This is a genomic window from uncultured Jatrophihabitans sp., assembly GCF_964246335.1.
Classification (GTDB): Bacteria; Actinomycetota; Actinomycetes; order Mycobacteriales; family Jatrophihabitantaceae; genus Jatrophihabitans.
Window position 1 is genome coordinate 1 of the sequence record NZ_CAXTQF010000016.1, and the last position, 46,303, is coordinate 46,303.

The following is a 46,303-nucleotide window of genomic DNA, read 5'->3' on the forward strand; positions in this document are numbered from 1 at the left end:
CGCCCGCACCGGCGCCCCAGCCCGCGCTCGCACCGGCGCCGCAGCCGGCGCTCGCAGCCCAGCAGGCCACCGCACCGCAGCCGGCTCCCGCGCCCGAGCCCATCACAGCGCCCCAGCCGTCGCCCGCGCCGCAGCCCGCTGCCACGCCGGCGCCACGCGGGGGTCGGCACCGCAAACCCGAATCGGACAGCGCGTCATCGGATGCGGGAACCCGCTCCCTGCACGACCGGCTCGTCGAGCTCGGCGTGCCCGCCGGCTGGATCCCGGCCGGCGAGCTCGACACCTACCGCGCGGTCGACCAGCTCGCCGCTCGGGTGCCGTCGGCTCCCACACCCACGCTCCGGCGCGGACAGCTCCTCGCGGTGGTGGGGCCGACCGCCGCCGCACTGCGGGCCGCGAAGCACGCGTCCACGCGGCTGAGCGTCGACCCGCGGCACATCTTCGTGGCCGGCGGCCCGGAGCAGACACACGGCCGGCTGACCGAGCCGTGGTCGGTCGCCGCCGCAGTTGCCGCGGCCCGCGCGACGTCCGACGAACCGGTGATCCTCGTACTCGCGACGGACACCGTCGACGACGAAGCGCCCGAGGCCAACGGCGTGCGCGAGACGCTGCGGGTGGTGCTCGCCGACCACGTCTGGGTCGTTGCCGACGCGACGCGCAAGCCGGCCGACACCCGCGCGCTGACCAGGGCCGTGGGCACCGTCGACGCACTCGTCGTCACCGGCGCGGCGCGCACGGCCAGCCCGGCCTCGGTCCTGGGGCTCGGCGTGCCGATCGCGATGCTCGACGGGCGTTCGTCCTCGCGCGGCGCGTGGGCGGCCCTGCTGATCGACAAGCTGTCCAGCCCGGCGGCGTGATGTTGCGCTGGTCCGTGCTGCTCGGGGCATTGCTCGTCACCGCTCCGACGATCTGGGCGGCCTTCGGCGCGCAGACGATCAGCGTTTCGTCGGCGCTCGTGCACTACCTGGTGGCCGTGCCGATCGTGGCTGTGCTCCTCGCGCTGGTGCGCCTCGCGGCGCGGCCGGCAGCTCCGCGACGTCCCGGCACAGCGAAGAAGCCGACCCCGGGCGAGCCGGCGCCCTGAACGAATACGCAGCAGAGGATCATCGACGTCGGAACCGGCGGAACCGCAACGCCGGTCGGACACGAATAGGTGTACGTGGAGCCAGCACTCGCCGACGTAGGCGAACGCCTCAACCGGGGTGAGCCCCGCGCCTTGGAGGAGGCCTACCGCTCCCTCGGTCCGCTCGTCATGTCCTACCTCAGCCGGTACGTGCCGCAGCCGGACATCGAAGACGTCATGCAGCGCGTGTTCTACGAGGTGTGGCGCGTCCACGAACGCTTCGATCCCGAGCAGTCCCTGCGCGGCTGGGTGCTCGGGATCGCCCGCAAACGCGCGATCGACCACCTGCGCAAGCGCCGCGACGTCGTCGTCCCGCTGGACTCGATGCGCGAGATCACCGGCGACGACGGCCGCGAGGTCGCCGAGCGGTTGGTCTGGGCCGACGAGGTACGCGGCGCCCTGGACCTGCTGCCGGAGCTGCAGCGCCAGGTCATCGAGCTCGCGTACTTCGACGGCTACACCCAAACCGAGATCGCCGTCGCTCTCGACATACCGCTCGGCACGGTGAAGACCAGGACATCACGGGGTCTGCAACGCTTGGCCGGCCTGTTGGAAAACCGGAGGAACGCATGAACAACCATGTTTCCGACGACCTGCCCAGGTTGCTCACGGGTGACGCCGACCGCGATGTCGTGCTCGCCGCCGCGGAGCACCTGCGCACCTGCCCGGACTGCCAGCAGGACCTCGTGTCCGCGGTCGTCGCACACGCTGCGCTGACCTCGGCGCACCGCTTCGCGCCGGAGATCGTCGCCCACGACACCGAGGACCTCACCAGCGCTGCCGACGACGAACCGCCGCTGCCCGACCTCAGCTCGATGTTCGCCCGGGTGCACGACGAAGCCCGTGACGACGCCGCCCCGGCTGCGCGGCACAACCGCCGCCGGCTGGTCGCCGTGGCTGCAGCCGCTGCGGTGATCGTCGGGGGCGGCTCGACGATCGCGGCACTGGAACTGGGCGGTTCCGCTTCGGATGCCCGCTCGGTGGCGCTGTCCGCCTACCCGGAAGGCACCAGCTCCGCGCGCGCGAACGTGCAGATCCAGGACAGCAAGCTGAAGGTCGATGCCACCGCACTGCCGAAGCTCGACGCCCAGCACGTGTACGAGTTGTGGGTCACCGACCGCGACCGCAAGAACATGTCGCCGGTCGGGACGTTCGGCAACGGCCGGGCCGAGCTGACCGTGGCACGCAATGTGTTGGCGCAGTACAACGACTTCGAGGTCAGCGTGCAGCCGAGCAACGAGATCAAGGACTACAGCGGGCACAGTGTGGTCCGCGGCGAGTACGGCTGAGCCGTCCACCCGACCGTCCTCTCCTCACTCAGCGGGCCTGGGGTGCCTCGCCAGCGCCGGTAGGTGAGGAAAGGCCGGGTGCCAAATACACCCGACAACCGGCTCAGGTCAGCTGTCGGCGAGAGCGCGCTTCGCGCGTGGCGGCAGCGGGAAGAACATGCTGGTCCGGGCGGCGTACTCGTCCCAACCCGTGCGTGTGGACATGCTGCGCTCCAGCAGTCGCGCACCGGAGCCGACCGTCAGCAGCAACGTCATGATGATCGGCGAGAACACGGTCGCGACGCCGGGCAGCGCGTCCGCGGCGACGAGGAAGATCCCCCACCACACGCAGGCGTCCCCGAAGTAGTTCGGGTGCCGCGTGTAGCGCCACAGGCCCTCGTCGATGACCTTGCCCTTGTTGCCGGGGTTCGCCCGGAAGCGTTCCATCTGTTGGTCGCCGACGGCCTCGAAGAACACGCCCACGGCCCAGACGACGACGCCGATCCACGCCAGCACGCGCACCGGCCGCGGTTCGAACGCGCCGACCACGATCGGCGCGGCGATGAGCAGGCCGAGCAACCCCTGCAAGCTGTAGATCATCCGCAACGCGTACAGCTGCCGGTTGCCCTTGGCCTTGTCCAGCAGCTTCTCGTAGCGCGGATCCTCGCCCTTGCCGAGCGATCGGCGCCCGACGTGTATCGCGAGCCGCAGCCCCCACACCGCCGGCAGCGCGAGCAGCAGCCAACGGCGCAGCCCGTCACCGTGCCCGGACGACGCGAAGAACGAGACCACCGCGGCGCCGACGAACAGCAGCCCCCACGTGGTGTCGATGACGTTGTGCCGACCCGCGACCCGCGACGCGCCGAAAGTGATCAGCAGCAGGACGACGATGGCGAGCGCGACCCATCCCACGCCTGCCCAGAACGCCGCACCGTCGAAAGAATCCACGGATGATCACTACCCGCGCAGGCGCACGACATCGCTACGTGCCCAGCGTGATTTCGTGCGCGGGCTAGCGCGCCGGCAGCACCCACGGCCGGGTCGCCGGCATGTTGCTGACGCCCTGCGGATCGGGCTTCACGCAGAGGAACTGGTCGACGCCCATGCGTCCTTCCTCGAACGCGAGCATGCCGCCGACGAGGTAGAGCCGCCACACCCGCGCGACCTCCTCGCCCTGCAACGCGACGAAGTCGGCCCACCTGTCCTCGAAGGTCTGGATCCACTTCTGGACGGTCCACACGTAGTGCTCGCGCATGGCCTCGACGTCGCGTACCTCGAACCCGCCGCCCACCAGGTGCTTCGTGGTCTGCCACACCTCGCGCATGTGCATGTCCGGCGCGATGTAGCTCTCGATGAACGCGCCTCCGCCGGGCGCTGTCCCCTCGTGCCGCGACATCTGCTGCAGCAGCAATCGACCGGTCGGCTTCAACGCGCCGTACATGATCGACACGTACTCCGGGTAGTTGCCCTCGCCGACGTGCTCACCCATCTCGATGGAGCTGACGGCGTCGTAGTGTTCGCCGGTCTCGGCGAACTCGCGGTAGTCCTGCAGCCGCACCTCGAGCTTGTCGCTCAGACCGCGATCCGCGATGCGTTTGGCGATGAAGTCGCGCTGCTGCGCCGACAGCGTGATGCCGGTGACGTGCACGCCGTAGTGCTCGGCGGCGTGCAGGATCAGCGACCCCCAGCCGCAGCCGACGTCGAGCAGCCGCATGCCGGGACGCAGATCGAGCTTGCGGCAGATCAGGTCGAGCTTCGCCGTCTGCGCATCGTGCAACGACTGGTCGGGGTGCGTGAAGTACGCCGACGAGTAGGCCATGTGCGGGTCGAGCAGCAGTTCGTAGAACTCGTTGGACAGGTCGTAGTGGTGCGAGATGGCGGCGCGGTCGCGCAGACGTGTGTGCAACCTGCCGGTCAGCCGGGCCTCGGACGCCGGCGGCTTGGGTGCCGGGCCGAGCGCGCCGAGCCGGACGGCGCCGCTCGCTGCCTTGACCTTGTCACGCGTCGACAGCGAGATACCCGTCGTCGGTCGCGAACGGGCAAGCTGCCAGGCGCGCCGGAACCCGTCGGTGAGGTCGCCCTGCACATCGAGGTCGCCGGTGACGTACGCGCGGGCCAGACCCAACTCCCCCGGCGCCCACAGCAGACGGCGCAGCGCGCGCCGCGACCGGATGACGAGCACCGGGCCGTCGGCCGGGCCTGCCTCGCTGCCGTCCCAGGCGCGGATGCGCACCGGCAGCTCGAGGCCGGCGGTGTCGCGGACGAGCGCGGCGAGCTTGCCGGCTACGGTGCCGTTGTCGGACATCGGTTCCTCCGTCGGATTGTCGGTGATGGACGCGTGCGCGGGGCGGGGCTGCACCGGCAGGCCCTTACGCCACAGCCGAATGCCGTGCACGGTGATCAGGGCGCGCACCAGCCAGGTCTCGAAGGGGTGCCGCAGCGCGACACCGAGCACCGCCGCGCGCGTGGCCGGCCGGCGTACCCCGCGCACCGACGCCGTGAACGGCCGCGCGCCGGGCCGGTGCAGCGTGATGGTCACCGCCAGCCGCTCATCGGGTTCGGCCAGGCTCATCCGGTAGTGCCCGTCCACCGGGTAGAACGGCGAGACGTAGAACTCCTTCGCCGTGTCCACCCGGCCGGCGTCATCGGGGCGCAGCAGGTAGCGGTGCCGCTGCGCGTACGTGTTGTGCACCTCGGCAACGACGCAGACGAGTTCACCGGACGGCTCGTGGCACCAGAACAACGTCAGTGGGTTGAAGACGTAGCCGAGGCTGCGCGCGTTGCCGAGCATGGTGATGCGCCCGCCGCGCAGGTCGACGCCGTGCTCGGCGAGGTAGGCGTCGAGGTTCGCGCGCAGGGAGCGTGCCGGGTCGCCGAGATGGTCGCGCGCCTCGAACCGGGCGAGCGGCCCGTGTGCCGGCAGGTCGTCGAGGTCGACGAACCACAGGTAGCTGCGGTGCCGCACATCGTGGCGAACCGGCTCGGCACGCACGTGCGCGATGTCGACCTCGTACAGCGCCGGTGTCGACGCGCTCATGGAATCACCACTGCACACCGAGCGACGCGGCCGCGTCGACGCCGGCCCGTGCGCCGTCCTCGTGGAAGCCCCACCCGTGGTACGCGCCGGCGAAGGCCACCGTGCCGTCGTTCAACCGCGGAAGGCGTTCCCGGGCGGCGACGGAATCCATCGTGTACACCGGGTGCTCGTAGGCCATGCGGTCAATGACGGTCGACGGGTCGACGCTGTCCTCGCCGTTGAGCGTCACGACGTAGGTCTGCGGCGCGTCGAGCTGCTGCAGGCGGTTCATGTTGTAGCTGACCTGCACCGCGGTGGGCACGGCCTCGCACGCGGGCAACTGGTAGTTCCAGGACGCGGCTGCCCGCGGCCGGCGCGGCAGCACCGACGCATCGGTGTGCAGCAGGGTCGGGTTGACCGTGTAGTCGATCGCGCCGAGCAGTGCACGTTCGTCACGGGTCGGCTCGCCGAGCATGCCCAGCGCCTGGTGCGGGTGCGTCGCGATGACGACGCCCTCGTAGTGCTCCACGACGTCGGCGTCGTCGCGGATCTCCACACCCTGGCCGACGCGGGTGACGGCACGGATCGGGGTCGACGTGTTGACGGCCGTCAGGCTCTTGGCCGCCTTCTCGACGTAGCGGGCCGACCCGCCGGTGACGGTGTACCAGACGGGGCTGCCGGTGACGCCGAGCGCGCCGTGGTTCTGCAGGAACGTGAACAGGTACTTGGCCGGGTAGTCGCCGGCCTCGGTCGGCGCCGTCGACCACACCGCCGCGACGACCGGAGTCACGAAGTGCGAGACGAAATAGGGCGAGAACCCGTGCTCGGCGGTGAACTGGCGCAGCGTCAGCGAACCGTCGTCGCCGGCGAGCACCTCGTGTGCGCGGCGGTAGAAGCGCACGATCTCGCGCAGCAGGCGCAGGTAACGCGGTGTCAGCACCGTCCGGGCGTCCGGCAGCAGACCGGACAGGCCGCGCCCACCGGCGTATTCGAGCCCGCATCCCGCGCACGAGATCGACATGCTCATATCGGATTTCTGCGTCGCGACACCCAGCTCGCTGAACAGCCGCCGCAGCATCGGATAGGTACGCAGGTTGTGCACGATGAAGCCGGTATCGATGTTGCGCAGTACGCCGTCCGCGCCCACGACGTCATGAGTATCGGCGTGGCCGCCGAGTCGGTCGTCGGCCTCGAAGAGAGTGACGTCCGCGTCGTTCTGCAGGACGTACGCCGCCGTCAATCCGGCGACACCGCTGCCCACGACTGCGATCCTGCGGCGTGACTGTCCTGCATGCACGTGAAGCCCTCCCGGCCGTGGTTCGGCGGCGAACGGGCGGACCCGTCCACTGGACGCTCTACTCACCGTTCGTGCGCGGCCCTGTGTCCGGTTCCAACCGGGCGCAGCGTATCCGCCGAGCAGGGCGCGCAACCGGGTCAGGACATGAAAGGGCGAGCGGCACGGGAGGGATGTGCCGCTCGCCTGACGCCACTGTAGGGCATAGCGGCCCTTTTCCGGCGTACTACGTTCACCGCGTGCCAGGTTCTTACTTCACCCGGACCGCCGAGACGTCCGACACCGGCCGTTACCTCGCCGGTTCACACACCGCCGGGCCCTGGGCCGAGCACCTGCAGCACGGCGGCCCGCCGAACGCACTGGCGGTCGTCGCGGCGGAGCGGGCCATGCGCGCAGCAACCGGCCGCGACGACCTGCTGGCGATGCGTCTCGCGGCCGACTTCGTCGGTCCGGTGCCCGTCGGCGAAGTCGAGACGCGGGCACAGGTGCTGCGTGCGGCGCGCAGTGCAGCGCTCGTCGAGGTCGTGATCACCGCCCAGGACCGGGACTGTCTGCGGGCGCGGGTGTGGTTCGTGCGCGTCGCGGACACGTCCGGCGCGTCCACCGACGATGGCGTGGTCGTGCCCGCGCTGCCCGCCGAGCGCGGCGTCCTGGGGATGGAGTTCGGCTACGGCGCCAGCATCGACTGGCGCTTCACCAGCGGCAGCTTCACCGAGCCCGGACCGGCAGGGGTGTGGGCAGCGCCGACCGTCGCGCTGATCAGCGACGACGGCGATGCGGCGGCCGACCCCGCAGGCGGCTTCGGCACCGGGACCTCGGGTCTCGCGCGCGTTGCGCTCGTGGCCGACTCGGCCAGCGGCGTGAGTTCCGAGCTCGACTGGGCACGTTGGTCGTTCCCGAACGTCGACCTCGACATCCATCTCGCCCGTCCGATGGCCGGCAGCTGGGTCCACATGCAGGCCCGGACGACGGTGGGGCCGTTCGGTACGGCGCTGGCGCATTCGACGCTGTCCGACCGCGACGGTCCGGTCGGGGCCGGGCTGCAGACGCTCGTGGTCTCGCCCATGCCTACCCGCTAGGTAGAGTTGCGGGCGTGTTTGGCTTTCCCAATCCGGTGAACGAGGTCGCTGCCCGTACGGTCGCCGCCGGCGTCGCGGTGCTCTGCGCCGTGACTCTCGTGCTCAGCGCTGCGCTCGGTACCGGATGGTTGTGGTTGACCGCAGTCCTGGCCTACGGCTTCGTCGCCCGGGTACTGACCGGCCCGACGCTCAGCCCGCTCGGCCGCGTCGCCACGCAGGTCGTCGCGCCGCGGCTCGGGCACGAGAAGCCGGTGGCCGGTCCGCCGAAGCGGTTCGCGCAGGGCATCGGCGCGACCCTGTCCGTCGCCGCGGTGGTGCTGCACTTCGGTTTCGCGGCCGACACCGCCGCGCTGGTGTTGGTCGCGGCGGTGCTCGTCGCAGCGACCCTGGAGTCGGTGTGGGCGCTGTGCCTCGGCTGCCGGATCTTCGCCGCACTGATGCGCGTCGGACTCGTGCCCGAGGAGACGTGCGCGGCGTGCGCCGACATCTCGCTGCGCATCGCCTGACGCCGGCACCGCGCGCCGCTGCGGCACACTGATCGACGTGAGCAGCGTGGCCAGCGACGCCGGGCGCGAGGACGCCGACGTCGACCCGGAAGCCGGACCCGGTGCGGCGAGACCGCGCAGGCTCGGCCTCGAACTGCTCGTCGTCCTCGGCGTCACCTACGGCATCGACGGCCTGAACTCGCTGCTCGAGTTCATCCGTGACCAGATCACCATCAACCACGGCGTCGGCTTCCGCAACGTCGCCACTGCGCCGATCAAGCAGGCCGCGCCGACGCACCAGTGGCTCGACATCCTCACGCAGCTCGCCAGCATCGTGCAGGGGCTCATGCCGGCGCTGTTGGCGATCCTGCTCCTGGCACGTTCCCCGGCCGGCCGCGGCCTGGGCATCGGCCTGGATCGGTTCGACTGGCGCGAGCTGGGTCTGGGCGCCGGGTTCGCTGCCGTCATCGGCATTCCCGGGCTCGGCCTGGTGTGGGCCGCGCGCGAGCTTGGGCTCAACGCCCAGATCGTCGTCACCGACTTCCCGGACGTCTGGTACCGGATCCCGACGCTGCTGCTCGAGGCGTTCCAGCAGGGCATCGGCGAGGAGATCGTGGTCTGCGCCTACGTGCTGATCCGACTGCGCCAGCTCGGCTGGAGCAACACCCGGGCGCTGGCGGCGGCCGCCGTCCTGCGCGGCTCGTACCACCTCTACCAGGGCTACGGCGGCTTCATCGGCAACGCGGTGATGGGCGTCGTGTTCGGCTGGTGGTTCCAGCGCAATCGGCGGGTGTGGCCGCTGATCGTCGCGCACTCGATCATCGACGCGGTGAGCTTCATCGGCTACGTCTACCTGCACGGGCGCGTCAGCTGGATTTGAGTTTCCCGCGACTGGCATCGTCACACAGGTGACCGATGTCGAGATCGTCAATCCGGTCGACGCCGACGAGGCCGAGGCGTGGGCACTCGTGTCGGCCACCGCACTGCTGGCACCGGTGGCCGGCGAGAAGTACCGGCGGCGCATTCATCGGTTGACCGGTTCGTGGCTCCCCGAGCGGGTGTGGGGCGCCCGGGCCGACGGTCGCTGGGTCGCGAACCTGGCGACGATGCCTCGGCGGCTCGGCGTGCCGGCCGGCTCCACCGGCACCCACGAGGTCGCGGCCGACGCGGTGACCGCCGTCGGGGTCGCCGCCACGCACCGCCGCCGGGGCCTGCTCAGCGCGATGATCACCTCGTCGCTGGCTGCGGCCGCAGCGCGTGGGGATGCGGTCAGCATCCTGTGGTCGGCGGAATGGCCGATCTACGGCCGCTACGGTTACGCACCCGCGGCGTGGGAGAACTCCTACGTCCTGCATCCGCGGCGTACGCGCCCGCTGCTCGATCCGCCGCGGGGCAGGCTGTACGGCGCGAGCCGGGCCGAGGCCGGCGTCCTCGCCCCGGCCGTCTACGACGCAGCCCGCCGTCGACGCGCAGGGGAGATCGACCGGCCGGACCCGTGGTGGTCACAACTTCTTGGCCTGGACGGGCACGTTGCACAGGACGACGACGTGGTGCCCGTCGTGCACGAGGGCGCCGACGGCGCGGACGGTCTGCTGCTGTGGCGGACCACCCAGCGTTTCGGGTTGCACGACGACATGGGTGGTGTGCAGGTGACCCAGCTGGTCGCCGCGTCCGACGACGCCTACCGCGACCTGTGGGCCTACCTGTGTGGGCTCGACGGCGTCGCGAAGATCGAGATCAACGCTCGTCCCCAGGACGAGCCCATCCGCTGGCAGCTGCGCGACGCGCGGGCGCTGCACACGGAGGCGAGCGGCGATGCGCTGTGGCTGCGCCTGCTCGACGTTCCTGCAGCGCTGTCGACCCGGGGCTACGCCGGCAGCGACCGGCTGGTGCTCGAGGTGGCGGATCCCGCGGGCTTCTGCGGCGGCGTCTTCGAATTGGCCGCCGACGGGGGTGCCGCACGATGCGAGCCGCGCGACGCCGCCCCCGACCTGCGCCTCGACCAGCGTGCGTTGGCTGCCTGCTACCTCGGCGGCAACCGGCTGCGGGCGGTGTCGTCGGGGCTGGCCGTGGAGGAGGTGACGCCCGGCGCGATCGACCGTTTCGACGCACTGTTCGCGACGTCGTGGGCACCGTGGACATCGACCGCGTTCTGACCTGCCACCTCACCCGGTGACGAAGTCGATCAGCTCCTCCACCGCGCGCAGCAGCGGTACCTCGACGTCGGCGAAGCTGTCCACGCTCGCCAGCACGCGCCGCCACATCTCGCGCGGCTCGGACACCCCGAGTGCGGCGCACACGCCGGACTTCCAGTCGACGCCGCGCGGTACCTGCGGCCACGCGGCGATGCCGAGGGCGGTGGGCTTCACCGCCTGCCATACGTCGATGTACGGATGGCCGTTGACGAGCACGTTCGGGTCGCGCACCTGCGCGACGATGCGCGTCTCCTTGCTGCCGGCGACGAGGTGGTCGACGAGCACGCCGACGCGTCGCTGCGGACCGGGCCGGAACTCGCGGACGTGCGCGACGAGGTCGTCGATCCCGCCGAGCGGCTCCACGACCACGCCCTCGACGCGCAGGTCGTCACCCCAGACCCGTTCGACCAGCGCGGCGTCGTGCACACCCTCGACCCAGATGCGGCTCGCCCGCGCCGTGCGCGCCCGCTGCCCGTCGACGGCGTAGGAACCGGACGCGGTGCGCCGCGGCGGCTTCGGTGCCTGTGCCGCGGCCGGCGCGGGCCGGACGAGCGTCACCGTCCGGCCGTCGAGCAGGAACGCCGCGGGCAGCATGGCGAACACCCGGCGCTTGCCGTGCCGGTCCTCGAGGGTCACCGCATCGCGGCGCTCCCCCGCGTCCAGCGCGTGCCCGACCTCGACGACCGCGCCGCAGAACCGGCCGTCGGCCGTCTCGACCACCAGGTCGCGCTCGGCCGGCACCTGCGGCACCTGCTGACGGCGCGGGTGCGGCTGGGCGAGAACGTCGGCGACGTCGCGGTAGTCGGGCACGAGCGCGACCGTACGGCCCGGCCAACCCCGGTGCGCGGTGCCACGCCCGTACGCTGGGACGCCGTGCCCGTCCTGCGTTCCGGCCCGCTCGCCGCGTGGGCGAATGCCCACCTCGCCGGGCGGGTCGGCATCGATCAGGTCGTGGACGCGGTCACCGGTCGCGATGCCGCGCACCGCGTGGAGTCGCTGCCGGACGGCGGCGCGACGTTGCTGGATCTGCTCACGGCCTGGCGTCGCGACGGCGGGCCCGTGCGGTGCGCGCTGCCGGTGGCCGGCGACGTGCGCGGGCTGGCCGGACCGGCCACGTACCGGTCAGCCGCACTCGTCGCGGGCGAGGCAGTGGCTACCGCCGCGCTCGGTGCCGTGCCGGACGTCGTCGACTACGCGCCCAGCAGCAACCCGAGCGCGGTCACCTGGCAGGTCTTCGCGCTCGAGCCCGCGCCGGCCGACCACCTGTCCGTCGCCGACGCGCAGTACGAACTCACCGGCGCGATCCGCGAGTCGGCGTCCGCACTCGCCGCGGCGCAGGTCGCGCAACCGCTGCCGGGTGACGACGCGCTGCACGCCGCCCGGCGCGCGGGTGAGCGCGTCAACCTCCCGCCGGGTTTCCCGCAGCGCGCTGTCACGCTGCTGGCGCAGGCCGAGCGCATCGCGGCGATCGTCGACCTCGCGCTCGTCGACCCGCTCGGCGGTGCGGTGGACCGTATCGGGATCGGCGACCGCGACGCCGCGCTGCGGCCGCTGGCAACCGCCGCCCGTCGCGCCCGGATGGCCGCCTACAACGCCACCGCCGGCCTCCCCTGACGCGGGCCCCGCACCCCACCCGCAGCAGGTACGGGTGGCCGCCCCTTGGGTTTGCACCCGGAACGGTTGCCATCGGGCAGGTATCGACCCCCGTTAGCCACGCCTACGGGTGCAAACGAAGGCCAGGGCCGCGAACGAGGCGCCTCGGTGCAGACGATGACTACGCGGCAGGGGGTTCGCCCGCGGGCGGCGTGGTGACCGCGGCCGGACGCTGCGGCGCCGGGCAGCACCCGGCCGGGCAGTCGATGCCGCACAGCCCGAGGTTGCCCAGGCTGCGCGGCGCCGCGTCGGCCAGCCGCTCCTCGACGAGCTCGCGCAGCGCCGTGACGAACGCCGGATGCGTGCCCGCGGTGGCTGCGCGGACGAATGCCATGCCCAGCGAGGCCGCCGTCTCTCGCGCCTCGTTGTCGAGGTCCCAGAGCACCTCGATGTGGTCGGACACGAAACCGCTCGGCATGTTCACCACCGCCGGCACGCCCCGCTCGGCCAGCTCCCGCAGGTGGTCGTTGATGTCCGGCGCGAGCCACGGCACCTGCGGCGGTCCGGACCGCGACTGCCACACGACGTCGAAGTCGGCGCCCGGCCCGCGCACCGCCTCGGTGATCAACCTCGCCGTCTCGCGCTGCTGCGCGGCGTACAGGCCGTCGCGGCGCGGACCGGAGGCGTCGTTCATGGTCTGCGGGATGGAGTGCGCGGTGAACACGAGCCGTGCGGTGTCGCGCACGTCGGCCGGCAGCCGGGCGAGCGCCTCGCGCAGGTGGTCCGCGCCTGCCGCGACGAAGCCGGGGTGGTCGAAGAAGTGCCGCAGCTTCACCAGCTCGGGCGCGCCGTCGCCGACCGCCTCGCGCGCACCGGCCATGTCCTCGCGGTACTGCCGGCACGACGAGTACGACGCGGTCGCGCTGGTGGCGAGGACGAGCGCGCGCTGCACGCCGTCGTCGCGCATCTGCCGCACCGCGTCGGCGGCGTACGGCGCCCAGTTGCGGTTGCCCCAGTAGATCGGCAGCCCGATGCCGGCGTCGGCGAATTCGGCGCGCAGGGCGGCGATCAATGCCCGGTTCTGTTCGTTGATCGGCGAGACACCGTCGAAGTGCTGGTAGTGCTCGGCGACGTCGGCCAGCCGCTCGTCCGGGACGCCGCGCCCGCGGGTGACGTTGCGCAGGAACGGCAGCACGTCGGCCGGGCCCTCGGGGCCGCCGAACGACAGCAGCAGCAGCGCCTGGTAGTCGTTGCGCACCTAGACGCCCATGGCGTGGAAGCCACCGTCGACGTGCACGATCTCGCCCGTCGTGGCGGGCAGCCAGTCCGAGAGCAGAGCGACGGACGTGCGGGCGACGGGCTCGAGGTCGGTGTTGCTCCAGCCGAGCGGTGCCCGCGAGCTCCACGCGTCCTCGAAGGTGGCGAAGCCCGGGATGCTCTTGGCGGCCATGGTGCGCAACGGGCCGGCGGACACCAGGTTGCAGCGGATCCTGCGCGGACCGAGCTCGCGCGCGAGGTAGCGCGACGTCGATTCCAGACCCGCCTTCGCCACGCCCATCCAGTCGTAACCGGGCCACGCGACGGTGGCGTCGAAGGTCAGCCCGAGCACCGAGCCTCCGTCCTCACCGAACAGCGGCAGGCACGCCACGGCGAGCGACTTCAGCGAGTACGTCGAGATCTGCACCGCGGTCGAGACGTCCTCCCACGGTGCGTCCAGGAAGTCACCGCCCAGACACGACGCCGGCGCGAAGCCGATCGAGTGCACGACGCCGTCCAGCCCGTCGACATGCTCGCGCACCCGGTCGGCGAGCGAGTCGAGTTGCCCGGCGTCGGCGACGTCCAACTCGATCACCGACGGCGGTTGCGGCAGCTTGCGCGCCACCCGCTCGACCAGCGACATGCGCCCGTAGCCGGTGAGTACGACCGTCGCGCCCTCCTGCTGCGCCAGCCGCGCGATGGCAAACGCGATCGAGCCGTCGGTGATCACGCCGGTGATCAGCAGCCGCTTGCCGTCGAGCAGTCCCATCCGCGTCCCTTTCTGCTACAGACCCATGCCGACGCCGCCGTCGACGGGCAGCACCGCGCCGGTGACGTAGGCGGCGGCGTCCGAGGCCAGGTACAGCGCGGCACCGGCGATCTCGTCGGCGCTGCCGTACCGCGCGAGCGGCACGCTCGCGAGCACCTCGTCGCGGCGGGCCTGCGTCATGGCCGCCGTCATGTCGGTGTCGATGAAACCCGGCGCGATGACGTTGGCGGTGATCGACCGGCTGCCGAGCTCGCGGGCCAGTGAGCGCGCCAATCCGATCAGGCCCGCCTTGCTCGCGGCGTAGTTCGCCTGGCCAGGTGCGCCGACCAGCGCCACCACCGACGACACGAAGATCATCCGGCCGCTGCGGGCGCGCAGCATGCCCTGCGCGGCGCGTTTGGCGACGCGGTAGGCACCGGTCAGGTTTGCGTCGAGCACCGAGGTCCACGCCGATTCGGTCATCCGCAGGAGCAGTGTGTCGTCGGTCGTGCCGGCGTTCGAGACCAGCACCTGCACCTTGGCGCCGAACTCCGCCTCGACTGCACCGAATGCGGCGTCCACGTCGTCCGCGGAGGTCACGTCGCAGCGCACGCCGAACAGGTCGTCGGGCGGCCCGGACCCGCGGTGCGTCACCGCAACACGGTCACCGTTCGCGGCGAAGGCCCGGGCGATCGCCAGCCCGATGCCACGGTTGCCGCCGGTGACGAGGACGGTGCGCGCGGTGTCGCCGCCTGTGTCCCGGTCGGCTGCGCTGGTCACGTCGTCCGACGCTAGCGGATCGGCGACGCGCGGCGGCGCCGTCACCGTTACCGCCGCGTACGGTCGCCCCATGCGTGCCATCCAGATCACCGAGTTCGGCGGACCCGAGACGCTGGTCGTCCGCGACCTTCCCGACCCGCAGGAAGCCGACGGACAGCTCGTCTACGACGTGCTCGCGGCCGGCGTGAACTACGCCGACACCCACCAGACCGAGGACTCCTACCTCGCGAAGCAGACGCTGCCACTCATCCCGGGCGGCGAGGTCGTGGTCCGCGGCCGCAACGGTGAGCGGCTGGTCGGCCTCATCGGCTCCGGTGGCTACGCGCAGCAGGTCGCCGCCGATCCGCGCACGCTGTTCCCGGTGCCGGACGCCGTCACCGACGGTCAGGCGCTGACCACGCTCGTGCAGGGCGCGACAGCGTGGCACCTGCTGCGCACGAGCACGCACCTGCAGCCGGGCGAGACCGTCGTGGTGCACGCCGGGGCCGGCGGCGTCGGCACGATCGCCATCCAGCTCGCCAAGCGGTGGGGCGCAGGCCGGGTCATTGCCACGGCGTCGAGTGAGGACAAACGGGCGCTGACGCTCGAACTCGGCGCGGACGCCGCGGTCGACTCGCGTTCCGACGACCTGCGCACGGCACTGCGCGAGGCCAACGACGGGCGTGGCGTCGACATCGTGCTGGAGATGACCGGCGGCAGCGTATTCGACCAGAGCCTGGCCGCGCTGGCCCCGCTGGGCCGGCTCGCGGTGTTCGGCATGGCCGGTCGCACGCCGCCGTCCCCGGTGGACCCGGGCAAGTTGATGGGCCGCAGCACGGCGGTGATCGGGTTCTGGCTCATGCACGTCGCGCAGCGACCGCAGCTGCTCGCCGCGGCCGTGAACGACCTGATGGAGCTGATCGCCGCCGGCGAGCTGCGTCCGGTGGTCGGCGACACCTATCCGCTGGCTGACGCCGCGGACGCACACCGGGCACTGCTTTCCCGCGGCTCGGTCGGCAAGCTGGTGCTCGACCCGCAGGCGTGACGCCGGCGCAGCGCCGCCGGGCGGAGCGCCGCGGGCCTAGCACCGCGTGGCTGCGGAGCGCGGCCCGCGAGGACACCAGCCCCCCTCCCGGTGATCAACAGCAGGTTCTGGTCGCCAGAGCAACCATAAGCTGCTGTTGATCACCGGGTTGGCGACGGCACAAATGCTGCGCCGTCACCGGGGTTGGCCGGGCCGTACGGTCGCGCACCGGGCGCTGCTCTCCCGCGGCTCGGTCGGCAAGCTCGTGCTCGACCCGCAGGCGTGACGCCGGCGCAGCGCCGCGGGGCTGAGCGCCGCGGGCCTAGCACCGCGGGCCTAGCACCGCGGGCCTAGCACCGCGTGGCTGCGGAGCGCGGCCCGCGAGGACACCAGCCCCCCTCCCGGTGATGAACAGCAGGTTCTGGTCGCCAGAGCAACCATAAGCTGCTGTTGATCACCGGGGTTGGCGACGGCACAAACGCCGCGGCGTCGGACGGCGCAGTGGCTAGACCAAGCGACCGGACCAGAGCATCGCGGCGGCAGCAGCGCCCATCAGCACGAGCAACCCGGCGAAGAAGTAGCGGCGACTGATGTCGCGGTGCGAGGTCGTGTACCCGATCTGGGAACCGATGTTCTGATACACCGACTTGAGCTCCTGCTCGGACGCCGCGGTGTGGAACGAACCGCCGGTCTCGGCCGCGATCTCGTGCAACGCGGTGTCGTCGGCCGGTACCGGTTGCACCCGGCCGTCGATGGTCACCGTGCCGGTCGGCGTGCCGAAGGCAATCGTCGACACCTGCACGCCGGCCTTCTTCGCGGCCGCGATCGCCGACGTCAGTGACCTGCCGACGGTGTTCGAGCCGTCGCTGAGCAGCACGATGCGTGAGGGCGGCGGCTTCTCGCCCTTACGCGTGGTCGACTCGGAGAACGTCTGAATGGCCTGCAGCGAGGTGAAGATGGCCTCGCCGATCGCGGTGGACGTCTCGAGCTTCAGCTTGCCGATCGAGCTCTTCACCGCGGCCCGGTTGAGCGTCGGCGGCTGGAGCAGGTTCGCCTGGCCGCCGAAGGACACCAGGCCCAGGTTGATGCGCTTGGGCAGCAGATCGACGAACTGCTGCCCGGCTTTCTTCGCCGTGGCGATGCGCGACGGCAGCACGTCCGTCGCCTCCATGGACAGCGAGACGTCGATGTCGAGCATCACGGTCGCGCGCTCGCGCGGCACGCGGACGGTGCCGGCCGGGCGGGCAGTGCCGAGCGAGAGCACGATCAGCGCGATCAGCAGCAGCGCGAACGTCAGGTGCCGCCGCCATCCGGGCCGGCGCGGCGCAAAACTGCCGAGCAGCTCGACATTGCTGAACCGCGCGACGTAGCTCTTGCGACGTGCCTGCAACACGAGGTAGACCGCGGCGAGCGCGGCCACCGGGATGAGCAGCAACAGGTACAGCGGGGACAAGAACATCAGCGGACCCCCGCCCCGACGGCGCCGACGACGAAACGTCGGCGAGCGATCACGAAACGCACGACATCGGTGATCCAGTCGCGGTCGGTACGCAGCTGCAGATGCGCCGCGCCGGCGTGCCGCAGGGAGCTCGCGATCTGCTCGCGCTGCTTGACCGCGGCCTCGGCGTAGCGCGCTCGCACTTTGCGGTCCGACGTCTGCACCTCGAGTTGACGTCCGGTCTCGGTGTCGACGAACGTCACCAGGCCGGCCGCGGGCAACTCGAGCTCACGCGGGTCGAGGATCTCGACGGCGAGCAACTGGTGCCGGTCCGACAGCCCGCGCATCGGCCGCTCCCACACCGGCGGTTGCTGAGTCTTGCGGTTGGCACCGCCCACCGCGTCGAGGGCACCGGCCGAGCTGTCGAGGAAATCGGAGATGACCGCGACCAGCCCGCGCCGACGTTGCGGACGGCGCAGCATCTCGAGCATCGCGGCGAGGTCGTTGCGTCCGGAGTTGTGCGCGCGGGGCGTGTCGGCGATCCGGCGAAGCAGATGCCGGGCATGGGCACGTCCCGCGCGCGCCGGGACCACGTACGTCTGCTCGCCGTTGCCGACGACCGCGCCGACGCGGTTGCCACCGCGCACGGTCATGTGCGTGATCGCCGCGATCGCGGCAAGCACGAGCTCACGCTTCTCGGTGCGTGCGGTACCGAAGTCCATGCTCGGCGAGAGGTCCACGACCAGCCACGTCTCGAGCTCGCGGTCGGCGATGGTCTGCCGGATGTGCGGCTCGTCGGTGCGCGCCGTGACCGCCCAGTCCATCCGGCGCACGTCGTCACCGATGGCATACGGCCGTGACTCCCCCGCTTCGCTGCCCGGGCCCGGCACCAGGCCCTGGTAGTTGCCCTGCAGCAGGCCGTCCAGCTTGTTGCGGACGGTGAGCTCGAGCCGACGCAACAGCGCGTCGGAGTTCGCCGTGTCGAGGGTCGGCCCGTGGTCGACGACCTCGGGCCCGCTCGGGGGTGTCGTCACGCCCGTGGGCACGGCCGACGTGCGTCATCGCCAACGCCGGCCATGCCCGCGACAACGTGCAGCGTTCTTCGCGGAGCGTTCTCAGGGGATGTATTCACGCCGAGCGCTCACCCCAGCGGGCCTGGCCCTGCTGCTGGCCCTGCTGCTGACCCTGCCCAGCGGCCGCGCCGTACACCAGTTGCTGGGAGCCGCCCGGTGTCATGTCCGGCGGACCGCCGGCACGCTGGCGCGGTGCCACCTGCGGCAGCGGCACGGCCTGCAACAGCCGGCGCACCGCATGCGCAGCGGGCACGCCGTCGGCGATGGCGTCATAGCTGAGCACCAACCGGTGGCCCAGCACGTCGACCGCAATGTCCAGGACGTCCTGCGGCAGCACGTAGTCCCGGCCACGCATCAGTGCCATGGCGCGACCGGCGGCGATCAGCCCGAGACTGGCGCGCGGGCTGGCGCCGTAGGACACCCACTGCGCGACGTCGTTGAGGCCGAGCTGCTGCGGGCTGCGGGTGGCGAGCACGAGACGCACGACGTAGTCGACGATCGCGTGGTGCACGAATACCCGTCCGGCCGTCGCCTGCAGGCGCTGCAGCTCGTCGGTGCTCAGCACCGCGTTGGCCTGCGGCGGGGCAACGCCCATCCGGTAGATGATCTCGCGCTCCTCGGCAGCCGACGGGTAGTCGACGGCGATCTTCATCAGGAAGCGGTCGCGCTGCGCCTCGGGCAGCGGGTAGACGCCCTCGGACTCGATGGGATTCTGCGTGGCCAGCACAAGGAACGGCGCGGGTACGTCGTAGCGCTGGCCGCCGATCGACACATGCCGCTCGGCCATCACCTCGAGCAGCGCCGACTGCACCTTGGCGGGGGCGCGGTTGATCTCGTCGGCCAGCACGAAGTTGGCCATGATCGGCCCGAGCTCGGTGTCGAAGCGCTCCGATCCCTGGCGGTAGATGCGGGTGCCGACGATGTCGGACGGTACGAGGTCCGGGGTGAACTGCAGCCGGGCGAACGATCCGCTGACCGTGCGGGCGAGCGTCTCGACCGCGAGCGTCTTGGCCACGCCGGGCACGCCCTCGAGCAGGCAGTGGCCCTGGGCGAGCAGGCTCGCGACCAGGCGCTCGACCATGCGCTCCTGGCCGACGATGACGCGCTTGACCTCGAACATCACCCGTTCGAGCGCCGTGGCGTCGGCCGCCGGGGTCTGCACGTGTTCGGGTTCGGACACCGATCTCTCCTCGTTTGCCGTTGCCGCCGGGGTAACCGGCCGCTCGCCGCGGTACGAATCACGGTACGGGACGTGCCTGTACGGTGCCTGGGTGTTCGCGCCCCCGGATCAGGCGGGTGACGAGCCGCGCTGCTCGGCCAAGGGGTGCCGCAACGCAGCGACCGTGGATCTGAGCTGGCGCAACCCGCGCCTGCACGATGCCTCGCGGGACAAGCACTGGCTGGCCTGCGACGAGCACGCCGACTCGCTGGCCGACTTCCTGTCACGGCGGAACTTCCTGCTGGGCCGCGACCCGCTCGGCTGAGGCGTCAGCCGCCGATGGCCGACATCGTCCGCCGGGGCTGTTCGAAGCCGGCGCTGCCGATGCCGTGACCGGCCTGCTTGCCGGCCACCGCCGTCACGATGAGCTCGCCGAGCTCGGCGTCAGTGGCGCCGGCCCGCAACGGGCCGCGCAAGTCCGTCTCGTCGTGCGCGAACAGGCAGGTGCGCAGTTGCCCGTCCGCGGTGAGCCGCAGCCGGTCGCACTCGCGGCAGAACGGCCGGGTCACCGAGGCGATGACGCCGACCTGCGGGCGTGCGGCCGGCCAATCGTCGCTGCCCGGGCCGTCGAGGACGTCGAACAGTTCGGCGGGCGCGGCGCCGCGCGCGGACGTCGGCGCGAGCACGAACCGGGTGCGCAGTTGCTCGAGGATCTCCTCTGCGCGCACCATTTCGGTGGCCGACCACATGCGGTCCGCGTCGAGCGGCATGTGCTCGATGAAGCGCAGTTGGTAGCCGTGGCGCAGCGACCACGCCAGCAGCTCCGCGGCCTCGTCGTCGTTCTGCCCGCGCACCAACACCGTGTTGATCTTGACGGGCGCGAGCCCGGCCTGCGCCGCCGCGTCGATGCCGCGCAGTACGTCCGGCAGCCGGTCGCGCCGGGTCAGCGCCGCGAAGCGATCGGCGCGCAGGGTGTCGAGCGAGACGTTGACCCGCGCCAGCCCGGCCGCGGCAAGGTCGCGGGCCTGCGTCGCGAGGGTCACGCCGTTGGTCGTCAGCGATACCTCCGGCGCCGGGTCCAAGCCGGTCAGCGCCGCGACGACGTCGGACACCGACCGGTGTACGAGCGGTTCGCCGCCGGTCAGCCGGACGCTGGTGACGCCGTGTGCCACGAAGATGCGCGCCAGTCGGACGAACTCCGCGTCGGTGAGGCGCTGCGCCTTCGTCAACCAGTCCAGGCCCTCGGCGGGCATGCAGTACGTGCAGCGCAGCGAGCACAGATCGGTCAGCGAGATGCGCAGGTCGGTGGCCACCCGCCCGAACCGGTCGCGCAGCGGCGTGACCTCGGGTGTGACTGCTGCGGCGTGCACTTCGCCCAAGCTACGCGCGCCCTTGGCCGAACCCGTGACACCACCAGCTCGCGAACGGCTCAGGTCAGCGGGCGGGTCGCTCCGGCGTAACCGGGCTGCACCTGGCGCCACGGCGTGATCTTCACGACGTCCCCGCTCTGCGGCGCCTGGATGACATCGCCGCCACCGATGTAGATGGCGACGTGCCCGATGCCACCGTCCTCTTTCCAGAACAGCAGATCGCCGGGTTTGAAGTGACTCGGGCTCGGGTGGTACGAGCCCGCCTGATGATGCTGGACCGCGGCCTGATGGGTCCAGCCGCGGTCCCAGGCGAACAGGACGAGGCCGGAGCAGTCGAAGCCGACCGTGCCGCAGGGTGCGACGGGATCCGAGCACCCGCCCGTGGTGGGGCCGTACTTGTTGCCGCCGGCCCAGATGTAGGGCGTCCCCAGCCACTCCTTCGCGCGTTTGACCGCGAGCCGGCCCTTCGCCGCGGTCCATCCGCCACCGCCGGGGCCTGGGCCCGAGGAGACCGGCGGGCTGTAACTGCTGCCGCCACCGCCGCCGCCACCGCCACCGCTGTGGTGATGGCGCTGCTGCCTGCGTGCCGCCGCCTGTTCGGCGATCGCGCGGGCGCGCGCTGCTGCAGCAGCCCGGGCCTCAGCCGCTGCCCGCGCCACGGCCTGCTGGTAGGCGCGCTGCTGCGCGACGTAGGTCAAATACAGACCGCGCTGGTGCGTCAGGGTGGCCAACTGCTCCTGGGCCGCGGTCAGCTGTGTCCGCGCCGTGTTCTGCGCCGCCTGCAACTGCTGCTGCTGGATCTGCTCGGCCGCTACTTCCCGGTGCGCCGCCGCGACGGCTGCCTTCGCCACCGCGGCCTTGGCGGTCTTGTCCTGCACGGCCCGGCGCGCAGCGGCGTCGGCGTTCGAGCGCGCAACCGTCGCGGCCTGCATCGCCGAGATCGCGTTGATCTGGCTTGCTTCCTCGTACTGCTCGAGCGTGTTGCGGTCGACGAGTGCGGTGGGGTCCTGCGCGGTCAGCAGCGAGCCGGTCGTCCCGGTCACCTGTCCGTCGGCGTAGGACGCCTGGACGTAGGCGACGAAGTTGCGGTGCGCCGTGACGACGCGCTGGTTCGCAGCGCGGACCCGGGCCTGTGCGGCCTCGGCGGCCGTTTTCGCGTCCTCGAGCTGGGAGATCGCGAGAGCGACACGCTGCTCGGCGAGTTCCTCCCGCCCCCGGGAGGCGTCCAGCTCACTCTGTTCCTGCGCCACCTGTGCCCCGAGCCGGCCGACCGTGGTGGCCACGGCGTCCTGCGCGGCGTGCGCGGCGTTGACCTGGCCCTGGGTCACCTTCGGCACCGGCTTGGGCTTGGGCGGCAGTGCCGCGGCCGGCCCGGACACACCGACGAGGACGCCGGTCACGGATGTCAGCGCGAGGGTCACCCCGATGACGCGGCGTGCGGCGGTGCGGCGTAGGTGCACGACAACAGCTCCCGGTGAGGATCGCACCCCCTGTCACACTGGACAGAGGAACAACAGCGGCCTCAGAGTGCCATTTATGTCTCGTGTGCGCCAGTGGGCACACTGGCAACTTCAACACCATTCGTCACATCAATAACATCCGTCGCGGCTTTTCGCCGCCAATGTCGGATCTCCCAGCGCCGAAGCGCCAGGTCCACAGCAAGCGCATAGCCGACACCGGCCAGCAGATCGAGCACGTAGTGCTCGCCGCAGTAGACGAGCGTGAACCCCATGGCTACGGGATACAGCGCCAACAGGTACCGCAGCCGGGTGCGCAGCCGGGCGGCGATGGCCAGGGCGACCAGCGTCGCGAACGCCACGTGCAGTGACGGCATCGCCGCGACCGGATTGGAGCCGCCGCTCTGGGCGTCGGCCAACGTGCGCTTGACGTCGCCGAGGTCGAACCACGTCCAGCCGCGCGCCGACAGCCGCGCCACCGGCGGGCTGAAGCCGTCGCGCGCCGCGTACCACGGCGGCGCCTCCGGGAAGACGCAATAGGTGACCAACCCGGCCACCGCGAGCAGCACCACCCGCGAGATGAAGCGCAGCCAGGCGGTGCGATCGCGCAGCCACAACACGGCGGCGAGGATCGGGGTGGCGAGGAAGTGCGAGGTATAGATCAGCGTGCACAGCGCGTCGTACCAGTAGACGTGGGCCGGGTTGTAGAGATGCTGCTGCAGCCACACGGTGGGCTCGGTACCGCCGAACAGCCAGCGCTCCGCGTGCACGATGTCGCCTTCATGCAGCGCAATGCCCAGTGAGTCCGCCACGCCGCGCGTGCGGTCGTAGAGCAGCAGCACGCCACTGAAGGGCAACCAGTCGAGGACCACCTGCACGGCTCGACGCCGGCCCCGCCCGATGCTGGTCAGCAGCAGACCGACGACGACGAGGACGGCGAGAGTCAGTCGGCCCGTGGGTACGCCGACGACGATGACGATGCCGACGACCACAGCCAGGTACACCGCGTACGCGCCCCTGCGGATGCGCCGCCGGTCGGGTGCCGGCTGCGATGGCAGCTCGCGGTCAGCGGCGGCCGCCGCTCGCCGAACACGCACCGTCACCGGCAGGAGTCTATTGCCGCGACGTCCGGTATTGCGGCGGCATGCCGACACTGCAGCGTGATATCTTGACGTCAAGATACCTTGTCCGATCCAGCGACCGATGTGGAGCGTGCCGTGCCCGCACAGAGCCAGAACAGCTTCGGAGCCCGCAGCGAGCTGAAGGTCGGTGACCGCTCGCTCGACTATTTCCGCCTGGACGCCGTCGAGAACGCGCAGCGGCTGCCGTTCAGCCTGAAAGTGCTGCTGGAGAACCTGCTGCGCAGCGAGGACGGACACAACGTCACCGACGCGCAGATCCGCGCGCTGGCCGGCTGGGACCCGGCCGCGGAACCGGACACCGAGATCCAGTTCACCCCGGCCCGCGTGGTGATGCAGGACTTCACCGGCGTTCCCGCGGTGGTCGACCTCGCGACGATGCGCGAGGCGGTGGTCGACCTCGGCGGCGACGCGACGAAGATCAATCCCCTGGCTCCGGCCGAGCTGGTCATCGACCACTCGGTGATCGCGGATCTCTTTGGCACCCCGGACGCCTTCCAGCGCAACGTCGAGCTCGAGTACGAGCGCAACAGGGAGCGCTACCAGTTCCTGCGCTGGGGGCAGGGCGCGTTCAACGAGTTCAAGGTCGTGCCGCCCGGCACCGGCATCGTGCACCAGGTCAACATCGAGTACCTCGCGCGCGTGGTGTTCGCCCGCGACGGGCTGGCCTACCCGGACACGCTCGTCGGCACCGACTCGCACACCACGATGGTCAACGGCCTGGGCGTGCTCGGCTGGGGCGTCGGCGGGATCGAGGCCGAGGCGGCGATGCTCGGCCAGCCGGTGAGCATGCTGATCCCGCGCGTCGTCGGCTTCAAGCTCACCGGCGAGCTGCCGGACGGCTCGACGGCCACCGACCTGGTGCTGATGATCACCGAGATGCTGCGCCGGCACGGCGTGGTCGGCAAGTTCGTCGAGTTCTACGGCCCGGGTGTGGGCGCGGTCCCGCTGGCCAACCGCGCGACGATCGGCAACATGAGCCCGGAGTACGGCTCCACCTGCGCGATCTTCCCTATCGACGAGGAGACGCTGCGCTACCTGCGCTTCACCGGCCGCCGGGACGACGACGTCGCGTTGGTCGAGGCCTACGCGAAGGAGAACCTGCTCTGGCACGACGCGGACCAGGAGCCGGAGTTCTCGGAGACCCTCGAGCTCGACCTGTCCACGGTCGAGCCGTCGCTCGCCGGGCCGAAACGCCCGCAGGACCGGGTGCCGCTGAGGTCGGCGAAGCCCATGTTCCGCGAAGCCCTCAACTCCTACGTCGACGGCGACTCGGTGCAGGACGCCCAGGACGAGGCCGAGGCCGAGTCGTTCCCCGCGTCGGATCCCACCTCGGCCACCGGGCACGAGACCGCGCCCGCACCCACGCACACGGCGGCGCAGGGCGCACACGGGCGTACCTCGCGGCCGGTGGAGATCGACGTCGACGGACAGCGCGCGGTGGTCGACCACGGCGCAGTCGTCATCGCGGCGATCACGTCGTGTACCAACACGTCGAACCCCTCGGTGATGATCGGCGCCGCGTTGCTGGCCAAGAACGCCGTCGACAAGGGCTTGACCCGCAAGCCGTGGGTGAAGACGTCCCTGGCGCCGGGCTCGAAGGTCGTCACCGACTACTACGACCGCTCGGGGCTGACTCCGTACCTGGAGAAGCTCGGGTTCAACCTCGTCGGCTACGGCTGCACGACCTGCATCGGCAACTCCGGGCCGATCATCGACGCGGTCAGCCAGGCGGTGAACGACGCCGACCTCGCGGTCACCGCCGTGCTGTCCGGCAACCGCAACTTCGAGGGCCGCATCAACCCCGACGTCAAGATGAACTACCTGGCCTCACCGCCGCTCGTCGTCGCCTACGCGCTCGCCGGGTCGATGGACATGGACCTGGTCAACGACCCGATCGGCACCGGCAGCGACGGCCAGGACGTCTACCTGCACGACATCTGGCCCTCGCCGCGGGAGGTCCAGCAGGTCATCGACGAGGCGATCGCCAGCGAGATGTTCAGCAAGGACTACGCAGACGTCTTCGCCGGCGACGAGCGGTGGCAGGGGCTGCCGACGCCACAGGGCGACACGTTCGAGTGGGACGGCGAGTCGACCTACGTCCGCAAGCCGCCGTACTTCGAGGGGATGGCCGCCGAGCCGGAGCCGGTCACGGACATCGCAGGCGCCCGGGTGCTGCTCAAGCTCGGCGACTCGGTGACCACCGACCACATCAGCCCGGCGGGGGCCATCAAGACCGACTCCCCCGCCGGCTCGTATCTCGCCGAGCACGGTGTCGAGCGCCGGGACTTCAACTCCTACGGCTCGCGGCGCGGCAACCACGAGGTCATGATCCGCGGCACCTTCGCCAACATCCGGCTGCGGAACCAGCTGGCTCCGGGGACCGAGGGCGGCGTGACCCGCGACTTCACCGCCGGCGGCGACGTCACCACCGTCTACGACGCGTCGGTCAACTACGCCGCGGCGGGCACGCCGTTGATTGTCCTCGCCGGCAAGGAGTACGGCTCGGGTTCCTCGCGTGACTGGGCGGCCAAGGGCACGGCGCTGCTGGGCGTGCGCGCGGTGCTCGCCGAGTCCTACGAGCGCATCCACCGTTCGAACCTGATCGGCATGGGCGTGCTGCCGCTGCAGTACCCGGACGGGGAGTCCGCCGAGTCGCTCGGGCTGACCGGCGAGGAGACGTTCGACATCACCGGCGTCGAGGCGCTGAACGATGGCTCCACGCCGCGAACGGTGCACGTCAGGGCCGGTGACACCGAATTCGACGCACGGGTCCGCATCGACACGGCGGGCGAGGCCGAGTACTACCGGCACGGCGGGATCATGCAGTACGTGTTGCGGTCGCTGCTGTGACACCGGGCGACGGACCCGTCACGCTTGGTGTCCGCATGCCCCGGGGCGGCGACACGCTTGTGTAACGGTTGCGTGTCGGCGCGTGAAAAATTGCATTACCAAGGGATATGTTCGCGCGCACAACATTCAACGGGCGAGAGCCCCGAGGCGTAAAGGAAACGGCATATGCGCACTCGCGCGATCGCTGTGCTGGCTGTGGGCGTGACCGCAGCCGCGCTCATCTCCGGATGTAGCAGCTCCAGCAAGAAATCGAGCAGCGGCAGCTCGAAGTCGGGCTCGAGCAGCTCGGCCGCCGGCGGCAGCTCCAGCGGCAAGAAGCAGGTCGGCGTGATCCTGCCGGACACCACGTCCTCGACGCGGTACACCGAGTTCGACGCTCCGCTGCTGACCAAGGCCTTCACCGCCGCCGGTATCGGCTCGGACATCCAGAACGCGGGCGGTGACAAGACGAAGTTCACCTCCATCGCCCAGAACATGATCAGCGAGGGTGTCAAGGTCCTGCTCATCGACTCCATCGACGCGCCGTCGGGTGCAGCTGTCGAGTCGGCAGCCAAGACCGCGGGCGTCAAGGTCATCGACTACGACCGCGTCAACCTCGGTGGCAGCGCCGACTACTACGTCTCGTTCGATAACGAGAAGATCGGTGAGCTGCAGGGCCAGTCGCTGCTCAACTGCCTCACGCAGTACAAGGTGAAGACGCCCGCCAAGGTGATTCAGATGGACGGCGGCACCGACGTCGACAACAACGCCGTGCTGTTCAAGCAGGGTGTCGAGAAGGTGCTCAAGGCCAGCCCGAAGGTCAAGATCGAGGCGGACTCCGTCGTCAAGGGCTGGACGGTCTCCAACGCCGCCCCGGCCTTCACCCAGGCGCTCGCCGCCAACGGCGGCAAGGTCGACGCCGTCTACGCCGCGAACGACGACATCGCCAACGCCGTGATCGGTGTGCTGAAGAGCAAGGGTCTCGCCGGCAAGGTGCCGGTGACCGGTCAGGACTCCGGCGTCGAAGGTCTCGACAACATCCTGCGCGGTACCCAGTGCGCGACGATCTACAAGTCGTACGCCCAGGAGGCCGCGGCCGCCTCGAAGCTGGCCATCGCGCTGGTCAAGGGTCAGGACCCGACACAGGCCGGTGTCACCCTGGTCGACTTCAAGGACCCGAAGGGCAACCGCACGCTCAAGGCGTACCTGCTCCCGGCCCAGATCGTCACCAAGGCGAACGTGAAGATCGTCGTGGACGCCAAGCAGGTCACCGCCAGTGACCTGTGCAAGGGCCTCACGGCACAGTGCAAGGCAGCCGGCATCAGCGGCTGATCCGAGATCCACGCGCGGCGGCGGCCGGGTCCACACCCGGTCGTCGCCGCGAACTCGTGAGACGTCATTTCGCCGGACGAGACAGCCGAGGAGCAACGTGCCCGAACCGATCCTGGCCATCGAGAAGCTGAACAAGAGCTTCGGCCCCGTGCACGTGCTGCACGACGTCGACTTCAACGTCTATCCCGGCGAGGTCACCGCGCTGGTCGGCGACAACGGCGCCGGCAAGTCCACGCTGGTCAAGTGCATCGCCGGCATCAACGGCATCGACTCCGGCGAGGTGCGCTGGGAGGGCAAGCCGGTCCACATCAACGACCCGCGCGCCGCGGCCGCGCTCGGCATCGAATTCGTCTACCAGGACCTCGCGCTCGCCGACAACCTGGACATCACGCAGAACATGTTCCTGGGCCGCGAGATCAACCGCTTCGGGATGCTCGCCGACGGTCTGATGGAACGCAAGGCGCGCGAGGTGCTCGCGAGCCTTTCGGTGCGCACCGTGTCCTCGGTACGCCAGGTCGTCGCCAACCTCTCCGGCGGTCAGCGGCAGACGGTCGCGATCGCCAAGGCCGTGCTCTGGAACAGCCGGGTGGTCTTCCTCGACGAGCCGACGGCCGCGCTGGGCGTCGCGCAGACGCGCCAGGTCCTCGACCTCGTGCGTCGCCTCGCCGACCAGGGCCTCGGTGTCGTGTTGATCTCGCACAACATGAACGACGTCATGGAGGTCGCCGACCGCGTTGCGGCGCTCTATCTCGGCCGCATCGCCGCCGAGGTCTTCACCAAGGACACGAACACGACGCAGATCGTCGAACTGATCACGGCGGGCCGCAGCGGCGACCTCGGCCTTGCCAGGCAGACCGCCGACCAGAGCATCTGACGGGGAATCGATGACATCACCGACCGACGGCGACGCCGAGGGCACGCCGAGCTCCGCCACCTCCTCGGGTTCGGCGAGCACTCCGACATCGGCCACCACGACGCAGGGCGGCCCCGGCCAGGGCGGCACGCTCGACGGACCCCAACTGTCCGCCGGCAAGACCGGCCGCGGCGAGCGCGCCAGCAGTTTCTCTCTCGACATCGAGCGCCGCGGCATCGGCGACGGGCTGCGCGGCTACGTGACCAAGGTGCGCACCGGCGAACCCGGCGCACTGCCGTCGATCCTCGGCCTGGTCGTGCTCGGCCTCATCTTCAGCCAGGTCAGCGACCGGTTCTTCAGCGAAGGCAACATCGGCGCGCTTCCCGGCCAGGGTGCGTACATCGCCGTCATCGCGCTCGGCCTGGTCTTCGTGCTGCTGCTCGGGGAGATCGACCTGTCGGCCGGCACCACCGGTGGCATCTGTGCTGCGTTTGCGGCGCAGGCGATCGTGTCCGACGGCCTGCGCGGCGGCGTTCCCGGTTCGAACCTGCTCTACGGCATCCTGATCGGGCTGATGGTCCTCGGCCTGGCCCTCGGCATCTGGCTCAAGACCTGGATCGGATCCGCGGTCATCGTCGTCGGGTTGGTGATCAGCTTCGCCGGCCTCGACCAGCACGTCATCCCCGCGCTGATCTTCGCGATCAGTGTCGGCTCCGCGGTCGGCACGCTCACCGGCTTCCTGGTGGCGAAGGTGGGCATTCCCAGCTTCATCGTCACGCTGGCGCTGTTCCTGGCCTGGCAGGGCGTTGTGCTGTTCGCGCTGAACGGCAACCCGATCAACGTCACCAACTACGCCTTCTGGCACGGACTGGCATATAACAACATGTCCGTGTTCTGGAGCTGGGTGTTCTCGATCGTGGTCGCCGGCGGGTACCTGCTGTACACGCTGTTCAAGTCCGCCCGGGCCCAGGCCCGTGGGCTCGCCGCCGACACCTACGGGCTGGTGCTGCTGCGCGGCGGCATCATCCTGGTCGTCGCCCTCGTCCTGACGGCGCTGGCGAATCAAAACCGCAACCCGAACCCGAACTTCGTGATCCAGGGCATCCCGTGGGCCGCCTCGATCCCCATCTCGCTGATGATCGTCTGCACGATCGTGTTGACGAAGACGACGTGGGGCCGGCACCTGTTCGCCACCGGCGGCAACACCGAGGCCGCCCGACGCGCCGGCATCGACGTCGTGCACATCCGGGTGAGCGCGTTCGTGGCGTCGTCGTCGTTCGCCGCGCTGGGCGGGATCTTCCTCGCCTCCTACCAGAGCAGCGTCTCGCTCGACCTCGGCGCCGGCAACATCCTGCTGTTCTCCGTCGCTGCTGCCGTCATCGGCGGCACGTCACTGTTCGGCGGGCGGGGCAAGGCACGCGACGCCATCATCGGTGCGCTCGTCATCGTCATCATCCCGAACGGCATCCTGTTGCGTCCGAGTCTGCCGGCGCAGTACCAGAACGTGATCACCGGCCTGGTGCTGCTTGTTGCGGCCGCGGTCGACGCGCTCTCCCGCCGCCGTTCGCGGGCCCGGTAGGCGGCGTACGCACCGTGGCGGTGCGGCACCCGTCCGCAGCGCGGCCGGACACGATCCGTCGGCACAATCTGTCGCTGATGCTGACGCACCTGCATCACGACGGCGCGCTGACCCGAGCAGAGCTCACCCAGCGCCTCGGCGTGAGCCGCTCGACCGTCGGCGCGCTGGTGGCCGATCTGACGCTGCTGGGACTGGTCGAGGAACTGGTGCCCACCGGCGGCGCGGGCGTCGGCCGCCCGTCGCACGTCGTCGGGCCGAACTCACGCGGGCCGATCGTGATCGCCGTGGACGTCGACGTCACGCACGTGACACTCGCGGCCATCCGGCTGGGCGGGTCGGTGCTGTTGCGCGAGGAGGTCGCGCTGCGCGACGCCGGCAACACCCCTCAGGCGGTCGCTGCGCTGGTCGCCGAGGCCGTGCCGCGACTGTGCGCCGGCGATCAGCACGGCCCCGTCGCGCCGGTGGGCATCGGCGTCAGCGTGCCGGGCACCGTCGACCGCGACACCGGTCGGGTCGGCGTGGCGCCCAACCTGGGTTGGCACGATGCACCGCTCGGGACGCTGCTGCGCGAGCGCATCCCGCAGGCGCCACCGATCATCGTCGGCAACGACGCTGACCTCGCTGTCATCGCCGAACACCACCGTGGCAGCGTGCGCGACTGCGACGACGTCGTCTTCCTGCTCGGCCGCGCCGGTGTCGGTGCCGGCGTGATCGTCGGTGGCGTGCCGCTGCGCGGGCACGACGGGCATGCCGGAGAGATCGGCCACAACGTCGTCGACTCCCGCGGCCCCCGGTGTCACTGCGGCAAGAACGGCTGCATCGAGACCTACATCGGCGACGGCGCGCTGCTCGCGCTGGCCGGTCACCCGGGCGAGCCGACGGACGCCGCCGTCGAGGCCGTGTTCGCCCGGGCGCGCGACGGTGAAGCGACGGCGCTGGCCAGCGTTCGGGCGATCGCCGAGCCGCTCGGCCGGGCGATCGCCGACCTGGTCAACACGCTGAACCCGCAGCGGGTGGTCATGGGCGGCTCGCTCGCCCTGCACCTCGAGATCGCCCGGCCGGAGATCGAGCAGGCGCTCGGCGGGTATGCCCTCGAGCTGCACGGCCGGACAGTGCAGCTCGTCGCGCCGGCCCTCGGTGCCGACTCGGCCCTGCTCGGCGCCGCAGAGGCCGCGTTCGCCCCGCTGCTCAACGATCCGCTGGCGACCATGTCGGCGCTCGCCAGCTGACACCGCTCCCCTCCCCGACTCGTTGAGTGGTCACTTCGGGGCTGAGTGGTCGCGCACAGGTCACCACTCAGCGCGCAACTGACCACTCGACGCTGCCTCGCTGCCACCCTGCCGTGGAATGGTTTATCGGCGGGCAGGCGTCCTCAGTCGACGCCGGCGGCCTGGCGTTCGAACTGCGTGCGGTAGAGGTCGGCGTACAGGCCGTTCGCGGCCAGCAACTCCTCGTGCCGGCCGGACTCGACCACCCGTCCAGCCTCGAGGACGAGCACCAGATCGGCGTCGAGAATCGTCGACAACCGATGCGCGATCACCACCGAGGTCCGGCCGGTCAGCGCCCGTGCCAAGGCGTCCTGCACCGCGGCCTCACTCTCACTGTCCAGATGCGCGGTGGCCTCGTCGAGGATGACGATCTCGGGCTGCTTGAGCAGCAGCCGGGCGATCGCGAGGCGGGCCTTCTCCCCGCCGGACAGCCGGTAGCCGCGATCGCCGACGAGCGTGTCCAGCCCGGCAGGCAGGCTGCGGACGAGCGCACCGATCTGTGCGGCGTCCAGGGCCTGCCACAGCTGTGCCTCGTCGGCCTGCGGTGCGGCGTACGCCAGGTTCGCGCGCACCGTGTCGTGGAACATGTGGGCCTCCTGGCTCACCACACCGATCCGGTCGTGCAGCGACTGCTGGGTCACGGTGCGCACGTCCCGGCCGCCGACGAGCACCTGTCCCGACGACACGTCGTAGATGCGCGGCACCAGCTGACTGATCGTCGTCTTGCCCGCGCCGGACGGCCCGACGAGCGCGACCAACTGCCCGGGGCGCGCCTCGAACGACACGCCGTGCAGTACCTCGGGCGGCGTGCCCGTGTCGAGCACGGCGACGTCCTCCAGCGAGGCGAGCGAGACGTCGTCGGCGGCGGGATAGGCGAAGTGCACGTCGCGGAACTCGATACTGCGCGCGCCGGCGCCGAGCTCCACCGCGTCCGGCGCGTCGTCGATCATCGGCCGCAGGTCCAGCACCTCGAAAACGCGGTCGAAGCTCACCAGCGCGCTCATGACGTCGACCCGCGCGTTGGACAGCGCCGTTAGCGGGCCGTACAACCTGCTCAGCAACAGCGCCAACGTGACCACGGTGCCGGCGTTCAGCGTGCCGTGCACGGCGTACCACCCGCCGAGGCCGTAGACGAGCGCCTGGGCGAGCGCGGCGACGAGGGTGAGCGAAACGAAGAACGCGCGCCCGTACATCGCCGACGTGACGCCGATGTCGCGCACCCGGGCCGCGCGCGAGCGGAAGGACTCATCCTCGGCATCGGGTCGGCCGAACAGCTTGACCAACAGGGCACCGGCCACGTTGAACCGCTCGGTCATCGTCGCGTTCATCGACGCGTTGAGGTTGTAGGACTCGCGGGTGATGGCCTGCAACCGCCGCCCGATGCGCTGGGCGGGGAACACGAACAACGGCAGCATCACGACCGAGATGAGCGTGATCGGCCAGGACAGCGTGAACATCACCGCAGCCGTGAGTACCAGGCTGACCAGGTTCGACACGAGCCCGGACAGCGTCGAGGTGAACGCCTGCTGCGCGCCGAGGACGTCGTTGTTCAACCGACTGACCAGTGCACCGGTCTGGGTCCGGGTGAAGAACGCCAGCGGCATCCGCTGCACGTGGTCGAAGACGGCGGTGCGCATGTCGTAGATCAGGCCCTCGCCGATGCGCGCGGAGTACCAGCGTTGGGTGAACGACAGGCCGGCGTCGACGAGCGCCAGCGCCGCGATCACGAGTGCGATGTCGACGACGGCGGAGGCGGGGGCGTGTCGGGTGATGTCGTTGACGACCCGGCCGGCCAGCACCGGTGTCGCCACCCCGATCAGCGCGTCGCCGGTGATCAGCACCAGGAAGACGACCAGGTTCCGGCGGTACGGCGTCGCGAACCGCAGCACGCGCCGCCAGGTGCCCTTCGGGACCGAGCCCACCTCGCCGCGACGGCGCATCGAACTCAGCGCGCGCCAATGGCCCGTTCCGTCCATGGACATCGTTCACCTCCGCGGTTGGCTCAACCGGTTCACCCGGGGGGCTTGTTCCGCGCTCAGTCCTCGGCGTCGAGGCCGGCCAGCGTGCGCAACCGCCGGTACTGGGCGTCGCGTTCGGCGGCCTGCTGTTCGACCTGTGTGCGCCGCATCGCCCCGGCGAGGAGTGCTTTCGTCTCCGCTGCCGCGTCGCGGTCGACGGCCAACAGCGCGCGCACGGTGTGCTCGATGGCTGCGTCGAGACCTTCGACGGCGACCATTCGCGAGGCCAGGCCGATGTCCACCGCCTCGACCGCGCCGACCCGTCGGCCGGTCAGGCAGATCTCGGCGGCCCGCGAGTACCCGACGAGGTCGACGAGACGCTTGGTGCCGCCGAGGTCGGGCACGATGCCCAGGGACGGTTCGGCCATGGTGAACTGCGCGTCATCGGCCACGATGCGGATGTCGGCGCCGAGGGCGAGCTGGAAACCGCCCCCGATCGCATGGCCGTGCACCGCGGCGACGCTGACCAGGTCGGCGCGCGAGGACCAGTCGAAGGCGTCCTGCCATTCGGCGATGCGCGCGGTGGCCTCGTGCTGCGGCAGCGCGGGCAGGCTGCGGATGCCGTGTTCGGCATCGGCGAACAGGGCGCGGTCCAGGCCCGCGGAGAAGGCCCGCCCTTCGCCGCGCAGCACGACGACCCGGATGTCGCCGGGCAGGTCCCGCCGGGCGCGGGTCAGCGCGGCCCACATGGTGGGGCTCTGCGCGTTCAGCTGATCCGGCCGGGAGAGGGTTACCACGGCCGAGCCACGCAGCGGGTCGGCGTCGGCCAGGTGCAGGTCGACCCGGAAGCCCGCCTGTGGGTCGATCTCCAGCGTTGTCACGCAATCAGGCTAGTGACCGCACGACAGCTCGTGGGCACCGCGTGCGGTGCCCACGAGCCGACGCTCGTGCGGGCGCGCTACTTCTTGGCGCGGGTCTTGGCCGCGGCCTTCGACCGCGTTGCACCGCCCCGACCGCGCAGGGTCACGCCGGACTCCGAGAGCACCCGGTGGACGAAGCCGTAGGAACGTCCGTGGCTGTCCGCGAGCTCACGAATGCTGCGGCCCTTGTCGTACTGCTTCTTCAACTCGCTGGCGAGCTTGTTCCGCTCGGATCCGGTGATCCGCGCGCCCTTCTTCAGTGTGGCCATGGTCCCCTCGCGTTCCGCTGCCGCGCCTGTGCTGTCCACAGGCAATGTCTCCGGCAATTTCGGTTGCCCAAGCAACCTTAGATGTGTTGATAGCAGTGATCGAACTAGTTGCGCAAGATCGACTGATCAGTTACTGCGCTCTTTTGATCACAGCGCCACGTCGCACTCGGAAAAAACTGTGATCAAGGGCTGCGTACTGGCCATTTCGTGCCGTATGCGCCAGACCGGCTGCGGCGCGTCCGATACACGACGCGCGTCAGGCCAGGGTGATCAGGTCAGCTAGTTCGGCGCTCCACGAGTCCTCCACGCCATCCGGCAGCAGGATCACTTTCTCCGGGTCCAACGCCTCGACGGCGCCCTCGTCGTGCGTCACCAGCACGATCGCGCCGGTGTACGTGCGCAGTGCATCGAGCACCTGATCCCTGCTGACCGGGTCCAGGTTGTTCGTCGGCTCGTCGAGCAACAGGACATTCGCGGCGCCCGTCACCAGCATGGCCAGCGCCAGCCTCGTCTTCTCACCGCCGGAGAGCACACCAGCCGGTTTGTCCACGTCGTCGCCGCTGAACAGGAAGGCGCCGAGGATCTTGCGCAACTCGGTGTCGTTGAGATCAGACCGGCCGACGCTGGACGCGGACGTGCGCATGTTCTCCAGCACGGTGCGGTCGTGGTCGAGCGTCTCGTGCTCCTGCGCGTAGTAGCCGAGCCGCAGTCCGTGGCCCGCGCGCACCTCGCCGGTGTCCGCGGCTTCGATGCCGGACAGCAGCCGCAGCAACGTGGTCTTGCCGGCTCCGTTGAGCCCGAGTACCACGACGCGCGCGCCGCGATCCACCGCGAGATCGACGTCGGTGAACACCTCGAGCGAGCCGTAGGACTTCGACATCCCCTGGGCAGTGAGCGGGGTACGCCCGCACGGCGCCGGTGCGGGAAAGCGCAGCCGCGCCACCTTGTCGTGCACGCGGACCGCCTCCAGGCCGCCGGCCAGCGCGTCTGCGCGCCGCAGCATCTGCTGGGCCGCGCGTGCCTTGGTGGCTTTGGCCCGCATCTTGTCCGCCTGGCCACGCAATGACTCGATCTTGCGTTCAGCGTTGGCGCGCTCACGGTGCCGGCGCCGCTCGTCGGCTTCGCGCTGCTTGAGGTACGTCTGCCAGCCGACGTTGTACGCGTCGACCACGGACCGGTTCGCGTCGAGGTACCAGACCTTGTTGACCACCGCGTCGAGCAGCCCGACATCGTGACTGATGAGGACCAGGCCGCCGGTGTGCTGGCGCAGGAAGTCGCGCAGCCAGGCGATCGAGTCTGCGTCGAGGTGGTTGGTGGGTTCGTCGAGCAGCAGCGCCGTGGGTTCGGCACCGGAATCGGCGAACAGGATGCGGGCGAGCTCGACACGGCGGCGCTGCCCACCGGACAACGTCTCCAGCTGCTGTGCCAGCACGCGTTCGGGCAGGCCCAGGTTCGCGCAGATCCGCGCCGCCTCGCTCTCGGCGGCATATCCGCCCCGCGCCGTGAACTGTTCCTCCAGCGCGCCGTAGCGGCGGAGCAGGGCGTCGTCGTCCGGCCGTTCGGCCAGTTCGACCTGCGTCTTGGCGATGTCGGTGACGAGCACGTCGAGGCCGCGGGCCGACAGCACGCGGTCCCGGGCCAGCACCTGCAGGTCACCGGTACGCGGATCCTGTGGCAGGTAACCGACCGGGCCGGTGCGCTCCACGCGGCCGGCGTGCGGCAGCGTCTCGGCGGCGAAGGTGCGCAGCGTGGTGGTCTTGCCGGCGCCGTTACGCCCGACCAGGCCGATGCGGTCGCCGGGCTGCACGCGCAGCGTCGTCGGTTCGAGCAGGATGCGCGCGCCCGCACGCAGCTCGAGGTCGTGGGCAGTGATCATTGCGAAAGCTCCTGGGGCGACGAGGACAGACGGGTGGCGCCGAACGGGCCACGTCAGCTGTGCGCCTGGATCACCACGTCATCCAGGGTAACGCGAGCACCAGTACGCGCCTTCCCACCCGCGATGGTCGCGATTGCGGCGGAAATCGCGACCATCCCGGGTGGGAAGACGTTTATGGGGTTCAGGTGAAGGCGCTCTCACCGGTGATCGAGCGGCCGACGATCAGCGTGTTGATCTCCCGAGTGCCCTCGTAGGAGTACAGCGCCTCCGCGTCGTTGAAGAAGCGGGCCATGCCGTACTCGAGCAGGATCCCGTTGCCGCCCATGACCTCGCGCGCCAGCGCGACGCTCTCGCGCAGGCGGGTCGTGCAGAACGACTTGACCAGCGCGCCCTGCTCGTCGCGGAACACACCTTCGTCCTGCAGCTGCGAGCCACGTGCGGCCATGCCGAGAGCGGCGGACAGATTGGCGAGGATCGTCGCGAGATGGTCCTGGATCAGCTGGAACCCGGCGATGGGCCGGCCGAACTGGATGCGGTCCTTGGCGTACTGCACGACGACCTCGTAGACGCCGGTCATGACGCCCACCGCGCTCCAGGCCACGCTGCCGCGGGTGCTGCGCAACACCGCATTCGTGTCGTTGAAGGAGTTCGCGTTCTGCAGCCGGTTCGCCTCCGGCACCCGGACGCCGTCGAAGGTCAGGTCGGCGTTCTGCGTGATGCGCAGAGCCAGCTTGTTCTCCATCTTCGTTGCGGCGAAGCCGGGCATGTCTTTCTCCACGACGAACGCCTTGACCTGATCGTCGGCGACATCGCGTGCCCACACCACGATCAGGTCGGCGAAGGTGCCGTTGCCGATCCAACGCTTGGCGCCGTCGATGACCCACTCGTCGCCGTCGCGCCGTGCGGTGGTCTCCAGGCCGCCGGCGACGTCCGAGCCGCCGTGCGGTTCGGTCAGCCCGAAGGCGCCGATCTTGTCCAGCCGCCGCATGGCCGGCAGCCACCGCTCGCGCTGCTCGTCCGAGCCGCACTGGTGGATGCTGCCCATCGCCAGCCCGCTGTGCACGCCGTAGAAGGACGCGAACGAGGCGTCGATGCGCGCAATTTCCAGGCCGACGAAGCCGGACAGCAGGCGGCGGCGCGCCGGCCGCTCGGACATGTCCAGCGCCAGCCCCATGATGTCGAGACCCGCGACCTTCGGGATGAGGTCGTGCGGGAACTCCGCGCGCGCCCAGTGATCGTCGACTACCGGAGCCAGGTGCTCCTCGAGCCAGTCGCGCAGGCCGCCGAGCAGCTCGACCTCCGTGTCGTCGAGCAGGCTGCGGTAGGTGAAAAGGTCGGTGTCGACGTCGGCGCGCGCGCCGGGGATGAGCTCACGGGTCACTCCGTCACTCTAGGGACTGTCAACGCAGCCGATGCGCGGCGAGCCGGTCGTCCGCGCTGCGGGAGCGCTTGGTACCGGGTGAGCGCGGCAAGTCGATCTTCGCGACCGCGCTGACCCGGTACCAAGCGTGGCTTCCTGCGGTGAGCGACCGCGTTCAGGCCGGCTAACGCGGCGGATGCGCGGCAAGCCAGTCGTCCGCGCGCCGCCGGGATGCGCGGCACAACCAGGCGTCCTGCACCACCTCGGCCAGCTCCGTGCGGGTCAGCTCGGCGAGCCGGCTGGCACGCACGAGCACCGAGGTGTGGCCGTCGAAGTGCGCGGTGGTGAAGAACGGCGTGCTCGTGTCCTGCACCAGCGCCTGCTTGTCCGCTTCCGACGGCACCCACAGGACGATGACGTCGGAGTACCGCTCCTTCGTGACCGGATCGACCGCGTCCGGGCGGGGATTGCGGAAGAAGACGAACGACTTGCCGCCGACCGCGTACACGGTGACGCCGCTGTCGTAATGGGTGACGACGCTGTGCGGCATGGCCGCCGCCAGTTCGTGGACGTCGTCGGCCGTCGCGCGCCGCTCGCGTGCGGACACGACGCCGGCCTGGACTCAGACGTTGAAGCCGAGGGCGCGCAACTGCTCGCGGCCGTCGTCGGTGATCTTCTCCGGCCCCCACGGGGGCATCCACACCCAGTTGATCTTCACGTCGACCGCCAACGGGGTGGGACCGCCGGTGAGCGCGGAGTGCGCCTGGTCCTCGATGACGTCGGTCAGCGGGCACGCCGCGGAGGTCAGGGTCATGTCCACCGTGACGACCCGGCCGGCATCGGAGTCGTCGACACGGATGTCGTAGATGAGCCCGAGGTCGACGACGTTGATGCCGAGCTCCGGGTCGACGACGTCGCGCATGGCCTCGTCGAGGTCGTCGCGCGACGGAATCGCTGTCTCTGTCACTGCGTCTCCTTCTCGAGCGCTTCGCTCACGGCACTCTTCATCGCCATCCAGCCGAGCAGCGCGCACTTGACGCGCGCCGGGTACTTCGAAACGCCCTCGAACGCGACGGCGTCCTCGAGCTCGTCCTCGTCGGCCTCGCTCAGCTCAGCCGTACCGCGCGACTGCATGAGGCCGAGGAACTTCGTCTGCAACTGCAGCGCGTGGTCGACCGAGCCGCCGCTGACGAGCTCGCTCATCACCGACGTCGACGCCTGGCTGATCGAGCAGCCCTCGCCGTCCCAGCCAAGCTCGGCGACGTTGCCGTCGACGAGCTTGACCCGCAGCGTCACTTCGTCGCCACAGGTCGGGTTGACGTGGTGCACCTCGGCATCGAACTCGCTCGGCAAAACGTGGTGCTGCGGGTTCTTGTAGTGGTCGAGGATGATCTGCTGGTACATCGACTCCATCGAGGCGGTCACGCGAAAACCTCCTTGACCTTTCGAACACCGGCGACAAGCGCGTCGACCTCATCCAGCGTGTTGTAGATGCCGAACGACGCCCGCGTGGTGGCCGGCACGCCGTAGCGCACGCACACCGGCCGCGCGCAGTGATGACCCGCACGCACCGCGATGCCCTGCTCGTCGAGCAGCTGGGCGACGTCGTGCGGGTGCACGCCCGGGACGACGAACGAGATCGTGGCGCCGCGCTCGACGTTGTGGGCCGGGCCGATGATGCGCAGGTCCGGGATGGAGCGCAGGCCCTCGAGGGCGGCCGCGGTGAGCTCGTGTTCGTGCGCGCGGATCGCGTCCTTTCCGATGCCGGTGACGTAATCGACGGCAGTGCCGAGCGCGACCGCCTGCGCGATCATCGGCGTGCCGGCCTCGAAGCGGTGCGGCGGCTCGGCGTAGGTCGAGCCCTCCATCGTCACGGTCTCGATCATCTCGCCGCCACCGAGGAACGGCGGCAGGTCCTTGAGCAGGTCGTAGCGGCCCCACAGCACGCCGACGCCGCTCGGACCGTAGAGCTTGTGCCCGGTGAAGGCGACGAAGTCCGCTCCGAGTGCCTGGACGTCGAGCGGTAGGTGCGGTGCCGATTGCGCGGCGTCGATGATCGAGTAGGCACCGACGGCCTTCGCCCGCGCGACGATGCGCTCGACCGGGTTGATGGTGCCCAGCGCGTTCGACTGATGGACGACGGACACGATCTTCGCGCGGTCGGTGATCACGTCGTCGATGGCGGACTCGACCAGCCGGCCGTCCTCGGTGAGTGGGATCCAGCGCAGCGTCGCGCCAGTGCGCTGCGCGAGCAGCTGCCACGGGACGATGTTGCTGTGGTGCTCCATCTCGGTGACCACGATTTCGTCGCCCGCACCGATGCGGAACCGCTCGGCGCCGAGGAACGTCGTCGCGTTGGAGAACGCGTAGGCGAGCAGGTTGAGCGCGGCGGTGATGTTCGCAGTGAAGACGATCTCGTCGCGCGACGGCGCGTTGAGGAAGGCGGCCACGGTGTCGCGGGCGGACTCGAACGCGTTCGTGGCCTCGCTGCCTAAGGTGTGCACGGCCCGCGACACGTTGGCGTAGTGGCGGGCGTAGAAGTCGGCCTCGGCGTCGATGACGGCCTGCGGCTTCTGCGCGCTGTTCGCCGAGTCGAGGTATACGAGCGGCTTGCCGTGCACCTCGCGGGCAAGGATCGGGAAGTCCTTGCGGATCGTCTCGACGTCGATACCTGTCATGACGCTCAGGCCTGAGCGGTCTCGTTGACGCCGAACCGCGCGTAGCCCTCGGTCTCTAGGCGGTCGGCGAGTTCCTTGCCGCCGGACTCAACGATCCGGCCGTCGAAGAACACATGCACCTGGTCGGGCTCGATGTAGCGCAGGATCCGCGTGTAGTGCGTGATCAGCAGGCTGCCGATGCCGGTCTCGCGCACCCGGTTGACGCCGGCGCTGACGACGCGCAGCGCGTCGACGTCCAGCCCGGAGTCGGTCTCGTCCAGGATGGCGATCTTGGGCTTGAGCAGCTCCAGCTGCAGGATCTCGTGCCGCTTCTTCTCGCCGCCGGAGAAGCCTTCGTTGACGCTGCGTTCGGCGAAGGCCTTGTCCATCTCCAGCGCCGACATGGCGGTGTTGACGTCCTTGACCCAGGTGCGCAGCTTCGGTGCCTCGCCGCGGGTCGCGGTGGCAGCGGTGCGCAGGAAGTTCGACACCGACACGCCCGGCACCTCGACCGGGTACTGCATGGCCAGGAAGAGCCCGGCGCGGGCGCGTTCGTCGACGGTCATCGCCAGCACGTCGGCGCCGTCCAGGGTGACCGCGCCACCGGTGACGGTGTACTTCGGGTGCCCGGCGATCGAGTACGCGAGCGTCGACTTGCCGGACCCGTTCGGCCCCATGATCGCGTGCGTCTCCCCGGAGTTCACGACGAGGTCGACACCCTTGAGGATCTCGGTGGTGTCGTCGCCCTCCCCCACGGTGACGTGCAGGTCGCGGATCTCCAACGTGCTCATTGCGATGCTTCCTCGTCCTCGTTCTCGGCGGCGAAGCCCAGACGGGCCTCGATCGCGGTCATCAGCTGGCGCTGCAGGTCCGGCACGCCGATCCGGTCGACGACGTCGGCGAAGAAGCCGCGCACGACCAGTCGTTGCGCCTCGTCGGCGGGGATGCCGCGCGACTGCAGGTAGAACAACTGCAGGTCGTCGAATCGTCCCGTGGCGCTCGCGTGTCCGGCGCCGGCGATCTCGCCGGTCTCGATCTCCAGGTTGGGCACCGAGTCGGCGCGCGCGCCGTCGGACAGCAGCAGGTTGCGGTTGAGCTCGTAGGTGCTGGTGCCGGTCGCCGCCGGCCGGATGCGGACGTCGCCGATCCAGACGGTGCGCGCCGACTCGCCGAGCAGCGCGTTCTTGTACAGCACGTCGGACGTGCAGTTGGGCACGTCGTGGTCGACGAACAACCGGGTCTCGAAGTGCTGGCCGTCGCCGGCGAAGCTGACACCGAGCAGTTCGGCGCGCCCGCCCGGTCCGGCGAAGCGGACGGTCGGCACGATCCGCACGATCGACCCGCCCAGCGTCACGTTCGTGAACCGGTAGCTGGCGTCGCGGCCGACCGACGCGGCGTAGGACGACAGCTGCACCGAGCCCTCGTCGCAGGAGTTGACCGACACGACGGAGAGCGCCGCGCCGTCGCCCAGCACGAACTCGATGTTGGCAGCGACCTGCAGCGAGCCGCGGTGGTCGATGACGAGCGTCGCGCGGGCGTTCGCACCCACCTCGACGACGTGGTGCGTGTACGCACGCCCGCTGATGCCCTTGCGGGTGAGCACGATCGGTGCGTCCAGCTCGGCATTCGCGTCGACGCGCACGTGTAGCCCGCGCCGCGCATTCGCCATGGCCAGCGCGCTGACGCGGTCGGCCGGGGTCAGTGCGGTGCCGAACGCGTCCAGCGTCGACGGATCGACGACGTCGACGTGCGCGCCGGCGGGCACGGACTCGTCGCCGTCGATGATGCCGTCGGGCTCGAAGGGCTCGAAGAACTCGCTGATCTTGCGCAGCGGGGTGAACCGCCAGTCCTCCTGCGCGGTGGACGGGATCGGGAAGTCGTCCGGATTGCGGGAGGTGAACCGTTCAGCGGGCGAGCCAGTCTTCCCGAGCGTGACTTCCCGCTCGGTCGTTGCTGTCATCGGTTAGCCCACTGCTCCTTCCATCTGCAGTTCGATCAGCCGGTTGAGCTCGAGCGCGTACTCCATCGGCAGCTCCCGCGCGATCGGCTCGACGAAGCCGCGGACCACCATGGCCATGGCCTCGTCCTCGGACAGGCCGCGGCTCATCAGGTAGAACAGCTGATCCTCGCTGACCTTCGACACCGTTGCCTCGTGACCCATGGAGACGTCGTCCTCGCGGACGTCGACGTAGGGGTAGGTGTCCGAGCGACTGATCTCGTCGACGAGCAGGGCGTCGCACTTGACCGTCGACGCGCTGTGGTGGGCGCCCTTGTTCACCTGCACGAGACCGCGATAGGACGTGCGACCGCCGCCGCGCGCCACCGACTTGGAGATGATCGTCGAGGACGTGTGCGGCGCCAGGTGCAGCATCTTGGCGCCGGCGTCCTGGTGCTGGCCCTCGCCGGCGAACGCGATCGAGAGAACCTCGCCCTTGGCGTGCTCGCCGGTCAGCCAGACGGCCGGGTACTTCATGGTCACCTTGGAGCCGATGTTGCCGTCGACCCACTCCATGGTGGCGCCGGCCTCGGCCTTGGCCCGCTTGGTGACGAGGTTGTAGACGTTGTTCGACCAGTTCTGGATGGTCGTGTAGCGGCAGCGGCCGCCCTTCTTCACGACGATCTCGACGACGGCCGAGTGCAGCGAGTCCGAGCTGTAGATCGGCGCGGTGCAGCCCTCGACGTAGTGCACGTAGGCGTCCTCGTCGACGATGATCAGCGTGCGCTCGAACTGGCCCATGTTCTCGGTGTTGATCCGGAAGTAGGCCTGCAGCGGGATCTCGACATGCACGCCCTTGGGCACGTAGATGAACGAGCCGCCGGACCACACCGCCGAGTTGAGTGCGGAGAACTTGTTGTCACCCGAGGGGATGACCGAGCCGAAGTACTCCTGGAACAGCTCCGGGTGCTCCTTGAGGCCGGTGTCGGTGTCCATGAAGATGACACCCTTGCTCTCGAGCTCCTCGTTGATCTGGTGGTAGACCACCTCGGACTCGTACTGCGCAGCGACGCCGGAAACCAGGCGCTGCTTCTCCGCCTCGGGGATGCCGAGCTTGTCGTAGGTGGACTTGATGTCGGCGGGCAGGTCGTCCCAGCTCGCCGCCTGCTTCTCGGTCGAGCGGACGAAGTACTTGATGTTGTCGAAATGAATGCCGGACAGGTCCGACCCCCAGTTCGGCATCGGCTTCTTGTCGAAGATGCCCAGCGCTTTCAGGCGGTGGGCGAGCATCCACTCGGGCTCGCTCTTCTTCGCCGAGATGTCGCGCACGACGGCCTCGCTCAGCCCACGCTGGGCGCTCGCGCCTGCGACGTCGGAGTCCGACCAGCCGAAGCCGTACCGGCCCAACGCGTCGATCTGCTCGTCCTGCGTGAGCGGGGTGGTGCGTTCGGGTGCAGTGGTCATGCGGGGTTCCTTCCGGAACGTGCGGGTGCTGACTCGGCTGGTGGTCGTAGCGGCTCGGACACGCTCGCCGGCGGCGGGCGCAGCGGGACGTGCGTGGTGCAGACGCCGTCGCCGTGCGCGATCGTGGCCAGACGCTGGGCGTACGTGCCCAGCACCTGCTCGAACGCGCGCGTCTCGGCCTCGCACAGCTGTGGGAACTCGGCGGCCACGTGCGCCACCGGGCAGTGGTGCTGGCACACCTGCACGCCCTGCGGCTGCCCGTCGGGTCCGGGAACAGCCTGCGTCGTCGAAGCGTAGCCATGTGCGGTGAGCGCCTGTGCCATGGCGTCGGCACGTGTGGCGAGCGGCGCACTCGCACCGCCCGCACGTTGCTCGGCCTCGGCGACGCCGTGGCGCAACCGCTGCGCCAGGGTGGCCGCCCGGTGCTCGGCGAACGCGGTGACGGCGGCCTCGCCGCCGGACTCGCGCAGGTAGTGCAGCGCCGTGCTGGCGAGGTCGTCGTAGGCATGGGGGAACGCGGCGCGCCCACGGTCGGTCAGCGCGTAGGCACGTGCCGGGCGACCGCGACCACGGTGTGCGGACGGGCGTGGGTCGCGCTCGGCGAGTACGCCGTCGGCGACGAGGGCGTCGAGGTGACGACGCACGGCCGCCGCGGACAGCCCGAGCTGCTCGCCCAACGCCGCCGCCGTCTGCGGACCGCGTTCGAGCACGAGACGGGCGACGGCGTCGCGGGTGCGATCGGCCTGCCGCGCACCCTCGTCGTGCCCCGCCGCGAATTTCACAACACCATTATGACCTATTTCGGCGCGGTGTTCACACCCGTCACGGTACGTTTCCCCGGTGCTGTACCGGACCCTCGAGCTGACCCTGGCGCCTGCACTGCGCGCCGTGTACCGGCCGGAGGTCAGCGGCGCGTCGCACGTGCCCTCGCAGGGCCCGGTAATCCTCGCCGCGAACCACGTGTCGTTCGCCGACGAGTTCTTCATCCCGCTGGGCGCGCGCCGGCAGGTCTGCTACTTCGCGAAGGCTGAGTACTTCACCACACCCGGCATCCGCGGCCGCGTGATGGCCGCGTTCTTCCGTGGGATGGGTCAGGTACCGGTGGCGCGCACCGACGTCCGCTCGGCCGCGAGTGTGATCGACATCGGCGTGGAGGTCCTCGGCGAGGGCCGCGCGCTCGGCATCTTCCCCGAGGGCACCCGCTCCCCCGACGGCCGGCTGCACAAGTTCCGCACCGGCGTGGCCCGGCTCGCGATCCGCAGCGGTGCTCCGGTGGTGCCGGTGGGGCTGGTCGGCACCCGCGAGGTGCAGCCGCCGGGCGACCGGCGCTGGCATCGCGCCCCGGTCGCCATGCACTTCGGACCGGTACTTGAGTTCGGCCACCTGGCCGCGCAGGAACGCAGCGCCCGCGTGCTGCGCGACGTCACCGAGACGATCCGCGAGTGCGTGCAGGACCTGTCCGGCCAGGACTACCTCGACTCGTACGCCTCCAGCGTCAAGACCGCGCTGTGACCCGCGGCCCCGCGAGGTCACACCGGCCGGCGCTGCACGCCTGATCCCCGCACGCGATTCCTAGACTTGCATCGTGCCCGCGGACCCTGCCGTCGAGATCGTCGATCTCGTCAAGGCGTACGGGCCGCGGCGCGCGGTCGACGGCGTGAGCTTCACCGTGCCGCGCGCGGCCGTGCTCGCGCTGCTCGGGCCGAACGGCGCCGGCAAGACGACCACGGTGGAGATCTGCGAAGGGTTCCGTCGCCCGGACGCCGGGACGGTGCGGGTGTTGGGCCTGGATCCCACCCGTGACGCCGCCGCGCTGCGTCCGCGCGTCGGCGTGATGCTGCAGGCCGGCGTCGGCGGGTACACCGCAGCCAGCGCGCAGGAGCTCGTGCGGCTGTTCGCGTCGTACGCGGCCCGCCCGCAGGACGCCGCGCAGCTCTTGGACACGGTCGGGCTGACCGATGTCGCATCGACGCCCGTGAAGCGGCTCTCCGGCGGCCAGCAGCAGCGGTTGTCGCTTGCCCTCGCGCTGGTGGCGCGGCCCGAGCTCGTGTTCCTCGACGAGCCGACGGCCGGCATGGACCCTCAGTCGCGGCGCCGGACCTGGGAACTCATCCGCACGCTGCGGACCGACGGCGTGAGCGTCGTGCTGACGACGCATCTTCTCGACGAGGCCGAGCAGCTCGCGGACACCGTGGTCGTGATGGACGCGGGCCGGATCGTCGCGCAGGGTTCGCCGGCCGAACTCACGCGATCGGGCGCCGAGGGGCAGTTGCGCTTCCGCGCCGTGGCGCAGCTGCCCGTCGACCAGCTCGTCGACGTCCTGCCGCCCGGGACGAAGGCGCAGGAGGAGCTGCCCGGCCGCTACGTCGTCATCGGCGAGGTGACCCCGGACCTGATCGCGACGGTCACGACGTGGTGCGCGGGCCAGCGCGTGCTCGTGGAGAACCTGAGCGTCGAGCGCCGCAGCCTGGAGGACGTGTTCCTCGACCTCACCGGCCGTGAGGTGCGGGCATGAGCGACGC

At 70.5% G+C, this 46,303-nt stretch carries 43 protein-coding genes and 2 pseudogenes; 18 read left to right on the plus strand and 27 right to left on the minus strand.

Annotation, left to right across the window (positions count from 1 at the left end; all coding sequences use genetic code 11):
• From ACFFCN_RS06915 to ACFFCN_RS06930, 4 genes and pseudogenes are all read left to right on the plus strand, one after another.
• Nucleotides 1-857: pseudogene (locus tag ACFFCN_RS06915) on the plus strand (hypothetical protein); the annotation flags it as partial.
• On the plus strand, nt 857-1,084 hold the full coding sequence (locus tag ACFFCN_RS06920; RefSeq protein ID WP_375490410.1) for a hypothetical protein: 228 nt from the start codon (nt 857-859) through the stop codon (nt 1,082-1,084). The pseudogene ACFFCN_RS06915 and the gene ACFFCN_RS06920, both read left to right, overlap by 1 nt.
• A 75-nt stretch (nt 1,085-1,159) precedes the next feature.
• Nucleotides 1,160-1,696, plus strand: coding sequence for an RNA polymerase sigma factor (locus ACFFCN_RS06925; RefSeq protein ID WP_375490411.1), 537 nt, complete (start codon nt 1,160-1,162; stop codon nt 1,694-1,696).
• The gene (locus ACFFCN_RS06930) at nt 1,693-2,412 is read left to right on the plus strand and encodes an anti-sigma factor domain-containing protein (protein ID WP_375490412.1); all 720 of its coding nucleotides are present in this window, start codon (nt 1,693-1,695) and stop codon (nt 2,410-2,412) included. The genes ACFFCN_RS06925 and ACFFCN_RS06930 overlap by 4 nt, the downstream gene beginning before the upstream one ends.
• 108 nt (nt 2,413-2,520) lie before the next feature.
• On the opposite strand, the gene ACFFCN_RS06935 is transcribed toward ACFFCN_RS06930, so the two are convergent.
• The 4 genes and pseudogenes from ACFFCN_RS06935 to ACFFCN_RS06950 form a co-directional block, all read right to left on the minus strand.
• A complete protein-coding gene (locus tag ACFFCN_RS06935) occupies nt 2,521-3,339 on the minus strand; it encodes a DUF1295 domain-containing protein (protein WP_375490413.1) in 819 nt (272 codons plus the stop codon).
• 64 nt (nt 3,340-3,403) lie between these two features.
• On the minus strand, nt 3,404-4,696 hold the full coding sequence (locus ACFFCN_RS06940) for a class I SAM-dependent methyltransferase (RefSeq protein ID WP_375490457.1): 1,293 nt from the start codon (nt 4,694-4,696) through the stop codon (nt 3,404-3,406).
• A gap of 48 nt (nt 4,697-4,744) precedes the next feature.
• A pseudogene (locus ACFFCN_RS06945) lies at nt 4,745-5,428 on the minus strand (DUF1365 domain-containing protein); the annotation flags it as partial.
• Nucleotides 5,429-5,432: 4 nt separating this feature from the next.
• Nucleotides 5,433-6,677, minus strand: coding sequence for an NAD(P)/FAD-dependent oxidoreductase (locus ACFFCN_RS06950; RefSeq protein WP_375490458.1), 1,245 nt, complete (start codon nt 6,675-6,677; stop codon nt 5,433-5,435).
• 263 nt (nt 6,678-6,940) lie between these two features.
• On the opposite strand from ACFFCN_RS06950, the gene ACFFCN_RS06955 reads away from it, so the two are divergent.
• From ACFFCN_RS06955 to ACFFCN_RS06970, 4 genes are read left to right on the plus strand one after another with little or no spacing between them, the layout of a single operon-like run.
• A complete protein-coding gene (locus tag ACFFCN_RS06955) occupies nt 6,941-7,780 on the plus strand; it encodes a thioesterase family protein (protein WP_375490414.1) in 840 nt (279 codons plus the stop codon).
• 14 nt (nt 7,781-7,794) lie between these two features.
• On the plus strand, nt 7,795-8,286 hold the full coding sequence (locus ACFFCN_RS06960; RefSeq protein WP_375490415.1) for a DUF4395 domain-containing protein: 492 nt from the start codon (nt 7,795-7,797) through the stop codon (nt 8,284-8,286).
• A gap of 37 nt (nt 8,287-8,323) precedes the next feature.
• Nucleotides 8,324-9,145, plus strand: coding sequence for a CPBP family intramembrane glutamic endopeptidase (locus ACFFCN_RS06965; RefSeq protein WP_375490416.1), 822 nt, complete (start codon nt 8,324-8,326; stop codon nt 9,143-9,145).
• Between the two features lie 28 nt (nt 9,146-9,173).
• Nucleotides 9,174-10,421 carry a GNAT family N-acetyltransferase gene (locus tag ACFFCN_RS06970; protein WP_375490417.1) on the plus strand — a complete coding sequence of 416 codons (1,248 nt, stop codon included), beginning with the start codon at nt 9,174-9,176 and terminating at the stop codon, nt 10,419-10,421.
• Between the two features lie 9 nt (nt 10,422-10,430).
• Here ACFFCN_RS06970 and ACFFCN_RS06975 read toward each other — a convergent pair whose 3' ends face one another.
• Complete coding sequence (locus tag ACFFCN_RS06975) at nt 10,431-11,270, minus strand: DUF3097 domain-containing protein (RefSeq protein WP_375490418.1); 840 nt, start codon at nt 11,268-11,270, stop codon at nt 10,431-10,433.
• A gap of 63 nt (nt 11,271-11,333) precedes the next feature.
• On the opposite strand from ACFFCN_RS06975, the gene ACFFCN_RS06980 reads away from it, so the two are divergent.
• Nucleotides 11,334-12,074: a hypothetical protein gene (locus ACFFCN_RS06980; protein ID WP_375490419.1), complete on the plus strand. Its 741-nt coding sequence runs from the start codon at nt 11,334-11,336 to the stop codon at nt 12,072-12,074.
• A gap of 160 nt (nt 12,075-12,234) precedes the next feature.
• On the opposite strand, the gene ACFFCN_RS06985 is transcribed toward ACFFCN_RS06980, so the two are convergent.
• Genes ACFFCN_RS06985 through fabG form a run of 3 tightly spaced genes read right to left on the minus strand, consistent with a single transcriptional unit; the run spans nt 12,235 to nt 14,838 of the window.
• Nucleotides 12,235-13,311 carry a ferrochelatase gene (locus ACFFCN_RS06985; RefSeq protein ID WP_375490420.1) on the minus strand — a complete coding sequence of 359 codons (1,077 nt, stop codon included), beginning with the start codon at nt 13,309-13,311 and terminating at the stop codon, nt 12,235-12,237.
• Nucleotides 13,312-14,079: an enoyl-ACP reductase FabI gene (gene fabI / locus ACFFCN_RS06990; protein ID WP_375490421.1), complete on the minus strand. Its 768-nt coding sequence runs from the start codon at nt 14,077-14,079 to the stop codon at nt 13,312-13,314.
• Nucleotides 14,080-14,094: 15 nt separating this feature from the next.
• Nucleotides 14,095-14,838: a 3-oxoacyl-ACP reductase FabG gene (fabG, locus tag ACFFCN_RS06995; protein ID WP_375490422.1), complete on the minus strand. Its 744-nt coding sequence runs from the start codon at nt 14,836-14,838 to the stop codon at nt 14,095-14,097.
• Nucleotides 14,839-14,908: 70 nt separating this feature from the next.
• Here fabG and ACFFCN_RS07000 point away from each other — a divergent pair, with 70 nt between their 5' ends.
• Complete coding sequence (locus ACFFCN_RS07000; RefSeq protein WP_375490423.1) at nt 14,909-15,862, plus strand: NADPH:quinone oxidoreductase family protein; 954 nt, start codon at nt 14,909-14,911, stop codon at nt 15,860-15,862.
• Nucleotides 15,863-16,346: 484 nt separating this feature from the next.
• On the opposite strand, the gene ACFFCN_RS07005 is transcribed toward ACFFCN_RS07000, so the two are convergent.
• The 3 genes from ACFFCN_RS07005 to ACFFCN_RS07015 form a co-directional block, all read right to left on the minus strand.
• Nucleotides 16,347-17,300 carry a VWA domain-containing protein gene (locus tag ACFFCN_RS07005; RefSeq protein ID WP_375490424.1) on the minus strand — a complete coding sequence of 318 codons (954 nt, stop codon included), beginning with the start codon at nt 17,298-17,300 and terminating at the stop codon, nt 16,347-16,349.
• The gene (locus tag ACFFCN_RS07010; protein ID WP_375490425.1) at nt 17,300-18,313 is read right to left on the minus strand and encodes a DUF58 domain-containing protein; all 1,014 of its coding nucleotides are present in this window, start codon (nt 18,311-18,313) and stop codon (nt 17,300-17,302) included. Before ACFFCN_RS07010 ends, ACFFCN_RS07005 begins: the two co-directional genes overlap by 1 nt.
• A 94-nt stretch (nt 18,314-18,407) precedes the next feature.
• Nucleotides 18,408-19,472 carry an AAA family ATPase gene (locus ACFFCN_RS07015; RefSeq protein WP_375490459.1) on the minus strand — a complete coding sequence of 355 codons (1,065 nt, stop codon included), beginning with the start codon at nt 19,470-19,472 and terminating at the stop codon, nt 18,408-18,410.
• 151 nt (nt 19,473-19,623) lie between these two features.
• On the opposite strand from ACFFCN_RS07015, the gene ACFFCN_RS07020 reads away from it, so the two are divergent.
• Nucleotides 19,624-19,836, plus strand: a complete 213-nt coding sequence (locus ACFFCN_RS07020; RefSeq protein WP_375490426.1) for an acetone carboxylase — start codon at nt 19,624-19,626, stop codon at nt 19,834-19,836.
• Nucleotides 19,837-19,840: 4 nt separating this feature from the next.
• Here the strand turns inward: ACFFCN_RS07020 and moaA are convergent, their stop codons facing one another.
• From moaA to ACFFCN_RS07035, 3 genes are all read right to left on the minus strand, one after another.
• Nucleotides 19,841-20,881 carry a GTP 3',8-cyclase MoaA gene (gene moaA, locus ACFFCN_RS07025; protein ID WP_375490427.1) on the minus strand — a complete coding sequence of 347 codons (1,041 nt, stop codon included), beginning with the start codon at nt 20,879-20,881 and terminating at the stop codon, nt 19,841-19,843.
• A 59-nt stretch (nt 20,882-20,940) separates the two neighbouring features.
• Nucleotides 20,941-22,341, minus strand: coding sequence for a C40 family peptidase (locus ACFFCN_RS07030; protein WP_375490428.1), 1,401 nt, complete (start codon nt 22,339-22,341; stop codon nt 20,941-20,943).
• 74 nt (nt 22,342-22,415) lie between these two features.
• Nucleotides 22,416-23,441 (minus strand): phosphatase PAP2 family protein, encoded by a 1,026-nt coding sequence (locus tag ACFFCN_RS07035; protein WP_375490429.1) that lies wholly within the window; start codon nt 23,439-23,441, stop codon nt 22,416-22,418.
• 114 nt (nt 23,442-23,555) lie between these two features.
• Here ACFFCN_RS07035 and ACFFCN_RS07040 point away from each other — a divergent pair, with 114 nt between their 5' ends.
• The 5 genes from ACFFCN_RS07040 (at nt 23,556) to ACFFCN_RS07060 (ending at nt 31,302) form a co-directional block, all read left to right on the plus strand.
• A complete protein-coding gene (locus ACFFCN_RS07040; protein ID WP_375490430.1) occupies nt 23,556-26,330 on the plus strand; it encodes an aconitate hydratase in 2,775 nt (924 codons plus the stop codon).
• Nucleotides 26,331-26,531: 201 nt separating this feature from the next.
• Nucleotides 26,532-27,641 (plus strand): sugar ABC transporter substrate-binding protein, encoded by a 1,110-nt coding sequence (locus ACFFCN_RS07045; protein ID WP_375490431.1) that lies wholly within the window; start codon nt 26,532-26,534, stop codon nt 27,639-27,641.
• Between the two features lie 97 nt (nt 27,642-27,738).
• The gene (locus tag ACFFCN_RS07050; RefSeq protein WP_375490432.1) at nt 27,739-28,515 is read left to right on the plus strand and encodes an ATP-binding cassette domain-containing protein; all 777 of its coding nucleotides are present in this window, start codon (nt 27,739-27,741) and stop codon (nt 28,513-28,515) included.
• A 10-nt stretch (nt 28,516-28,525) separates the two neighbouring features.
• Nucleotides 28,526-30,073: a sugar ABC transporter permease gene (locus ACFFCN_RS07055; protein WP_375490433.1), complete on the plus strand. Its 1,548-nt coding sequence runs from the start codon at nt 28,526-28,528 to the stop codon at nt 30,071-30,073.
• A gap of 14 nt (nt 30,074-30,087) precedes the next feature.
• Nucleotides 30,088-31,302, plus strand: coding sequence for an ROK family protein (locus ACFFCN_RS07060; protein WP_375490434.1), 1,215 nt, complete (start codon nt 30,088-30,090; stop codon nt 31,300-31,302).
• Nucleotides 31,303-31,445: 143 nt separating this feature from the next.
• Here the strand turns inward: ACFFCN_RS07060 and ACFFCN_RS07065 are convergent, their stop codons facing one another.
• The 13 genes from ACFFCN_RS07065 to ACFFCN_RS07125 all read right to left on the minus strand — a co-directional run bounded on the left by ACFFCN_RS07065 (nt 31,446) and on the right by ACFFCN_RS07125 (nt 44,563).
• The gene (locus ACFFCN_RS07065) at nt 31,446-33,317 is read right to left on the minus strand and encodes an ABC transporter ATP-binding protein (protein WP_375490435.1); all 1,872 of its coding nucleotides are present in this window, start codon (nt 33,315-33,317) and stop codon (nt 31,446-31,448) included.
• A 59-nt stretch (nt 33,318-33,376) separates the two neighbouring features.
• On the minus strand, nt 33,377-34,135 hold the full coding sequence (locus ACFFCN_RS07070; RefSeq protein ID WP_375490460.1) for an enoyl-CoA hydratase/isomerase family protein: 759 nt from the start codon (nt 34,133-34,135) through the stop codon (nt 33,377-33,379).
• Between the two features lie 122 nt (nt 34,136-34,257).
• Nucleotides 34,258-34,488, minus strand: a complete 231-nt coding sequence (locus ACFFCN_RS07075; protein ID WP_375490436.1) for a helix-turn-helix domain-containing protein — start codon at nt 34,486-34,488, stop codon at nt 34,258-34,260.
• 256 nt (nt 34,489-34,744) lie between these two features.
• A complete protein-coding gene (locus ACFFCN_RS07080) occupies nt 34,745-36,364 on the minus strand; it encodes an ABC-F family ATP-binding cassette domain-containing protein (protein WP_375490437.1) in 1,620 nt (539 codons plus the stop codon).
• A gap of 181 nt (nt 36,365-36,545) precedes the next feature.
• Nucleotides 36,546-37,745: an acyl-CoA dehydrogenase family protein gene (locus ACFFCN_RS07085; RefSeq protein ID WP_375490438.1), complete on the minus strand. Its 1,200-nt coding sequence runs from the start codon at nt 37,743-37,745 to the stop codon at nt 36,546-36,548.
• A 163-nt stretch (nt 37,746-37,908) separates the two neighbouring features.
• The gene (locus tag ACFFCN_RS07090) at nt 37,909-38,331 is read right to left on the minus strand and encodes an MmcQ/YjbR family DNA-binding protein (RefSeq protein ID WP_375490439.1); all 423 of its coding nucleotides are present in this window, start codon (nt 38,329-38,331) and stop codon (nt 37,909-37,911) included.
• 15 nt (nt 38,332-38,346) lie between these two features.
• Entirely contained in the window at nt 38,347-38,691 is a 345-nt protein-coding gene (locus ACFFCN_RS07095; RefSeq protein WP_375490440.1) for a metal-sulfur cluster assembly factor, read from the minus strand.
• Nucleotides 38,688-39,137, minus strand: a complete 450-nt coding sequence (gene sufU / locus ACFFCN_RS07100; protein WP_375490461.1) for a Fe-S cluster assembly sulfur transfer protein SufU — start codon at nt 39,135-39,137, stop codon at nt 38,688-38,690. The genes ACFFCN_RS07095 and sufU overlap by 4 nt, the downstream gene beginning before the upstream one ends.
• An 8-nt stretch (nt 39,138-39,145) precedes the next feature.
• Nucleotides 39,146-40,402: a cysteine desulfurase gene (locus tag ACFFCN_RS07105; RefSeq protein WP_375490441.1), complete on the minus strand. Its 1,257-nt coding sequence runs from the start codon at nt 40,400-40,402 to the stop codon at nt 39,146-39,148.
• 5 nt (nt 40,403-40,407) lie between these two features.
• Nucleotides 40,408-41,172 (minus strand): Fe-S cluster assembly ATPase SufC, encoded by a 765-nt coding sequence (gene sufC, locus ACFFCN_RS07110; protein ID WP_375490442.1) that lies wholly within the window; start codon nt 41,170-41,172, stop codon nt 40,408-40,410.
• Complete coding sequence (sufD, locus tag ACFFCN_RS07115) at nt 41,169-42,341, minus strand: Fe-S cluster assembly protein SufD (RefSeq protein WP_375490443.1); 1,173 nt, start codon at nt 42,339-42,341, stop codon at nt 41,169-41,171. Before sufD ends, sufC begins: the two co-directional genes overlap by 4 nt.
• Nucleotides 42,342-42,344: 3 nt before the next feature.
• Complete coding sequence (gene sufB, locus ACFFCN_RS07120; RefSeq protein WP_375490444.1) at nt 42,345-43,781, minus strand: Fe-S cluster assembly protein SufB; 1,437 nt, start codon at nt 43,779-43,781, stop codon at nt 42,345-42,347.
• Nucleotides 43,778-44,563, minus strand: coding sequence for a helix-turn-helix transcriptional regulator (locus tag ACFFCN_RS07125; RefSeq protein WP_375490445.1), 786 nt, complete (start codon nt 44,561-44,563; stop codon nt 43,778-43,780). The genes sufB and ACFFCN_RS07125 overlap by 4 nt, the downstream gene beginning before the upstream one ends.
• A gap of 58 nt (nt 44,564-44,621) precedes the next feature.
• On the opposite strand from ACFFCN_RS07125, the gene ACFFCN_RS07130 reads away from it, so the two are divergent.
• Nucleotides 44,622-45,293: a lysophospholipid acyltransferase family protein gene (locus ACFFCN_RS07130; protein WP_375490446.1), complete on the plus strand. Its 672-nt coding sequence runs from the start codon at nt 44,622-44,624 to the stop codon at nt 45,291-45,293.
• 73 nt (nt 45,294-45,366) lie between these two features.
• Entirely contained in the window at nt 45,367-46,296 is a 930-nt protein-coding gene (locus ACFFCN_RS07135) for an ABC transporter ATP-binding protein (protein WP_375490447.1), read from the plus strand.
• Nucleotides 46,297-46,303 lie beyond the last annotated feature (7 nt).

Coding starts and splice junctions, on each gene's coding strand:
- ACFFCN_RS07055 (WP_375490433.1), top strand. CDS start 28,526: ATGACATCACCGACCGACGGCGACGCCGAGGGCACGCCGAGCTCCGCC.
- ACFFCN_RS07065 (WP_375490435.1), bottom strand. CDS start 33,317: ATGGACGGAACGGGCCATTGGCGCGCGCTGAGTTCGATGCGCCGTCGC.
- ACFFCN_RS07015 (WP_375490459.1), bottom strand. CDS start 19,472: ATGTTCGAGGTCAAGCGCGTCATCGTCGGCCAGGAGCGCATGGTCGAG.
- fabI (WP_375490421.1), bottom strand. CDS start 14,079: ATGGGACTGCTCGACGGCAAGCGGCTGCTGATCACCGGCGTGATCACC.
- ACFFCN_RS07105 (WP_375490441.1), bottom strand. CDS start 40,402: ATGACAGGTATCGACGTCGAGACGATCCGCAAGGACTTCCCGATCCTT.
- ACFFCN_RS06930 (WP_375490412.1), top strand. CDS start 1,693: ATGAACAACCATGTTTCCGACGACCTGCCCAGGTTGCTCACGGGTGAC.
- sufB (WP_375490444.1), bottom strand. CDS start 43,781: ATGACCACTGCACCCGAACGCACCACCCCGCTCACGCAGGACGAGCAG.
- ACFFCN_RS07080 (WP_375490437.1), bottom strand. CDS start 36,364: ATGATCACTGCCCACGACCTCGAGCTGCGTGCGGGCGCGCGCATCCTG.
- ACFFCN_RS07005 (WP_375490424.1), bottom strand. CDS start 17,300: ATGTTCTTGTCCCCGCTGTACCTGTTGCTGCTCATCCCGGTGGCCGCG.
- ACFFCN_RS06920 (WP_375490410.1), top strand. CDS start 857: ATGTTGCGCTGGTCCGTGCTGCTCGGGGCATTGCTCGTCACCGCTCCG.
- ACFFCN_RS07000 (WP_375490423.1), top strand. CDS start 14,909: ATGCGTGCCATCCAGATCACCGAGTTCGGCGGACCCGAGACGCTGGTC.
- ACFFCN_RS06940 (WP_375490457.1), bottom strand. CDS start 4,696: ATGTCCGACAACGGCACCGTAGCCGGCAAGCTCGCCGCGCTCGTCCGC.
- ACFFCN_RS07075 (WP_375490436.1), bottom strand. CDS start 34,488: ATGGCCACACTGAAGAAGGGCGCGCGGATCACCGGATCCGAGCGGAAC.
- sufD (WP_375490443.1), bottom strand. CDS start 42,341: ATGACAGCAACGACCGAGCGGGAAGTCACGCTCGGGAAGACTGGCTCG.
- sufC (WP_375490442.1), bottom strand. CDS start 41,172: ATGAGCACGTTGGAGATCCGCGACCTGCACGTCACCGTGGGGGAGGGC.
- sufU (WP_375490461.1), bottom strand. CDS start 39,137: ATGGAGTCGATGTACCAGCAGATCATCCTCGACCACTACAAGAACCCG.